The sequence below is a fragment of the Ruegeria sp. AI2 genome (genome assembly GCF_056541275.1).
In genome coordinates this window covers 224,460-280,561 of the sequence record NZ_JBQFYB010000002.1, presented here as the reverse complement: position 1 = coordinate 280,561, position 56,102 = coordinate 224,460, and the positions used below count along the sequence as shown (strand labels likewise).

At 58.2% G+C, this 56,102-nt stretch carries 56 protein-coding genes and 2 tRNA genes (2 of these 58 cut by a window edge); 26 read left to right on the top strand and 32 right to left on the bottom strand.

What is annotated here, in order from left to right; all coding sequences use genetic code 11:
- Both ACR0LL_RS08865 and ACR0LL_RS08860 read left to right on the top strand, forming a co-directional pair.
- Window positions 1-289, top strand: the final stretch of a protein-coding gene (locus ACR0LL_RS08865) for a LamB/YcsF family protein (RefSeq protein ID WP_480585827.1). Its footprint begins 473 nt before the window's first position; 289 of the gene's 762 nt are visible here — the last part of the coding sequence; its start codon lies beyond the left edge, outside the window; it ends in the stop codon at window positions 287-289.
- A gap of 150 nt (window positions 290-439) precedes the next feature.
- Window positions 440-1,687 carry a hypothetical protein gene (locus ACR0LL_RS08860; protein ID WP_480585825.1) on the top strand — a complete coding sequence of 416 codons (1,248 nt, stop codon included), beginning with the start codon at window positions 440-442 and terminating at the stop codon, window positions 1,685-1,687.
- A gap of 55 nt (window positions 1,688-1,742) precedes the next feature.
- Here ACR0LL_RS08860 and ACR0LL_RS08855 read toward each other — a convergent pair whose 3' ends face one another.
- Together ACR0LL_RS08855 and ACR0LL_RS08850 are read right to left on the bottom strand one after the other, a co-directional pair.
- A complete protein-coding gene (locus ACR0LL_RS08855) occupies window positions 1,743-3,137 on the bottom strand; it encodes a D-alanyl-D-alanine carboxypeptidase family protein (protein ID WP_480585823.1) in 1,395 nt (464 codons plus the stop codon).
- Window positions 3,138-3,416: 279 nt separating this feature from the next.
- A complete protein-coding gene (locus ACR0LL_RS08850) occupies window positions 3,417-4,118 on the bottom strand; it encodes an HAD family hydrolase (protein WP_480585820.1) in 702 nt (233 codons plus the stop codon).
- A gap of 93 nt (window positions 4,119-4,211) precedes the next feature.
- Between ACR0LL_RS08850 and clpS the strand changes: the two genes are divergently transcribed.
- The 4 genes from clpS to hemF are packed head-to-tail and all read left to right on the top strand — an operon-like array spanning window position 4,212 to window position 7,291.
- Complete coding sequence (gene clpS, locus ACR0LL_RS08845) at window positions 4,212-4,553, top strand: ATP-dependent Clp protease adapter ClpS (RefSeq protein WP_209598551.1); 342 nt, start codon at window positions 4,212-4,214, stop codon at window positions 4,551-4,553.
- A 44-nt stretch (window positions 4,554-4,597) separates the two neighbouring features.
- Window positions 4,598-5,563 (top strand): class I SAM-dependent methyltransferase, encoded by a 966-nt coding sequence (locus ACR0LL_RS08840; protein WP_480585817.1) that lies wholly within the window; start codon window positions 4,598-4,600, stop codon window positions 5,561-5,563.
- Window positions 5,564-5,600: 37 nt separating this feature from the next.
- Window positions 5,601-6,401: an SDR family NAD(P)-dependent oxidoreductase gene (locus tag ACR0LL_RS08835; RefSeq protein ID WP_480585814.1), complete on the top strand. Its 801-nt coding sequence runs from the start codon at window positions 5,601-5,603 to the stop codon at window positions 6,399-6,401.
- 5 nt (window positions 6,402-6,406) lie between these two features.
- The gene (hemF, locus tag ACR0LL_RS08830) at window positions 6,407-7,291 is read left to right on the top strand and encodes an oxygen-dependent coproporphyrinogen oxidase (protein WP_480585811.1); all 885 of its coding nucleotides are present in this window, start codon (window positions 6,407-6,409) and stop codon (window positions 7,289-7,291) included.
- Window positions 7,292-7,294: 3 nt separating this feature from the next.
- Here the strand turns inward: hemF and ACR0LL_RS08825 are convergent, their stop codons facing one another.
- Window positions 7,295-7,702, bottom strand: a complete 408-nt coding sequence (locus tag ACR0LL_RS08825) for a hypothetical protein (RefSeq protein ID WP_480585809.1) — start codon at window positions 7,700-7,702, stop codon at window positions 7,295-7,297.
- A gap of 182 nt (window positions 7,703-7,884) precedes the next feature.
- Between ACR0LL_RS08825 and ACR0LL_RS08820 the strand changes: the two genes are divergently transcribed.
- Both ACR0LL_RS08820 and ACR0LL_RS08815 read left to right on the top strand, forming a co-directional pair.
- Window positions 7,885-8,397, top strand: coding sequence for a toxin-activating lysine-acyltransferase (locus ACR0LL_RS08820; RefSeq protein WP_480585806.1), 513 nt, complete (start codon window positions 7,885-7,887; stop codon window positions 8,395-8,397).
- Window positions 8,398-9,324 (top strand): Hint domain-containing protein, encoded by a 927-nt coding sequence (locus tag ACR0LL_RS08815; protein WP_480585805.1) that lies wholly within the window; start codon window positions 8,398-8,400, stop codon window positions 9,322-9,324.
- 2 nt (window positions 9,325-9,326) lie between these two features.
- Here ACR0LL_RS08815 and modC read toward each other — a convergent pair whose 3' ends face one another.
- From modC to modA, 3 genes are read right to left on the bottom strand one after another with little or no spacing between them, the layout of a single operon-like run.
- On the bottom strand, window positions 9,327-10,427 hold the full coding sequence (modC, locus tag ACR0LL_RS08810) for a molybdenum ABC transporter ATP-binding protein (protein WP_480585802.1): 1,101 nt from the start codon (window positions 10,425-10,427) through the stop codon (window positions 9,327-9,329).
- Window positions 10,424-11,116: a molybdate ABC transporter permease subunit gene (gene modB / locus ACR0LL_RS08805; RefSeq protein WP_480585799.1), complete on the bottom strand. Its 693-nt coding sequence runs from the start codon at window positions 11,114-11,116 to the stop codon at window positions 10,424-10,426. Before modB ends, modC begins: the two co-directional genes overlap by 4 nt.
- A 5-nt stretch (window positions 11,117-11,121) precedes the next feature.
- Entirely contained in the window at window positions 11,122-11,901 is a 780-nt protein-coding gene (gene modA / locus ACR0LL_RS08800) for a molybdate ABC transporter substrate-binding protein (protein ID WP_480585796.1), read from the bottom strand.
- Between the two features lie 243 nt (window positions 11,902-12,144).
- Here modA and ACR0LL_RS08795 point away from each other — a divergent pair.
- Window positions 12,145-12,220: transfer RNA gene (locus ACR0LL_RS08795), tRNA-Val, on the top strand.
- Between the two features lie 307 nt (window positions 12,221-12,527).
- The gene (locus ACR0LL_RS08790; protein WP_480585793.1) at window positions 12,528-13,172 is read left to right on the top strand and encodes a tyrosine-type recombinase/integrase; all 645 of its coding nucleotides are present in this window, start codon (window positions 12,528-12,530) and stop codon (window positions 13,170-13,172) included.
- A gap of 82 nt (window positions 13,173-13,254) precedes the next feature.
- On the opposite strand, the gene ACR0LL_RS08785 is transcribed toward ACR0LL_RS08790, so the two are convergent.
- The 3 genes from ACR0LL_RS08785 to ACR0LL_RS08775 form a co-directional block, all read right to left on the bottom strand.
- Window positions 13,255-14,433, bottom strand: a complete 1,179-nt coding sequence (locus ACR0LL_RS08785; RefSeq protein WP_480585790.1) for a carbohydrate porin — start codon at window positions 14,431-14,433, stop codon at window positions 13,255-13,257.
- Window positions 14,430-15,134, bottom strand: a complete 705-nt coding sequence (locus ACR0LL_RS08780; protein ID WP_480585788.1) for a DUF3299 domain-containing protein — start codon at window positions 15,132-15,134, stop codon at window positions 14,430-14,432. The genes ACR0LL_RS08785 and ACR0LL_RS08780 overlap by 4 nt, the downstream gene beginning before the upstream one ends.
- An 86-nt stretch (window positions 15,135-15,220) precedes the next feature.
- Window positions 15,221-16,633, bottom strand: a complete 1,413-nt coding sequence (locus ACR0LL_RS08775) for an amidohydrolase family protein (RefSeq protein WP_480585785.1) — start codon at window positions 16,631-16,633, stop codon at window positions 15,221-15,223.
- 127 nt (window positions 16,634-16,760) lie between these two features.
- On the opposite strand from ACR0LL_RS08775, the gene ACR0LL_RS08770 reads away from it, so the two are divergent.
- The 4 genes from ACR0LL_RS08770 (at window position 16,761) to ACR0LL_RS08755 (ending at window position 23,705) form a co-directional block, all read left to right on the top strand.
- The gene (locus tag ACR0LL_RS08770) at window positions 16,761-17,765 is read left to right on the top strand and encodes a helix-turn-helix domain-containing protein (RefSeq protein WP_480585783.1); all 1,005 of its coding nucleotides are present in this window, start codon (window positions 16,761-16,763) and stop codon (window positions 17,763-17,765) included.
- A 540-nt stretch (window positions 17,766-18,305) separates the two neighbouring features.
- Window positions 18,306-21,902, top strand: coding sequence for an adenylate/guanylate cyclase domain-containing protein (locus ACR0LL_RS08765; RefSeq protein WP_480585780.1), 3,597 nt, complete (start codon window positions 18,306-18,308; stop codon window positions 21,900-21,902).
- Between the two features lie 26 nt (window positions 21,903-21,928).
- Complete coding sequence (locus ACR0LL_RS08760) at window positions 21,929-22,186, top strand: DUF4242 domain-containing protein (protein ID WP_209504668.1); 258 nt, start codon at window positions 21,929-21,931, stop codon at window positions 22,184-22,186.
- Window positions 22,187-22,289: 103 nt separating this feature from the next.
- Entirely contained in the window at window positions 22,290-23,705 is a 1,416-nt protein-coding gene (locus ACR0LL_RS08755; RefSeq protein WP_480585777.1) for an FAD-binding oxidoreductase, read from the top strand.
- 327 nt (window positions 23,706-24,032) lie between these two features.
- Here ACR0LL_RS08755 and ACR0LL_RS08750 read toward each other — a convergent pair whose 3' ends face one another.
- Genes ACR0LL_RS08750 through ACR0LL_RS08735 form a run of 4 tightly spaced genes read right to left on the bottom strand, consistent with a single transcriptional unit; the run spans window position 24,033 to window position 27,195 of the window.
- Window positions 24,033-24,830, bottom strand: a complete 798-nt coding sequence (locus tag ACR0LL_RS08750; RefSeq protein ID WP_480585774.1) for an ABC transporter permease — start codon at window positions 24,828-24,830, stop codon at window positions 24,033-24,035.
- A complete protein-coding gene (locus tag ACR0LL_RS08745; RefSeq protein WP_480475310.1) occupies window positions 24,827-25,579 on the bottom strand; it encodes an ABC transporter permease in 753 nt (250 codons plus the stop codon). The genes ACR0LL_RS08750 and ACR0LL_RS08745 overlap by 4 nt, the downstream gene beginning before the upstream one ends.
- Window positions 25,580-25,588: 9 nt before the next feature.
- Window positions 25,589-26,353: a transporter substrate-binding domain-containing protein gene (locus tag ACR0LL_RS08740; RefSeq protein ID WP_480475308.1), complete on the bottom strand. Its 765-nt coding sequence runs from the start codon at window positions 26,351-26,353 to the stop codon at window positions 25,589-25,591.
- 44 nt (window positions 26,354-26,397) lie between these two features.
- Window positions 26,398-27,195 carry an ABC transporter ATP-binding protein gene (locus ACR0LL_RS08735; protein WP_480558930.1) on the bottom strand — a complete coding sequence of 266 codons (798 nt, stop codon included), beginning with the start codon at window positions 27,193-27,195 and terminating at the stop codon, window positions 26,398-26,400.
- Window positions 27,196-27,272: 77 nt separating this feature from the next.
- Between ACR0LL_RS08735 and ACR0LL_RS08730 the strand changes: the two genes are divergently transcribed.
- The 5 genes from ACR0LL_RS08730 (at window position 27,273) to ACR0LL_RS08710 (ending at window position 32,721) form a co-directional block, all read left to right on the top strand.
- Window positions 27,273-27,929, top strand: coding sequence for a TetR/AcrR family transcriptional regulator (locus ACR0LL_RS08730; protein WP_480585771.1), 657 nt, complete (start codon window positions 27,273-27,275; stop codon window positions 27,927-27,929).
- Window positions 27,926-29,110: a pyridoxal phosphate-dependent aminotransferase gene (locus ACR0LL_RS08725; RefSeq protein ID WP_480585768.1), complete on the top strand. Its 1,185-nt coding sequence runs from the start codon at window positions 27,926-27,928 to the stop codon at window positions 29,108-29,110. Before ACR0LL_RS08730 ends, ACR0LL_RS08725 begins: the two co-directional genes overlap by 4 nt.
- Window positions 29,107-30,711: a 5-guanidino-2-oxopentanoate decarboxylase gene (locus ACR0LL_RS08720; protein ID WP_480585765.1), complete on the top strand. Its 1,605-nt coding sequence runs from the start codon at window positions 29,107-29,109 to the stop codon at window positions 30,709-30,711. Before ACR0LL_RS08725 ends, ACR0LL_RS08720 begins: the two co-directional genes overlap by 4 nt.
- Before the next feature lie 3 nt (window positions 30,712-30,714).
- Entirely contained in the window at window positions 30,715-31,497 is a 783-nt protein-coding gene (locus ACR0LL_RS08715) for a dimethylarginine dimethylaminohydrolase family protein (RefSeq protein ID WP_480585762.1), read from the top strand.
- A 225-nt stretch (window positions 31,498-31,722) separates the two neighbouring features.
- A complete protein-coding gene (locus ACR0LL_RS08710; RefSeq protein WP_480585759.1) occupies window positions 31,723-32,721 on the top strand; it encodes a LacI family DNA-binding transcriptional regulator in 999 nt (332 codons plus the stop codon).
- On the opposite strand, the gene ACR0LL_RS08705 is transcribed toward ACR0LL_RS08710, so the two are convergent.
- A complete protein-coding gene (locus ACR0LL_RS08705; RefSeq protein WP_480558922.1) occupies window positions 32,722-33,855 on the bottom strand; it encodes a Gfo/Idh/MocA family protein in 1,134 nt (377 codons plus the stop codon). It lies immediately after the preceding gene.
- A gap of 37 nt (window positions 33,856-33,892) precedes the next feature.
- Window positions 33,893-34,996, bottom strand: coding sequence for a Gfo/Idh/MocA family protein (locus tag ACR0LL_RS08700; RefSeq protein WP_480585756.1), 1,104 nt, complete (start codon window positions 34,994-34,996; stop codon window positions 33,893-33,895).
- 124 nt (window positions 34,997-35,120) lie between these two features.
- On the opposite strand from ACR0LL_RS08700, the gene iolC reads away from it, so the two are divergent.
- The 3 genes from iolC to ACR0LL_RS08685 are packed head-to-tail and all read left to right on the top strand — an operon-like array spanning window position 35,121 to window position 37,771.
- Window positions 35,121-36,089 carry a 5-dehydro-2-deoxygluconokinase gene (gene iolC / locus ACR0LL_RS08695; protein ID WP_480585855.1) on the top strand — a complete coding sequence of 323 codons (969 nt, stop codon included), beginning with the start codon at window positions 35,121-35,123 and terminating at the stop codon, window positions 36,087-36,089.
- 9 nt (window positions 36,090-36,098) lie between these two features.
- Complete coding sequence (locus ACR0LL_RS08690) at window positions 36,099-36,935, top strand: 5-deoxy-glucuronate isomerase (RefSeq protein WP_480585753.1); 837 nt, start codon at window positions 36,099-36,101, stop codon at window positions 36,933-36,935.
- Window positions 36,932-37,771, top strand: coding sequence for a class II fructose-bisphosphate aldolase (locus ACR0LL_RS08685; protein WP_480585750.1), 840 nt, complete (start codon window positions 36,932-36,934; stop codon window positions 37,769-37,771). Before ACR0LL_RS08690 ends, ACR0LL_RS08685 begins: the two co-directional genes overlap by 4 nt.
- Window positions 37,772-37,786: 15 nt before the next feature.
- Here the strand turns inward: ACR0LL_RS08685 and ACR0LL_RS08680 are convergent, their stop codons facing one another.
- From ACR0LL_RS08680 to ACR0LL_RS08625, 12 genes are all read right to left on the bottom strand, one after another.
- The gene (locus tag ACR0LL_RS08680) at window positions 37,787-38,545 is read right to left on the bottom strand and encodes an SDR family NAD(P)-dependent oxidoreductase (RefSeq protein ID WP_480585747.1); all 759 of its coding nucleotides are present in this window, start codon (window positions 38,543-38,545) and stop codon (window positions 37,787-37,789) included.
- Entirely contained in the window at window positions 38,542-39,348 is an 807-nt protein-coding gene (iolB, locus tag ACR0LL_RS08675) for a 5-deoxy-glucuronate isomerase (RefSeq protein WP_480585745.1), read from the bottom strand. The genes ACR0LL_RS08680 and iolB overlap by 4 nt, the downstream gene beginning before the upstream one ends.
- Window positions 39,349-39,396: 48 nt before the next feature.
- Complete coding sequence (locus ACR0LL_RS08670) at window positions 39,397-40,578, bottom strand: phytanoyl-CoA dioxygenase family protein (RefSeq protein WP_480585742.1); 1,182 nt, start codon at window positions 40,576-40,578, stop codon at window positions 39,397-39,399.
- A gap of 47 nt (window positions 40,579-40,625) precedes the next feature.
- The gene (gene iolE, locus ACR0LL_RS08665; RefSeq protein ID WP_480585739.1) at window positions 40,626-41,525 is read right to left on the bottom strand and encodes a myo-inosose-2 dehydratase; all 900 of its coding nucleotides are present in this window, start codon (window positions 41,523-41,525) and stop codon (window positions 40,626-40,628) included.
- Complete coding sequence (gene iolD, locus ACR0LL_RS08660) at window positions 41,522-43,354, bottom strand: 3D-(3,5/4)-trihydroxycyclohexane-1,2-dione acylhydrolase (decyclizing) (protein ID WP_480585736.1); 1,833 nt, start codon at window positions 43,352-43,354, stop codon at window positions 41,522-41,524. Before iolD ends, iolE begins: the two co-directional genes overlap by 4 nt.
- A 150-nt stretch (window positions 43,355-43,504) precedes the next feature.
- Window positions 43,505-44,326, bottom strand: coding sequence for an ATP-binding cassette domain-containing protein (locus ACR0LL_RS08655; RefSeq protein WP_480475274.1), 822 nt, complete (start codon window positions 44,324-44,326; stop codon window positions 43,505-43,507).
- A gap of 1 nt (window position 44,327) precedes the next feature.
- On the bottom strand, window positions 44,328-45,434 hold the full coding sequence (locus ACR0LL_RS08650) for an ABC transporter permease (protein WP_480585733.1): 1,107 nt from the start codon (window positions 45,432-45,434) through the stop codon (window positions 44,328-44,330).
- A gap of 68 nt (window positions 45,435-45,502) precedes the next feature.
- Window positions 45,503-46,423 (bottom strand): sugar ABC transporter substrate-binding protein, encoded by a 921-nt coding sequence (locus ACR0LL_RS08645; RefSeq protein WP_480486750.1) that lies wholly within the window; start codon window positions 46,421-46,423, stop codon window positions 45,503-45,505.
- A gap of 124 nt (window positions 46,424-46,547) precedes the next feature.
- A complete protein-coding gene (gene iolG, locus ACR0LL_RS08640) occupies window positions 46,548-47,561 on the bottom strand; it encodes an inositol 2-dehydrogenase (RefSeq protein WP_480585730.1) in 1,014 nt (337 codons plus the stop codon).
- Between the two features lie 388 nt (window positions 47,562-47,949).
- Window positions 47,950-48,026 (bottom strand) — tRNA-Arg (locus ACR0LL_RS08635).
- A 21-nt stretch (window positions 48,027-48,047) separates the two neighbouring features.
- Window positions 48,048-48,524 carry a GNAT family N-acetyltransferase gene (locus ACR0LL_RS08630; protein ID WP_267366437.1) on the bottom strand — a complete coding sequence of 159 codons (477 nt, stop codon included), beginning with the start codon at window positions 48,522-48,524 and terminating at the stop codon, window positions 48,048-48,050.
- Entirely contained in the window at window positions 48,525-48,836 is a 312-nt protein-coding gene (locus tag ACR0LL_RS08625) for an ETC complex I subunit (protein WP_209507877.1), read from the bottom strand.
- A 270-nt stretch (window positions 48,837-49,106) separates the two neighbouring features.
- On the opposite strand from ACR0LL_RS08625, the gene uvrB reads away from it, so the two are divergent.
- The gene (uvrB, locus tag ACR0LL_RS08620; RefSeq protein ID WP_480585727.1) at window positions 49,107-51,293 is read left to right on the top strand and encodes an excinuclease ABC subunit UvrB; all 2,187 of its coding nucleotides are present in this window, start codon (window positions 49,107-49,109) and stop codon (window positions 51,291-51,293) included.
- Window positions 51,294-51,295: 2 nt separating this feature from the next.
- Window positions 51,296-51,898, top strand: a complete 603-nt coding sequence (locus ACR0LL_RS08615; RefSeq protein WP_480585724.1) for a restriction endonuclease — start codon at window positions 51,296-51,298, stop codon at window positions 51,896-51,898.
- Between the two features lie 107 nt (window positions 51,899-52,005).
- Here ACR0LL_RS08615 and ACR0LL_RS08610 read toward each other — a convergent pair whose 3' ends face one another.
- Window positions 52,006-52,296, bottom strand: a complete 291-nt coding sequence (locus ACR0LL_RS08610) for an antibiotic biosynthesis monooxygenase family protein (RefSeq protein WP_209507883.1) — start codon at window positions 52,294-52,296, stop codon at window positions 52,006-52,008.
- A gap of 220 nt (window positions 52,297-52,516) precedes the next feature.
- Between ACR0LL_RS08610 and ACR0LL_RS08605 the strand changes: the two genes are divergently transcribed.
- Together ACR0LL_RS08605 and ACR0LL_RS08600 are read left to right on the top strand one after the other, a co-directional pair.
- Window positions 52,517-53,344, top strand: coding sequence for a formate/nitrite transporter family protein (locus ACR0LL_RS08605; protein ID WP_480585721.1), 828 nt, complete (start codon window positions 52,517-52,519; stop codon window positions 53,342-53,344).
- Window positions 53,345-53,454: 110 nt separating this feature from the next.
- The gene (locus tag ACR0LL_RS08600) at window positions 53,455-54,162 is read left to right on the top strand and encodes an ORF6N domain-containing protein (RefSeq protein ID WP_480585718.1); all 708 of its coding nucleotides are present in this window, start codon (window positions 53,455-53,457) and stop codon (window positions 54,160-54,162) included.
- 20 nt (window positions 54,163-54,182) lie between these two features.
- Here the strand turns inward: ACR0LL_RS08600 and ACR0LL_RS08595 are convergent, their stop codons facing one another.
- The 4 genes from ACR0LL_RS08595 to ACR0LL_RS08580 form a co-directional block, all read right to left on the bottom strand.
- A complete protein-coding gene (locus ACR0LL_RS08595) occupies window positions 54,183-54,641 on the bottom strand; it encodes an excalibur calcium-binding domain-containing protein (protein ID WP_480585716.1) in 459 nt (152 codons plus the stop codon).
- Window positions 54,642-54,742: 101 nt separating this feature from the next.
- The gene (locus ACR0LL_RS08590) at window positions 54,743-55,150 is read right to left on the bottom strand and encodes a universal stress protein (RefSeq protein WP_480585714.1); all 408 of its coding nucleotides are present in this window, start codon (window positions 55,148-55,150) and stop codon (window positions 54,743-54,745) included.
- A gap of 64 nt (window positions 55,151-55,214) precedes the next feature.
- A complete protein-coding gene (locus ACR0LL_RS08585; RefSeq protein ID WP_209507893.1) occupies window positions 55,215-55,541 on the bottom strand; it encodes an antibiotic biosynthesis monooxygenase family protein in 327 nt (108 codons plus the stop codon).
- A 141-nt stretch (window positions 55,542-55,682) separates the two neighbouring features.
- On the bottom strand, window positions 55,683-56,102 hold the 3' end of the coding sequence (locus ACR0LL_RS08580) for a glycosyl hydrolase family 28-related protein (protein ID WP_480585712.1). It continues 1,869 nt past the right edge of the window; only the last 420 of its 2,289 coding nucleotides appear in the window; its start codon lies beyond the right edge, outside the window; its stop codon occupies window positions 55,683-55,685.

Genomic DNA, 56,102 nt, shown 5'->3' with positions numbered 1-56,102 from the left:
GTGCAAATGGGTGGGCGAGATTTTCGCCGACCGTGCATATAACGACGACGGAACACTGGTTGATCGCAGCCTGCCCGGCGCCGTCATCCACGACGCCGACGTCGCCGGACCTCGCATCCTGAACATGGTCCGCGAAGGTGCGATCATCACCGAAAGCGGCAAGCGACTGGAAACGTCCATCGACACGATCTGCCTGCACGGGGATGGACCAACTGCCGTTCAGATTGCCCGCTCAGTTCGTGAAAACCTGATCGGGGGAAGTGTCGAGGTGACGAAATTCACCCGCTGAACATCATGCGTTAACGTCGGAGACCCAGATTCTCAGTTGTTGCCCGCACAGGTCTCAGCACCTAGCATGGCGGGCAAGCACATGTTCTGAAAACCACAGTTTCAAGCGATGCCTTGCTGCAGTCAGGGCTTCGTGCACGGAGGTAGTCGAATGTCCTTTGATCTGATGTCCTATCAACCCCGAGGCGACAAGAAGAACTCGGACTTCTTTGCGGAATACCTGCCGAAAATCTACGAGCGCCGGACAAGCTCGGGAATTGCCGATCAGGTCGGGCCAATGCGCGCGATCTGTATGCAGGTCGAAACCGGCGCGCTGTTCGATACGCTGGTCGAGCTTTACGTGATGACACCCTATCGCCACACCGCCAGCTATCTGGGGCAGACCCACAAATTTTCGGTCCTGCATTCGCATCCCGATTATCCCGCGCTGATCGTGATGGCCCCGCTCAGCCCCGGTTTCGAAGACTTCATCCCCCGCATCAATCGCATGTACCCGCTGGCCCGCAATACGCCGCAAACGCGGTATGTTGGCGAGGTTTTCGGCGCCAGCGATCTGAAGGCGCTGACCGGGACGCTTGAGGATCAGAATATCCGCTTCGAATATGCGGGAGACACAGAAAACCCGTTCTACACATTGGACGGCTTCCGCTTTACGACCCCGTCGGATTTCACCTGCAACCGGGTCGGGTATTCGACACATGATTTCAACGACACAGACAGCCTCGGTCTTGGTGATCGCGTGTTATTGAGCGACGCGGAACAGGCCCGGCTGGATCAGGCAGCCGCGTTCGGGTCGGACAGCAAAATCGCGCCATTGATGCTGGGCATCGATCATCTGGCGACCCGCGTGCTGGCGGGTGAGCGCGAGGATGCGATCCTCGAATTCCTGACCATGGTGCCCTACTATTTCTGGGGGGCCTACAATATCTTCGACATGAACTCGTCCACCAATGTGAACCGCAACGCCAATGTGGACGATGACAAGAAATCTCCGGCCAAGGTTTTCACCGCCAACAACACGCCGTCCTTCGTCAACTCATTCGCCAAGCTGCCGATGCCGACCGAGGATTTTGTGCGCAATTTTGGCCGCCGCCTGCATCACATGGCCGTCGAGATCAAGGATGGCGACCATGGCGCCGGGGAAAAGAATGTCGACTTTGTCGTGAACACGCTGAAGGACAAGGGCGTGCCGTTCCTGGCCCATGTGGTGGGTGAATGCAAAGACGACCCGAACCTGAAACAGATTTTCTCGAAACACTCGAAGAATACGCTTCTGATCACCGAATATATCGAGCGGTGTCACAAGTATGACGGGTTCTTCACCAAGGACAATGTCGCCGCCCTGACCGCCGCCGCGGGACAGGACGAGCAATATCAGCACGGTCACGTCTTCGATTAAAAAAGGGCCGCGGATTACCGCAGCCCAGACCCAACAGGAGAGATTATGCCGGACCTTATGATGGCCCGATCATGAAACAGGTGACATTGCGGGCTTGCAGACGGCGACACGCCAGATCGGCCTGTTCCCGCGTCATGCCCTGGAATGTCGCATCAAAGCCTCGCGAGCTCTGACTGACCTTGCGCAGACTGCCATCCAGCGTGGTCATTTCCGACAGCGCCGTTTTCAGCAGGATCTTCTCGGCCTCATATCGTGTGGTGTAGCGGCCCACATTGACCCCCCACAGATGCCCACCGGACGAGGACAGGCGGGTAATCACTTCCTGCTCGGGCTCTGGTGGGCTGGCGGGCTCGGTCGAGGCCAGCACCAGATTGTCCGGGCGCAATGCAGGGCGGGTGTCGGACGTTTCAACCGGTGGGGCGGTTGGGGCAACATCCGCTTCGGCAATCGCTGCGGCAATGCCGCTGCTGATACGGTCGCTGTTCTGGTCCGCCACGACCGCGACCGCACTTGCAACCTGTGTTGTGGCACTCGGGCGCCCAAGCGGGCGCAGGCTGGATTTCGGTGCTCCGCTCAGCGCTGCAACTAGGGTATCGCCCCCCAACCCGACATTGCCCGCATAGACCGGGCGCTCAGGTTTGCGGATAGGTGCACGAGACGGGGCACGGCGAAACCCCAGATCCAGCAATTCCGCAACCTTGGCATTCCGCGACGCCCCGGATTTACCGCCAAAGACAGTTGCGATGATACGCTCATCCTTGCGTTTGGCCGACGCCACCAGGTTGAACCCCGCCGCACGTGTGTATCCGGTCTTGATCCCGTCCGCGCCTTTGTAGGCAGCCAGCAGGCGGCGGTTGGTGTTGGGAACAGTCTTGATACCGGCATCCGTCGATTGACGCGAGAACAGGTTATAATACTGCGGGTAATCATACAGCAGATGCCGTCCCAGCGTGGTCATGTCGCGCGCGCTGGACAGGTGCCCTGCCTCAGTCAGACCATGCGCATTCTTGAAGGTCGTGCGGCTCATCCCCATCGCTTTGGCGGTTCGGGTCATACGGCGGGCAAAGGCCGCTTCCGAGCCACTGATGGCAATGCCGATCGCCGTGGCGGCGTCGTTGGCCGATTTTACCGCAGCGGCGCGGATCAGATAGCGGAACGCAATCGTCTGGCCCGCGCGCAGGCCCAGCTTCGACGGGGGCTCTGCGGCTGCCTTCTGGGTAATCCGAACGGGTGTATCCAGTGTGATTTCGCCGTTTCGCACCGCCTCAAACGCAATGTAGAGCGTCATCATCTTGGTCAGCGAGGCCGGGTGCAGCCGCGCATCCGCATTTCGTGAATGCAGCACCTCGCCAGTTCGGGCGTCAATCACCATAGCCGCATAAGGCGCCGCTATGGACCTGAGCGGCGCAAACGCCAGCACACATAGCAACGCTATAAGGAAAAAGCCCATTCGGGCCGGAACTGTCCGCCGAATCTGCACGATCTTTGCCTCTGTCTGCCTCGCGCTGCCGGGTTTTCCCGGTCAGCAAAATTTATTTTATTGCCCCCAAGGCTACCACAGCTACCCAATGAAATAAACCGAAAGCTGAGGTTTTCGCAGTTTCGTTTTGCGTCTGGGCAGAGGCTATATCTTGCGAATTTCCCCCTCAGAACCACCAGATGCGCGATAAAGGCAAAACTACGCCCGGATGCGGCGGGGTTTATGTGAAACTGAGGCGAAAAGGCAACATCACTTCAGGTCGCGCAGCAGATCGGCCAGATCACCCAAATCCCTTAACTCGCGGAATCGGGGGCTTTCGACCGGGGCTTCGACATGTTCCACCTCCCAGACCAGACCGTGGGGCACGTAGACACCCCAGCACCCGGCCTGAATCGGGGCCACGACATCTGACCGCATCGAATTGCCGATCATCATTGCGGCAGTCGGGCCATCACCATGACGGTCGAACACGAACCGATAGGTTTCGGGCGTCTTTTCGGAAACGATTTCCACACCATCGAACAGATCACCCAGCCCGGACTGGGCCAGTTTGCGTTCCTGATCGATCAAGTCGCCCTTGGTGATCAGGATAACCTGATACGCATCGGCAACACCTTCGACTGCCTCGCGGGCATGGGGCAACAGCTCGATCGGATGGGCCAGCATCTCTTGCCCCGCTTCGATCAGCTGCCGGATGACCCAGGCCGGAACGCGGCTTTCGGTAACTTCGATCGCCGTTTCGATCATCGACAGAACAAATCCTTTGATGCCGTACCCATAGCGCTGAATGTTGCGTTTTTCTGCCGCAAGAAGACGGTCCATCAGGTGATCACGATCAGCATGATCGGCCAAGAGTTCAGCAAAACGAGCCTGCGTCATCTGAAAAAACCGTTCGTTATGCCAAAGGGTGTCGTCTGCATCAAACCCGATTGTCGTCAGCTTGGTCGTCATCCCGTTTACGTCCGCTTGCTCTTTTCACTGGCCATGCACACGTTATATAAGCGCCAAGATAAACCCCAAGCCTGAATCGGACAGTTGCACACGATGCTTGAAATGATCTGGATGATGTCTGACAAGCCGGACGACGACAGTGACGCGTCCGTCCTGGTACAGACACGCCCAAAAACCAAGCGTCCACCTTTATACAAGGTCCTGTTGCTGAACGACGATTATACACCGATGGAGTTTGTGGTGCATGTGCTTGAACGCTTCTTCGGCATGACCCATGCGCAGGCGTTCGAGATCATGCTGACCGTTCACAAGAAAGGCGTGGCCGTAGTCGGTGTTTTCAGCCACGAAATTGCCGAGACCAAAGTTGGTCAGGTGATGGATTTTGCCCGCAGGCACCAGCACCCTTTGCAATGCACAATGGAACGCGAAGAGTAAGGCCTTTGGCCTGACGCGCGCGCCTCTCTCAGCCGGAATTGCCCATGTCCCCTCGTCTGGAACTTGCCCTGCAAAACGGCCTGACGCTGTCCCCCCCTCTTAGCGTGATCTGCCCCACGCCCGACCATGATCTGTCTGCGCTGGCGGGCGGCGCACAAGTTGTGCAGCCCTTCAAACCATTTCACGACCATTTCGCCGCGCAGGGTTTTGAAACGGTTCCCGACGCAGATGGCCCCTGTCAGGATGCCATTGTCTTTCTGCCCCGCGCCAAGGCACTGGCCCGGTCGCTCATTCATCAGGCCTGTGCGCGGGCGAGCGGCCTGGTTGTCGTCGACGGTGCCAAGACCGATGGTGTGGACAGCATATTGAAGGATGTGCGCAAGCGGGTTCCGGTCGAGGGACCGCTTTCCAAAGCACATGGCAAGATTTTCTGGTTTCAGGCCGATGATCTGGCCTTTGCTGACTGGGCTGCGCCGAAACAGCAGATGGTTGGCGGATACCACACGGCACCGGGTGTGTTTTCAGCGGACGGGATTGATCCCGCCTCAGCCCTGTTGCTGAAGACTCTGCCTGACCGGCTTGGCCCCTGCGTGGCCGATCTGGGTGCGGGATGGGGGTATCTGTCTGCGGAAATCCTGAAGCGCGGCGGGATAACCTCGCTGCATCTGGTCGAAGCTGACCATGCGTCCCTGACCTGCGCGCGGCTTAATGTCACTCAATCCCAGGCGCATTTCCACTGGAGCGATGCCGTATCCTGGACCGCCCCGGAACCTATCGACACCGTTGTGATGAACCCGCCATTTCACACGTCACGCAGCGCAGATCCCGCCTTGGGGCAAGGGTTTATAACCTCCGCCGCCCGCAATCTGACACGCAACGGAACCCTTTGGATGGTCGCCAACCGGCACCTTCCTTACGAAGCTACACTGAACGAACATTTCGCTCAGGTCGGTGAAATTGCCGGCGACAACCGGTTCAAGGTATTCCAGGCCTCTCGCCCTCGGCGTTAAGGCCCGTTAACCTGCGCCCCAATTCAGGAGGATTCGGATGTCCTTTTCCATCGCTGGCAAGACAGCAATCGTAACGGGCGGGGCCAGTGGCATCGGCCTGGCCATCGGGCGGCATTTCGCGGATGCGGGCGCAAATGTCATGTTTGCCGACATAGATGAAAAACGCCTGATCGACGAGCTTGGAGAACACGCCGAAGGCAGCAATATCCGGTACTTTGCGGGCGATCTGCGCGAAAAGCTGACCATAGCCAACCTGTTATCTGCGACGCTGGATGCGTTCGACCAGGTGGATATTCTGGTCAACGGCGCACGGCAGGTGATCCCGTCTGATCCGCTGGATCCGGATGACGATTCGATGCGCACCCTGCTGAACCAGAACCTGATGCCCGCCCTGCGGCTCAGCCAGCTGGTTGCAAAGCGCATGATCAAACAGGCCGACGGCGATGTCGAAAACCCGGCGGGGACGATCATCAACCTGTCCTCGATCGCGGCCCGACGGACCCACCCCGATCTGATGGCCTATTCCGTCTCGACCGCAGCGCTGGATCAGCTGACCCGGTCCCTTGCGGTTGCGCTGGCTCCGAAACGTATCCGCGTCAACTCGATTGCGCTGGGTTCGGTCATGAGCGCATCGCTGCAATCGACCCTCAAGGACAACCGCGACTACCGTGTCGATATCGAAAAGCACACCCCTCTGGCCCGTATCGCCTCGGCCACGGAACTGACGGAAACCGCGCAATATCTTGCGTCTGATGCAGCTGGTTTCGTCACCGGACAGATCCTGACAATCGATGGTGGCCGTACCCTGCTTGACCCGGTCGCAGCCCCTGCACATTAAGACCCATGTTCGAAACAGAAAAATCTACCGCCTCCGCCTGGTTTCGCCAATTGCGCGATGACATCGTTGCAGCGTTCGAAGCCCTTGAAGACAGCCACACCGACGGGCCGTTTGCCGATGCCGCACCCGGTCGGTTCGAGGTCAAGGAAACCAAACGCCAGTCGAACGATGGGTCAGACGCGGGCGGCGGGCTGATGTCGGTCATGCGCGGCGGGCGTGTGTTTGAAAAGGTCGGTGTCAATGTCTCGACTGTCTACGGCACGCTGGGCGAACGTGCGCAACAAGCGATGGCGGCGCGCAAAGGCATCCCCGGAATGACCGAAGACCCGCGCTTCTGGGCGTCGGGTATCAGCCTTGTGGCCCATATGCAGAACCCCCATTCCCCGGCGGTCCACATGAACACACGCATGTTCTGGACCCCCCATGCCTGGTGGTTCGGTGGCGGTTCGGACCTCAACCCCTGCATCGAGTATGACGAGGACACCGCGCACTTCCACGCCACGCAAAAGGCGCATCTGGACCCGCACGGACCCGCCCATTACCCGCGTCTCAAGGAATGGGCTGACGAATATTTCTATATCCCTCACCGCAAACGCGCGCGTGGCGTCGGTGGGATCTTCATGGACGACTATTGCACCGGTGACTGGCAGGCAGATTTTGCCCTGACACAGGATATTGGCAGGGCCTTTCTGCCCGCCTTCCTTCCCTTGGTTGAAAAGCGCCGCGTTCAGAGCTTCTCAGAGGCGGACAAGACCACCCAACTGGTGCATCGCGGCCTTTATGCGGAATACAACCTTGTCTATGACCGGGGCACAAAATTCGGTCTGGAAACCGGGCATGACCCGGATGCCGTTCTGATGAGCCTGCCTCCGATGGCAAAATGGGTCTGACGATCAGAACGGGTCCATGATGAAATTGTCGTAGCAATAGTTCTGCGCCGACACCGCCGACATGTTTGCTCCGACTTTCTTGACCGTGATCGAATAGCCGGGTTTCGTATCGGCCCCCGGCGGCGGGGTCATGGAAAACTGCACCGTTCGCACGCCGGGCTCATACGCCCGCCAGATATAAATCCTCTGCGAGTTCGGAACACCCAGTGTGCGAATGGCATAATCTCCGATCCCGCACCAATAATTGACCGGCGCGGATGATCCGACAGCCTTCACCTCGTAAACGCCGTTCGGCAAGGGCGTGATCTCGGTACGGAACTGCGGCCGGACTGACAGGCCGAACCCCACCGCCCCAGCCACCGCTGGCGCTAAAACAAGTGTGGCAGTGATGAATGGCTTGAGAAAACGCATGATCCAGATATCCCAAAACAATGGCACCAATACCGATAGCATAACCACGACACCCTGCGAGTAAAGTGGGACACACCAGCTGCGCGGGCACAGTTATTTGGGGAATTTCCACTATTCATATCGCCGGAAACGAGTACACTACCCGAAAGCATTTATAACGCATCAAACTATCGGCAATTCCGTTGACCAAGAGCTTTCCAAAAGACTGGTTCGATTTCCCGCCCGAGAAATATGCGGATCTGGGTGCGATGTTTTATCTCGCGGGTCTGACGAAAACGCACCAGAAACGTAATCTGGCACAAGTTCTTTATGCGTTTGAAACCCCGTTTCGGCTGGGCCAATACCAGATCTTCAGGCAGAATGGCTTTCCCCGCGGATTTGTCACTTTTGCCGGTCTCAGCCCCGAGGCCGAGTATCGCTATGCGGTGAAAGAAAATCCGCTGATGGACAAGGATTTTACCAGCGGGTCCTCCTTCTGGATCATCGACCTTGTCGCGCCGTTTGGACAGACCAGCCAGATTGTTGATATCCTCAAGCAAGAGATCCCGCATCCGCGCGTGCGCACCAACCGAATGGACAGCGACATGACACGCAACCGGATTGTCGAATGGACGCGGGACGCAGCAGGCGAGGTTCATTTGCGCCTGTACCGAAAGAAGGAATTTGAACGGGTGTTGCAACAAGGCGAGGTCTAGTTGGTTTCAGTTCCGATCACTGGTGAATTGACCGGCGACGTGACCGGGTCCCCACCCAATGTGGCGATGGGGCAACCCACGCTGAACAACGGAAACTTTACACCGCTGACCCAAACCTGGACGATTGCGACACCCCCTGCCAACGGTACAGCCACGATCGACCCAAATACCGGAGAGTGGACCTATACGGTCGATCCGACGTATTTCGACAGCCTCGACAATGGTGAAGTAGTTTTTGACTCGTTCTTCATCAGCGTCTCAGGGACAACGCAAAACGGTCCTGTCACGCTTCCGTTTACCGGCTCTCCGGATCCGGTCGAAGTGGTTATCAGGATCGAAGGCGTGTGTTTCGTAGCCGGAACCCTGATCGAGGCCGAAAACGGCCCCCGCGCCATCGAGACCCTAAAGGTCGGTCATAAGGTGGCGACAGCCGATCACGGGTTGCAACCTGTTCGCTGGATCGAAAGCAGCACGATCCCACCCGACCGATTACGCAATGAACCCGCAATGTGGCCCGTTCGCATCTCGGCAGGCAGTCTGGGATCCAACATACCCTCGCGGGATCTGCTGGTGTCTCAGCAGCACCGTATTCTGGTGAAGGGCCCCCGGGTTGAGCTGCTTTTCGGAACCACCGAAGCACTGGTTGCCGCCAAGCACCTGTGCCGATGGCCCGGAATAGGGCTCGATACCTTGGTTGAAACGGTCGAGTATCTGCACATCCTGCTGGATCGGCACGAAATCCTTTCGGCGGACGGGGCACAGGCGGAAAGCCTGTTTCTGGGGGAAGAGGCGCTACATACCCTTTCATCCGACGCGCTCCAGGAACTGGCCGCAATATTTCCCGACCGTCCTTCCTCCGGCCATCAGGGGTTTGGACGCGCCGCGCGCCTTATCCTGCTGGAACACGAAGCCCGCGCGCTTGCCTGAGGTCAGGTGCCGGTCCCGATGCGACCGCCGACATTCTGCGGGGCCAGCGCAACCGTCTTGATCACGGCATGGCATGTACTGCCCGGCTGCAAGTTCAACGCCGCCACCGACCGGCGCGTGACCCGCGCCAGAACATTACCTGCCGGGGTCCTGACCGACACGATCGCGCCGGGACCTTCGCCCGACCGGATCGAGTCGACCGTCCCGCTGAGCACGTTCAATGCCGACAGACCCTCGGGTTTTTGGACGGACAGGATCACCTCCTGCGCCGGAATGCGAATTCGCAGATGCGCGCCTACCTCCTGCCCGATACGTGGCAGAAACAGACGCGCGCCATTTGCGTTCAGCTCGGTCAACCCGTCTGCGTGGTGCTCCAGCACCTGCACCTGCAGCACGGCACCAACCGCGCGCACACCTGCAGGCGCCACGGACGGGTCGGACAGAACCTCGGACGCGGGGCCATGGCGGACGACCCTGCCATCCTGCAAAGCGACAACCGATGTGGCCAGACGGGCCACCTCGTCGGCTGAATGGGTCACATACAGGATCGGGACAGATACCTCATCCCTGAGACGCTCAAAATAGGGCAGGATCTCCGCCTTGCGGGCCTCGTCCAGCGCCGCAAGCGGTTCATCTGCAAGGATCAGCCGCGGGCTGGCCAGCAACGCCCTGCCTATCGACACGCGCTGTTTTTCGCCCCCTGACAACCCGGCTGGACGGCGATTCAGAAGGTGGCCGATCCCCAGCATCTCGATGACCTTTTCCGGGTCTTCCCGCCGCGCGCTTTTGGGGGCGAACCACCGGCCATAGGCAAGGTTCTGGCGCACGGTCAGATGCGGGAATAACCGCCCCTCCTGAAAGATGTAGCCCAACCGCCGCCGGTGCGGTGGCAGCCAATGCCCGCGTTCGGTGTCAAACAACACCCAGTCATCCACGGCCACCCTGCCCGCGCGCGGCCGCAGCAATCCGGCCACCGCGTTGACAATCGTGGTCTTGCCCGACCCGGAACGCCCAAACAACACGGTCACACCGGGTGGCGCGTCAAAACTGACCTCCAGATCGATCCCCGGCAGCTGATGATGCAAGCGAACGGACAGGCTCATGATCCGGCCACCCGCGCGGCAGCGCGCCGTCCCACATATTCCGACAGCAGTAACGCGCCCATGGCGATGATGATCGAGATCAGGACCAGCCGCGTTGCAGCAGCCTCGCCCCCCGGCACCTGCAAAAAGGCGTAAACAGCCGATGGCAATGTCTGCGTCTGCCCCGGAATATTCGACACGAATGTAATCGTGGCCCCAAACTCACCCATGGCCTTTGCAAAGGCCAGAATGACCCCGGCAATGACACCGGGCAGGATCATCGGCAAGGTCACGGTCAGAAACACCATAGGCCGCGACGCCCCCAGCGTCGCCCCAGCCTGTTCCAGCTTCGGGTCCACCGCCTCGATCGACAGACGTATCGCCCGAACCATCAGCGGAAACGCCATGATACCAGCGGCCAGCGCGGCCCCAGTCCAGCGAAAGGCGACCACAATGCCGAACTCGGCCAAGAACCGCCCCAACGGCCCCTGAATGCCGAAGGTCAGCAACAGCAGATACCCCGTCACAACCGGCGGCAGGATCAAAGGCAAATGCACCAGACCATTCAGAACCTGCCGCCCGGGGAACCGCCAGCGGGCCAGAATGTAGGCAACAAAAATGCCGAACGGCAAGGTCGCCAGCGTCGCCCAGAACGACACGCGCAGCGACAGCTTCAGCGCTTCAACTTCGGCGGGGCCCAACCACTCCAACGCGATCACCCGCCCGGCAGGGAAAACCCCTGCTCCTGAAAAATAGCCAAAGCCGCATCGCTGTGCAGATGATCCAGAAAAGCCCGCGCCGCACCTGTGGCATTACCTGTCATCGCCGCCGGATAGATGATCGGAGGGTGCAGGTCGGTCGGAAAACTGGCCACAACACTGACCCGCTGTTCCGCCTGCGCATCCGATCGATAGACGATCCCCAGAGGCGCAGCACCCGTTGCCACAAGGGCCAGCGCAGCGCGCACATTGTCGGTTTGTGCCACTCGGTCCTGCACCGCCTCCCACTGGTTCAGCCCCTGCAAAGCCGCCTTGCCGTAGATACCGGCGGGCACCGCATCGACCAGCGCCATGGCCAGAAAGCCTTCGCCCAGCTCGGCCCTGAGGTCATGAACCGTCCGAATGTCACCCAGATCAGGACGCCCCGCAACGCCGATCAAAACCAGACTGTTGCCCAGCAAATCCGACCGTGTCCCCGGCTGCAACAAGCCCTGCTGTTCCAGAAAATCCATCCAGTCGGCATTGGCCGAGATGAACACGTCCGCAGGCGCACCCTGCTGAATCTGCCGCGCCAGAACCGAAGACGCTGCGTAAGACACGGTGACATCGTGCCCCGTCCGCTCTGTGTATTCCTTTGCGATTTCGTCCAAAGCGGTCTTGAGGCTGGCCGCGGCGAAAACCAAAACCCCTTCTGCCCCGGCCCGGACCGGAGCCAGCACAAATGCGCCAAGGACCAGTGCCACCATCCAGATACGGCAGGCGAAGGGTAGGATCATGTGTGCTCCCGACCGGAAAGTTGCAGTCTCTTCGGGCATATCGGAGGCCATAGGGCGCTTGCAAGCGCCTTTGATCTTTTCCAGACCACACGCCTGAAACCCACGCAGACCTGCCTCATAAGCCCATGCTCACCGAGGCTGGCGTCGTTGAGAGCGGCATTTCCTATCCGCGACCCATCGCGGAATAAAAATCTCACAGACCCTCTTGCGCCCGCCCGCTGGCTTGGCTACATGCAGCGTCACGGGTGATTAGCTCAGTTGGTAGAGCGCTTCGTTTACACCGAAGATGTCGGGAGTTCGAGTCTCTCATCACCCACCATACTTTCCCCACAATGTATCAAGCTCTTACGCGACTAGCACCTATTGCTGTGCTACGCGTGAAACTGTGTCCGCTGCGCCTCCGCTGCACTTAGACAGAAAAGATGTCTCCAACACAGGAGATATGGGCCATGGCAACAATCGTAAAACGGCCTAGTGGAAAGTGGCAGGCGACGGTTCGGAAGGACGGGCAATCCCGATCCAAGTCATTTCTAAAGCGTGCTGATGCGACGAAGTGGGCTCGTGAGACGGAGTTGAGCGCCGACAGGGGATTGCTAACCCCAGACCTCAGTGTGAACGTATCCGATATGACACTTGGTGAAGTGTTGCGAAAATACCGAGATTACATCACGAGCGAGAAACGGTGCGCGGACAATGAAAGTTATGCAATCAACGGGTTCCTGCGTAAATGCTCCAAGTTAGCCAGCAGGCAGGTCGGCAAGCTGCGATCCGCTGACTTTGCCCACTATCGTGACCAGCGCATTAAATCCATGAAGGCGGCGACTGTGGTGAGGGAACTGGGTTGGTTGCAGCACGCCCTTGATGTCGCCCGTGAGGATTGGGGGCAGAACCTGCCACAAGGAAACCCGGTCAAGCCTGTCCGAAGACCAAAGATTGATAACCGCCGCGAGAGGCGATTGCAGGAAGGAGAATGGCAGGCTTTGTTGGGTGCCGTGAACCAAGCTCGGTCTCCGCTGATGAAGCCATTGCTGACGCTTGCTTTGGCGACCGGGATGCGCCGAGGGGAATTGCTGTCGATACAATGGAAGCATGTAGACCTTGAGCGTCAGACAGTGTTCTTGCCCCAAACCAAAAACGGTCGCGCCCGTACAGTGCCTCTCAGCCCGGATGCCGTTGCCGTATTGATGGACCTACCACGTGGTGACGACCGTTGTTTGCCCCTGTCTGGTAACTCTGTGCGATTGGCCTTTGCAGTGCGCAACCTAGAGTGATCGCGATAGCGCTTACGGCCAACCTGGTCTGCATGACAGAACCTCCCTAACTGCTTTGTTTTTAGCGCCACATTCGAACCCGTCAGAAAACGATCCGGGTTCTTAGACCGAACAGCGTAATGCTATCCTGAGTGGGGTTCAGCAGCGGGTCAGAAATGAACTGCAGTGATGGCGTGATCTGCAGTCCGGGTGAGATTGAAAAACGGTAGAATGCTTCGAGCGTGAACTGGTCACCGTCTATCCCCCTTGCCTCGGCCCAGTTCAGGCCCAGCCCGGCCAAATCGGTGTTGCGACCGTAGTAGCCAAGACCCGCAGAAACGGACCGATCATAAAGCGCCGCTGTCCCTTTTGAGGCCCCTGCCCGAAAGAATGGCATCCATTTATTGCCAACAAACCAAGCCGCTGAGAACGCGGCCCCATAATCTTCAGGGCGGCTGCCATCGTCGGCTGCATCCGCATGCCAAAGGGTCAGGTGAATATTGTCGAAGTAAATGCGATCAAAGCCGGAGGTGTAACCAAGTTCGAGTGACTTGAAGAGATTGCCATCGCTGAACACATCAAAGTTTGGATCGGACGGGTCGGCGTTTGCGTCCGAGACGCTCGCAACAGCGTAGAAGTTTTCGCTCAGCTTTACCCCACCGGCGATGCCAAGGCCTTGATTGGGCGTGTTAATAGTTGGGTTGGTATTGAAAGACAGGTTTTGGAAACCACTGTAGGGGCTAACCAACCCATAGATATCCACAAAGTCCGTTACATCAATTTGGCCAACTTGCAGCGTCCACGAACCGTTCTCGGCCCTTTGGGTCCAGAACAGATTGGTTAGCAGCAGACCATTATCGTTGAAGGCTGTTCCCGTGATTGAAAGGGCTCCGCCATCCAACCCCAAAAACTGTGGGGCGACATCGGTGTAGCTGTGCCGATCTTCGATCTTGAATGTCAGAGAGCCGCGTTCAGTTGCCTGCCAACTACCGTAGAAACGCGCAATCCCACTGGCCGCTTCGCCGGTTCCCAGATCAGCATTCGTGGATTGGCCCAACGCCAAGTAATCAATGTTGAACCGAAACCCACCCTCGGCCAGTCGGTCTTTCCACTGGAACCAACCCGGAGCGATATTGCGTGGAAAATCGGAACGGTATTGCGGATCGGTTAGCCCATCTCCGGGCTCTAGATCAGCTTCGACCGAAGATGGCCCGGATAGTCCCTGAGCCGACGCTGCGCCAGCAAAGGCAATACTCAATGCGGCAACCAGAAATCTTATCATTCAGACGCCTTTGCCCCGCCAGTCTTGCGATCGCCCGCCGCTCGGATGCGATCAGCGGCGCGCTGTTTCCATTCCAGCCTGTCTGCCTCCGTTTCCAGAGTCTCTACGCTCTCCGTCTCCAACTGGAAGGTAGCACTCATGGGCATAAGGCCATCCACGACCATCATGTTTTGCACCGTGGGATCAATCTTCAGTGTGCCCGTTACCTTTACGGGTTCATGAAAATAACTGGGCGTCCAATCGCCATTTAATCGCACACGGATCATCTGATTTGGCGGAGGTGGAGGCATGTGGCTACACATGCCGCGTTCTGGCACCAAATAGGCCACAGGTCGTCCGTCAGGATCGCTCGGAGCGGGAATGGCGAAGCCCGCCAGTGTGATTGTTTGACCATCGAATTGCGGATTTCCGTTTGTTCCAGCCTTTCTTCGCCGTTCCGTCACAATCTCTCGTTGATCGAGTAGCCAGTCGACATCAATCCCATCAGCCGCCAAGGCATCCTCAGTCTCGGTCAGAAGCTCCCGCCATTTCTGCCTCTCTTCTTCGCTGCCACTATCCTGCTGTAACCTGCCGCGCAGCCGTACGACGTAAAGGACATCGTCGAATTGTTCGGCGCTAAGTTCGCGATAGGGGTCTTCAAAGACCTGCGCGGACGGGTCAGGCAGGTCAGACCAGTCCAACGCGGTTCCTTGCGTCGCCATGACAGGATGACCACACCAAACCAACCCTGCAAATACTAAGTAGCGAAACCAATGGTGCATAAATACTCTCCGGCTGTTTAGACAGGTCAATCCAGTGTGTTTTTATAGATGACGCCATCCTTCATGATCAGTCGGATCGTATCTGGGCTTTCTGGCCTCGGATCGGCACCGAACCACTGATCACCTGTGCCAACAACCGAGAAGTCTTCAAGTGGGTTACCGTCGATTAACAGGATATCCGCATAAGCTCCTTCCTCGATAACGCCCAGTTTCCCGGCGGTATACGGGTTCATAAAGTCACCTGACAGAGCGACTACCTCGCCACCCGTCGATGTCAGCGTGACCATTGACGTATAGGGCCCGAAGAACTCATTGTTCAGGTGTTTTTCATAGGCAATCTGGATATTGCACGCCTCTACCGACCCAACACAGTCTGTCTGGAAACCTCGCTTCACCGGGCATTCCTTCATATTGTCGATATAGCCAGCAAATGTGTCCGAGGCAGACTTTGCCTTGGCAAGGCTAGCGGGCACGTTAGCCACCGCCGGAATGTCGAGAAGACCGGGATCGAAAGCTGTCAGGTTCGTGGTAATATATGCCCCTTTTTCATTCATGACTTGAGCAATATCACAATCAAAAGAAAAACCATGTTCTATTGACATCACACCCGCGTCGAGCGCACTCAGGATTGCTTCCTTGCGATAGGAATGCGCCATGACATAGCTGCCATATTCATTCGCCACCTGCACGGCGGCTCTTATTTCCTCGGGCGACCCGGCTAGCAACTGCCAAGGGTCGAATGCCGACACGACACCACCTGATTGCATGAATTTTATCTGCGTCGCACCCATACGGAAATTGTTACGTGCGTATTTATAGACGTCATCAACACCACTGACCTCCTGAGCCATGTTCAACCGGCCCATGTTTGTCTCTGAACCAGGTGGTGCTGTAAAATTTGCGAAGTCAGCATGACCACCGCGTGTTCCGATAAACGCCCCGGATGGATAGTAACGGGGGCCCTCAATTTGTCCCGAGTCTATCGCCCGACGTAGTCCGCCATTAGCGCCACCAGCATCCCGGACAGTAGTGAAACCCTGCATCAAATACATTTCGGCCATCCGAGCACCGTGTATGGCAAAGTCCTCCCAAGTTGTGTTGGCCTCCATCGCGGGCAATGTCGGCCCCATCAGCATGAGGTGCGCGTGCAGTTCAACAAACCCGGGGGTAAGTGTCCGTCCTTCTCCATCAATGACTGTCGCATTGGGGGCATCGATCGCATCGGTTGATACGGCCTTAATCAGATTACCCTCGACCAATACGCTGGCATTCTCGATACGCTGTTCATTCACGCCATCGAAGACATGCACATTGGTAAACAGCGTTTGGGGTTCTTCTTGATCCTGAGCCTGCGCGGACGTCGACAAGGAAATAATTGCAGCGACAATTACCGTCGAGCAAAGGGACAATCGTAGACCGGACATAAGTACTCCCTTCATATTCGTGTTTTGCCAACTGTAGTCTGTAAAATCTTGGCTCGGTTGCCACTTTCGAATTAGGATGTTCGAATGTGATTGTAAAAATGGCCACTGAACAAAACTACTGATCCTTACAAGGGTGACGAGCTTGCCTTTCAACTCAACCTCTCAAGAGCATAGCGAGGGCTTTATTCGCCTCTCCTTAGCTGCTCCGTTCCTGCAATATCTCACCGAACGTAAGATCAATCCGCAACCAGCACTGGATCAGGTCGGCTTGAAAGCCGAACTGTTGTCCGACCCATCCGTGTTCGTTCACTCAGAGTTGGTCTATGGTTTGCTGAATGCCTTCTCAGAAGTGTCAGGGGATCGATACCTTGGCCTGAATGTAGGAGAGAAGTTTGACCTGCAGGAATGGCCTCCATTTGCTCAAGCCTTGCAATCAACAAACTCGCTGTTCGAGTTTTTTACCCGCTTTGTTGGGCTTGTCCCGCAGGAGTCAAATTCGGTGCGGCACAGCCTAATCATTGAAGCAAACAAAGCGACTTATCATATCGAGAGGCAACAGGAACCCGCTGTCCCACCCATTCAAGTGACCGGTTTTGGTGCCGCGATTTATGTACGCCTCTTGCAGACCGTCGTCGGAGATGCCTGGGAGGCATCCCGTGTGCGTTGGGAAAGCCGATATATTACTGGTCTGCCTGTCGACTACAAAGGGATCGAAGTCGGCCTTGGGACCGACCCCGGAATGCAAATTAGTTTTCCGGTGGAATGGTTGTTTCTGCACCATGCCACTGAGTGCTCTGCCAAACCCGTTGCCTCGGTTCGACAGACTGAAGAAGTCACCGTGGTGGCCGCTTTGCGATCTGTCTTACGCGACAAACTGGACGAAACCGATTTGGGACCAGAGCGGGTGGCTGGATTGCTGGGAATACAGCCGGAACGGTTTCTGAAAGCGCTTCAGCAACAAAGCACGACGCTACCCCGTGAGATCAAACGACTGCGTGTCGATGTCGCTAAAAAGCACCTCCGAGAAGACAAGATGACAATAGCGGAGATCGGCCTGATGCTCGGCTACTCCGACAAGTCCCATTTCACTCGCTTTTTCCGAGGTCAAACCGGAATAACACCGACCAAGTTCCGTCTCGGTGTATAGTTACGTTGCGAATACTTGGACTGCTTTTCCACTACACACCAAGTGCGGGCCGACAAGGATTTGCAACACTCTTTTTGGTGCCCATATCTAAGGATCACAGAGGGACAATTGCCCCCATAGCCCCTGCGGCTGTGCATACAGCGCTGCGCCACCGCTGCACCAACTCTTTGTTTCAGTTCGATCAGCGACAGACCTGATCTAAGGAAGATGTCATATGATCTTGATACGTCCAGAAGATTGTGCAACCTTCAAGCCACTGACAACACTAGACATCTCTCCAAGATAGTGCTGGTTGCGGCAGTGGAAAACAGCACCTTGTTGCACCTGCGGATTAGGATAGAGCGCTTCGTTTACACCGAAGATGTCGGGAGTTCGAGTCTCTCATCACCCACCATCCTTTCCCCACAATGTATCAAGGTCTTACGTGACTGGCACATTTTGCTGTGCTGCGCGTGAAACTGCGTCCGCTGCGCATTGATCGCCCGGCTGAGAAAATAGCGTTTTCTTGATTAGTGAGATGTATCTCAGCATGATCCGGATATGTCGGTTGAAATGGACACGTGGCTGAACGACCTCGGACTGGGTCAGTACGCAGATGTTTTTGCGGAAAACGACATTGATGCGCGCGTTCTGCCGCTGCTGACGGGTGACGACTTGAAAGAGCTAGGAGTGAGTTTTGGTCACCGGAAGATCATCCTTGCGGCGGTTCAAGATTTGGTTGGCTCTGGGCACCTGTCTTCATCAGCACCTGCCGCAGGGGAGCCCACCGGCGAGAACACTCAGCCATCCGCCGCTGATGATGTGCATGGTGAAGCTGCACCAACGAAAAAGCCCATCGCACCTGCGGCTGAGCGGCGTCATCTGACAGTGTTGTTCGCTGATCTGGTCGGCTCGACAGAGCTGACCAACCGTTTTGATCCCGAAGACATGCGGGATCTGCTACAGAACTATCAAGATACCGTCGCGGGGGCAGTGAGCAGATACGGTGGCTATGTCGCGAAATACCTTGGCGACGGTCTTCTTGTGTTTTTCGGTTGGCCAACAGCCTATGAAGATCACGCCATTCGCGCCATTAAGGCGGGGCTTGAGTGCGTCCGCCGCGTTGAAGAGCTTAACACCCCTGACGGCGAGCGTTTGTCGGCCAGGCTGGGTATTGCCAGCGGTGATGTCGTGGTCGGCGACACTATCGGCGAAAACTCTTATGAAGAAGGTGCCATGACCGGGCCGACCGTCAATCTTGCGGCGCGGATACAGGAACACGCTCAGCCGAACTCGGTGGTTTTGTCTGCGGAAGAAACCGAAGCCGCCTTGCACCGGATATTCGAGTTCGAGACCCTTGGACCAACTCAGCTGAAAGGGTTCAAAGACCCTCGGACCTTGTTGAAGGTCGTATCGGAACGCAGCGCGGAAAGCCGGTTTCGCGCGTCGTATAAGGATGACGCCAGCAGCACCATGATCGGCCGGGATTACGAAAAGGGGATCCTGTTGCAATCGTGGCAGCGCGCCCAAAGCGGTCATGGTGAGGTCGTTCTGCTGTCGGGTGAGGCGGGAATAGGAAAATCGCGCCTGACTGAGGGGTTTCTTGCAGATGTCACGGCAACCGGGCAGGCCGACGTGATAAGGCTGAACTGCTCTCCTTATCTGACCAGCAGCCCCTTTCATCCCGTCACCCAGCGAATTTCACAGGATGCGGGTGTTGAACCGGATTTTGATGACAATCAAATTCTGGAACATGTCAGGAAGCTGCTGGAAGGCCGGGAAGGTCTGGACTGGGAACAGGTTCTGCCTGTCTTTGCAGCGCTGGTTGCGCCGCGCAGTGCGCCGGCTCGTGAAGTTCTCGAGATGTCGCCGCAGGAGCAACGCGACATAACGATCCAAACCCTTATCCATACGGTGCAGGTCCGGGCAGGCGTGCGCCCGGTTATTCTGTGTGTTGAGGATGCACATTGGATCGATCCCTCGACGCAAGCCCTGCTGGAGCGGTTCAAGGCGATTTGCACCGATCTTCCCCTGATGATCCTGATGACCCACAGACCTGGGTGGGACCTGGCCCGCGATGACGGGGACACGCATGTTCAAACACTCCTGCTGCGCCGGTTCGGTTCTGTTGATGTCTCGGATCTGGTCCGAAATATCACTGGCAAGGACCCGGACGATGCCTTGATCGCGACGATCATCGAAAAAACGGACGGTGTGCCCCTGTTTGTCGAAGAATTGACCCAGGCGATCGTGAATGCTGATGAGCAGGGACAAGTCCGCATACCATCCTCGCTGAAGGGCGCCTTGATGGCGCGGCTTGATGCAGTTTCGCCCGAGGCCAAACAGGTCGCGTTGACGGGGTCAGTCATCGGGCGGGAATTTGAACCAGATTTGTTAAGGGCCGCCATGGGGCTGGAACGCGCGGATATCAATCTTCGCCTCGAAGAACTGTCGCGAACGGGACTGATCTTTGAAAGCGGAAACAACCGCGGGCATTTTGTGTTCCGCCATGCCCTTATCCGCGATACGGCATATCAATCCATGCTGAGCTCTACCCGCAGGCAGCAACATTCAAACGTTGCCCGTGCACTGATCGCGATGCGATCAGCTGAAATCGATCGCCGCCCCGAACTGGTGGCCCGCCATCTGTCAGAAGCAGAAGATTGGCGCGCCGCATTCGACAAATGGGAAGCTGCGGCGGAAATGGCATTGGCCCGGTCAGCCAGCCAGGAAGCGATGACCAATGCCCAGGAGACGCTCAAAGCGGCTAAGCGGCTGAACTCGGAAACCAGCCCGGAAATGGTCAGGGGCATGATCCTGGTTGGCCGCAGCCATGACAGCCAGGGTCAGTTGTCCGAGGCGATGGCGGTTCTGAAAAGTGCATCCAACGCTGCACGGAAACTCCACGATGTGCAGTTGTCAGCCGATGCAGCCAATCATTTTGCTGACTCGTGCATGATGACAAGCAAGCGACATCACGAGGCCATTGACCTTTGTGAAAAGGCGCTGAAAGACCTGTCTGACAGTGACGAAGTCAGGCGGTGCCGGTTGATGAGCCAACTAGCACGGGCGTATATGTTTGTCGGCCAGTTTTCCGAAGGCACCCGCTTTGGTCAGCAATCCATGGAACTGGCAGCAAAGCTTGGGGATCATAAATCCCAGTTTTCGGTAATGATGATGCATTTTGGGGCGCCATTCATCGCGCGCAACGGGCGAGAGGCGCGCCATTGGCGTGATAACCTGGATGCCATGCATCGGGTCGCAGAAAAGCTTGGCACCATTGATCAGGGCCGCGACCGGACGCTCAGCCTGTTTGTCGGTGCTGAAATGGCCGACCGCGACCTGATGGACAACTCACTCGAATTGCTGACAGCGATTTCCGAAAAGGACAATCATCTGCAACTCTATTGGATTCAGAAACACGCACGCGCCATGGTTGCAATCATGGACGGCCACTTTGTTCAGGCTGAAAAGCACGCCACCGAAGCGGTCAAGATCGGCCGAAAAACGCACGGCGAACATGTCGAGGGCGTTTTCGGCGTTCAGATGTTCACCATCCGCCGCGAGCAGAACCGCCTGCACGAGGTTGCGCCTGTGATCAAGAAACTGATGACCGACAGCCCCGAAGACATCTCGTGGAAGCCAGGTTTTGGCCTTATCGCAGCCGAACTGGGGTACACGGAACCAGCCGAAAAAATACTGAATGAAATGGCGGAAAACGGCTTCGACCTGCCGCCAGATGCCATGTATTCAACAACACTGTCCTATCTTGCCGACATCTGCGTGGCAGTCGGGCATCCGGATCATGCCCAGACGCTTTACGGTATGCTGCAACCCTACGAGGACCTGACGATCACCGCAGGGGCAACCACAGTCTGCACAGGTGCCGCAGCCCGACGCTTGGGGAACCTGGCAACGGTGCTGAAAGACTGGGAAATTGCCGGGAAGATGTTCCGGAAAGCCATCGAGATTGACACGAGGATGAATTGCCCGCCATGGATTGCGCATTCCAAGGCAGCGTATGCATCCGCACTCAGACAACAGGGCCGCCCCAGCGATTTGGAACTGGCGTTTCAACTGGAAGGGGAAGCGTTGGCAATATCACAGAAATTGAGTATGGTTTCCCTTAAGTCAAAGCTCGAAGGGGTAGCCAGTTAAGGCCCGGAAAATGCTTGGGGGGCATAATGCCACGATACATCATTGAACGGAATTTTGCCGAGCAGCTGAATATCAGCGACAACGACAAAATTCACATCAAAGAAATCAACGACGAAGTCGGCATTGAATGGATCTTTTCCTTCCTCAGCGCAGATAAGCGCAAAACATACTGCCTTTACGAAGCCCCGGATGAAGAAAGCCTGCGAAAAGCGGCCGAGCGTCTGAACATTCCTGCCGATGTCATCACGCCGGTAGATCGGATCGATCCGGGAATATTTGCCTGACGACCAGCTTTCCCCCACAACCAAGTATCCCCTTCTCAGGGCAATAACAAACTCACGAGGCAGCCGTGCGCGAAACCTTTCCTGAAACAAGGGAGGCCTAAGCATGTTTGACCTGAAAGCACTCGACGGACATATCGCAACTGTGGATCAAGGCGATTTGGACGCGCTTGATGCCTCACTGCGCGGCGGGGTCTACCTGCCGGGAACCCCGGAATACGAAGAAGCCAGGATTACCTGGAACAGCATGTTCGAGCGTTTCCCCGCCTTCGTGATCCGTGCGATGGGGGCGAGCGACGTCCAGAAGGCAATAAACTTCGTCCGACAAGCAGGCCTCATGATGACCGTTCGATCAGGTGGGCACCAGATTGCAGGGCACGCCGTCGCGGACAAGGCCGTCATGCTGGACCTGTCCCAGATGCGTTCGGTTCACGTGGACCCTGCCCGCAAAACTGTCCGCGTTGCACCCGGTGCGTTGCTTGGAGACGTTGATCGCGAAACACAGTCCCATGGTCTTGTCGTCCCCACAGGCATCAATTCGACCACCGGCATCGCCGGGCTGACCCTGGGCGGCGGTTTCGGCTGGACGACCCGGAAATTCGGCATGACAATCGACAACCTTCTGTCGGCAGAAGTCGTCACAGCGGATGGCGCGATTGTCACCGCATCATCCACGAGCCACTCGGAACTTTTCTGGGCCATTCGTGGTGGTGGCGGAAACTTTGGTGTCGTTACCTCATTCGAATTCCAGTTGCATGATCTTGGGCCGGATGTCCTGTCCGGCCTGATCGTGCACCCGATCGAAAAGGCACCAGAATTGCTTTCCGAATTTGTGGCCATTGCGGACACGTCCCCCGATGAGCTCACCGTCTGGAGCGTGATGCGAAAAGCACCGCCGCTCCCGTTCCTGCCGGAAGAGTGGCACGGGCGCGAGGTGCTGATTTTCGCAGCGTGTTATAGCGGCCCGATGGATGAAGGTGAAAAAGCGATGTCGGCCTTGCGCGCGCTGGGTGAGCCGATTGTGGATGTCATTTCACCGCACAGATTCGTGGACTGGCAAGCGGCTTTTGATCCCCTGTTGTCGCCGGGCGTCCGCAACTATTGGAAAAGTCATGACTTCAACACGCTGCCCCCGGCCGCCATCACGGACCTGCTGGACGCGATTTCCACCCTTCCTGATCCCGCTTGCGAGGTATTCATTGCTCATGTCGGTGGCGCGATGGCCCGCGTTGAGCCTGCTTCTACCGCCTACCCGCAAAGATCTGCGCACTTCATCATGAATGTCCACACGCGATGGGAAGACCCTGACAAGGATGACACCTGCATCGGTTGGGCACGCCAGCTGTACGAACAGATGAAACCATACTCAACAGGCAGTGCATATGTGAACTTCATGCCTGAAGACCAATCCGATCACATGACCGGCGCTTATGGTGTGAACGGCGAAAAGCTGTCCAAGATCAAAGGAAAGTACGATCCCACCAACTTGTTCAGGATGAACCACAATATCCTACCAACGTAAGACAACCAGAGTGGCAATTCCCGAACTGCATTGATGTTGGGACCGCTGTCTTAGCACCACTCAATTTGTCTCGCTGTTCGGCTATCGCGCCAAGCGGTTCCTCTCACCTATGGCCGCGCTGGCACTCATGCCCTCTTGTCGTGCAGCTACCCTAGATGCTGTATCATTTGAGTGTTGAACTTGCGAGGCGCGACCGAACCGACTTTTCTGATCCCGTTTCAAACACCTGTTTTACGCTTAAGCCTGCAATCTGGGTCGCTAGGAACAATTCATCGAATAACCGCCTCGGAATTCGCGGGGCAAGTTTCTTTCGACTACTGGCCGAAACTATCCGACAAGCCCATTGCGGCGTCCGGTTCCCAGAACCTTCACCTCGAGCCAGTGGAACACCAATGCAATTACGCCCGCTACGAGAATGTAGAATACAGCCAACAGGATAAGCGGTTCGTAGACGATAAACGTATCGGCGCGCACACGGGACGACACGGCATAGATATCAACCACGGTTATTGTGGCGACCAGCGGTGTTGCCTTTAATTGCAGGATAGTTTCACCGCCCAAAGTCGGCAGAACATTGCGGATTGCCTGCGGTAACCAGATGCGGCGAAACATCGTCAGCCTTGGCATACCAAATGCCTTGGCCGCCTCCAGCTGTCCTTTGGCAACGCCCTTGAAGGCTCCGCGCATGACCTCGCCTTCATAACCCGCATAAGAAAGTGTCAACGCCAGCACCGCATAGGGCCAAGCCTGACGCAGGTACGGCCAAAGTTCAGATGATCGTATCCATGGAAACTGCGGAAACAGAGAGCCGAGGCCATAATACAGCAACCAAAGCTGCAAAAGCAGCGGTGTGCCGCGAATGATGGTACAAAACGCCTTTGCGGGTGCCGCAAGATACCATGGCCCAACGGCCTGCGCTAATCCAAGCGGTACAGCCAGTAAAAATCCAAGAACGATCGTGATAACCAGCAACCAAAGCGTGGTCCAGATACCCTTCAATGCAAGCGGCGCATAATTGGGTATCCAGTCCCACCGCAATGTCATCGCGCACCAAACCGCGATCCCGGCAAAGATCAGCATCATCACGATACGATGAGGTTGCATCAGAGATCTGAGGTCGATCATCTGCTGCCTCCGTTCAGAGCGGGTTGGCCGCGACGGGCCCATTTCTCAATCCGCGCAAAGATCCCACCCGAAAACAGCGTAACCATCAGATAAAGGAAGCCCGCCGCCAGGAAAAAGGTGAAGTAGGCCCGCGTGCTGCTGGCCGCCTGGCGCGTTTCCAGCGTCAGCTCGTTAAAGCCGACAACGGCCAGCAATGCGGTGTCTTTGGTTGCAATCAGCCACAAGTTGGCCAGACCCGGTACCGCAAAGCTCATCATGGCGGGGATTGTGACGCGCCGCATGGTCATGAAGGCCGGCATCCCGTAGGATTTCGCCGCTTCGATCTGACCGGGCGGAACCGCCTGAATGGCACCGCGCAGAATCTCGGTCGCATACGCGCCCTGAACGACGCCCAGCACCCAAATGCCTGCGGCAACGCCGTTGATCTCGACGCGGCCACCACCCATGGCAGCAGATATTTTGTTGATAATATCGGATCCCACGTAATACAGGATCAGGATCAGAACCAGTTCCGGCACGGCCCTGATCACGGTCGTATAAATGGCAAGAAGGTCGCGCGTGACCTTCCCGCCGTAAAGTTTGCCATACGCTCCGAACAATCCGATCACGAGGCCCAGCGCATATGCGCCAAAAGCGATCTGCAAGGAGTGGGACAATCCGCGTAGCAGATTGGCCCCCCACCCCGGCGGCGAGAGCGACAGAAGCTCTGCGCTCTGCGCCAAACCAAGTGATTCCAGAAATCCGGTCACGGCAACGGCTTAGTAGATGCTGGTCGAGAAATAGTTCGACGTGATCTTCTCATGCGTGCCATCGGCAAGAATTGCCGCGATGCCCTTGTTCAACGCCGCAAGCAGGTCATCCTGCCCTTTACGAACGCCTGCACCGACACCACGCCCCAAAATGGCGGGATCGTCCTTCACGGCACCTTTGATTTCGCAGCAAGCACCGGCATCCGAATTCACAAAATCGGCCATCGCAATGCTGTCAGCTTGTGTGGCGTCGATCCGACCGGCAAACAGGTCCTGATTGGCCTCATCCTGAGTTTGATAGACGCGCAGTTCGGAATCCTTGAAGTATTCCTGCGCATAAGCTTGGTGGATCGTCGAAGCCTGAATGCCAATGACTTTACCCGCCAGCGATTCCGGGGTTGCTTCGATATCCATTGATTTATCGGCAACGATAACCGCAGGTGTGTTGTAGTAAGGATCGCTGAAATCAATGGTTTTCAACCGCTCCTCGGTGATCGACATCGAGGCCATGATGGCGTCGATCTGCTGCCCCGTCAGCGAAGGGATGATACCGTCCCAGGCCACCGGCGTGATAACACAGTCAAGTTCGGCAGCGGCGCAAACTGCATTGATGACGTCGATCTCCCAACCAACCCAGTTGCCTGAACTGTCCAGCGACGCGAAGGGCGGATAAGGCTCAGCCGCGATGCCGATCTTGACCTCTTCTGCACTGGCAACACCAGCCGAAAGGACAGCGGCGGCAAGACCGGACGCGAGCAGTTTTTTGACGTTCATTTTGTTACTCCCTTTAGGTTTATTTTGTTGTTTTTTGTAGTGGATCAGGCGACCGAGCTGAGGAACTGCTTCAATCGTTCTGATTTTGGATTTCCGAAGACCTCGGCAGGTGGACCCTGCTCTTCAATGCGGCCCTCGAAAAGATAGACGACATGGTTCGCGACTTCGCGCGCAAACTTCATTTCATGGGTCACAAGCAGCATGGTGCGCCCTTCCGCTGCAAGATCCCGGATCACGGTCAGAACCTCGCCGACAAGCTCTGGGTCAAGCGCTGAAGTTGGCTCATCGAAAAGCATCACCGAAGGATCCACCGCAAGCGCGCGTGCGATGGCGGCGCGCTGTTGCTGACCGCCTGAAAGGTAGGCCGGATAGGTGTCGGCCTTGTCACCAAGCCCCACCCTTTTCAGCAGGTCATGCGCCCGCGCGACAGCTTCGGCCCTTGGTACCTTAAGGACATGTACCGGTACCTCGATCACGTTTTCCAAAAGTGTGCGATGTGTCCACAGGTTGAACTGCTGGAAAACCATCGCAAGCCGCGTACGGATACGTTCAATCTGGCGGCGGTTCGAGGGGCTGCCGTCGGCATGCATTTCAACCAGCTCACCGCCGATGGTGATCTTTCCCGAGCTTGGTGTTTCCAGAAAGTTGATACAGCGCAGCATGGTGGATTTGCCCGAGCCCGAACCCCCAATGATGGCAACGACATCGCCCTTGTTCGCTGTCAACGAGACACCTTTCAAAACCTCCAGCGTGCCGAAAGACTTGTGCAGGTCCTCAACCCTTATCGCCTCTTCAGACGTAGTTGTTTCGCGTGCGGGTGATGCTGCTTTGGCTGTGTCCATATCCAAGAATCTTCTGATTTCAGCTTGCAGTAAGCCTCGAATCTCGCAATTATGCAAGTGTATAATAATTCCGTACCATGGATGACCCGGACGTGCAGGACGACAGCCGTAAATTTACACGTGAATCTGCCGAGTTTCGGCGCGAGGCGCTGATCCTGGCGACTTTGGACCTGATCGCCGAGATGGGTGTTCGGGGTGCCACTGTGCGTCAGATCTCGGCCCGCGCGAACGTGACCCAAGGGCTGATCCGGCACTATTTCTCATCCAAGGAGGAACTGGTTCAGGCTGCGTACGAACATCACATGAATACGCTAACCGATCAGACAGCTGCGTCGTCAGGGAAAGGCAGCGCAGTATCTCAGTTGACCAACTTCGTTGATGCGTCGCTGCGACCGCCAATCGTTGATCCAAGCGCTGTGGCCTTGTGGGCCGGCTTCCTGAACAAGGTGCAGCGGGATCCGAAAATGCAACGCATCCACCAGCAAACCTATAACTATTTCCGGGATCACCTTGAAAAGCTGATCGTCGCCGCATTGCAAGAAACCGGGCGTCCCGTCACCGCGTCGCAAGCGGCGCAACTGGCCATTGCCTGTAACGCGGTTATCGACGGTCTTTGGCTGGAAGGCGGTGCACTTCCAGATGCGTTTTCCGAAGGTCAATTGGCGCAGATCGGATTGGATTCAGTCAGCGCTATCGTCGGTATCCCATTGATCAAAGAAGTAGAGCAACCATGAAGACCACATCTGTGACAGAACGGTTAGCGGGTTTGGGCGGCGCCAAATGGGGCGTACATCTGAAAGCGCGCGACCTTATCAAAGCCGGAGCCGATATCGTCGAAATGACGATTGGAGAACCGGATGTACCCGTCCCGGACGCCTTGATCGAAGCCACCGTAACCTCATTACGGGCCCAGCGAACCGGGTACTCGAATGGACATGGCGAAGCTGGCTTGCTTGACGCGCTTGCCGCCCGCTATTCGGCTTCTCGCGGACGGGCTTTCGGGCCCGAGAATTTTCTGTGCTTTCCCGGAACGCAGACCGCTCTGTTCGCAGCCATGGCTGGCGTTGCCGAGGCCGGTGACGAAGTTCTGGTCGGTGATCCGATGTATGCAACCTATGAAGGGGTCGTTCGTGCGTCCGGGGCGGAAATGGTGCCTGTACCGCTGCGCCCGGAACACGGGTTTCGCATACAAGCCAAAGATATCGCCGAGCGCCTTACACCGCGCAGCCGCGCCATTCTTCTGACAACGCCACACAACCCAACGGGCGCGATCCTGACGGCCAAGGAGCTAACCGAGATCGGACAGCTCGCGATTGCACATGATTTGTGGATTATCTCGGACGAGGTCTATGAAGAACTGATCTTTGACGGGGCCAGATTTGTGTCGCCACTGGCAGACCCGGAACTGGCGGATCGTGTAATAGGCGTATCATCCATCTCGAAATCACATGCCGCGCCGGGGTTCCGCAGTGGCTGGTGTGTCGGGCCAGCCGCCTTCTGCGAAGCGCTGCTGCCCTATTCCGAGACCATGCTCTTTGGCAATCAGCCCTTCATCGCCGATATGACCGAAAAAGCGATCCGTGACGGGTCCGAGGTTGCCTCCGGCATGGCCGCCCGTTTTTCGGCACGCGCCACGCTTTTGGCTGATCGTCTCGAAGCAGAAACGGATCTGACCGTTCACCGGCCTCAGGCGGGAATGTTCGCCATGATCAACGTCTCCGCCACCGGGTTGGACGGCGAAGCCTATGCCTGGGACCTGTTGCAGACCGGGGTGGCTGTCATGCCGGGTTCCGCCTTCGGGGACAGCTTGAAAGACTGGGTGCGGGTCGCCCTGACGATCAGTGACACCGACTTTGCCACTGCGGTCTCTCGCATAATCGATCACGCCAACAGAAAATCACGCGAGGTTGCATGAGTGAAATGACCGTGGGCGAAGCATTGGTTGCCAGGCTTCGCCAAAGGGATGTGACCTGCGTCTTCGGAATTCCGGGCGTTCATACGGTCGAGCTTTACCGCGGGCTTGCAGGCTCGGGCATTCGTCACGTTACACCCAGACACGAACAGGGCGCAGGATTTATGGCCGACGGCTATGCGCGCGTGTCAGGCAAACCGGGTGTGGCCTTTGTGATCACCGGGCCCGGATTAACCAATACATTGACGCCGATGGCGCAGGCCCGCGCGGATTCAATACCAATGCTGGTGGTGTCTGGTGTCAACAAAACCGCATCGCTTGGCAGGGGTTTAGGGCATCTGCATGAATTGCCAGACCAGTTGAGACTGGCCAGAACCGTTGCGTTGTTGTCCGAACACGTTTCCGCCACCAACGCTCTGGACCCGGCCTTGGAATGCGTGTTCCACACCCTCACCAACGGTCGACCCGGACCGGTGCATATCGAAGTTCCGTTGGATATCGCAGCGGCTGATTATCAGGAAACACAGGTCGAACCGCTTGTCTCAGCCTCTCCGATTGACCCGGCTTTGATTACACAAGCCGCACAGCAACTGGCCAAAGCGAAGAACGTTGTCATTCTGGCGGGCGGCGGCGCAAAACGTTCCGAGGCTGGATTGCAGGCTCTGGCCGAAGCTCTGGATGCGCCCGTGGTGCAAACGGTCAACGCGCGCGGCCTGATGCACAGGCATCCACTGACTGTTCCGGCAAGCCCCAGCCTGAACGCCGTACGCGGCTTGATAGAAAGCGCCGATTGCGTCCTTGCACTGGGAACCGAGCTGGGCCCAACCGACTATGACATGTATGCCACCGGCCAAATTGCTAAAATGTCAGGGTTGATACGGGTTGATAGGTGCGGCGAGCAACTGACGCGACATGAGGCAGCGCTCATCATTCAAGGTGACGTCAACTTGGCTGTATCAGCGCTGGTTGACGCCTTGCCGCACAAGCCAAAGCAAAGCGATGGCGCGGAACGTGCAGGCAAAACACGAGACGCCGCCTGGGCGGAAATTGGTCCGGACTATCGCAAACAGGTGGAAATCCTCAACGCAATGCGTTCTGCGGTCCCGAACACCCTGATGGTCGGAGACTCCACCCAACCGATCTATGCCGGCAATCTTTTCTACGATCACGACCGGGCCGGAGGCTGGTTTAACGCGGCAACCGGGTACGGCGCGCTGGGCTATGGAATCCCCGCAGCCATCGGTGCTTCGGTCGCCGATCCGACAGCACGTGTGATATGCATCGCGGGCGATGGGGGCGCGCAGTTTTCTCTGCCTGAAATCATGGCCGCAGTCGACGAAGACCTGCCGGTCACCTTCGTGATCTGGAACAACCACGGATACCAGGAAATTGCCACGTCAATGCAGGATGCGGGCGTGACAGTCATAGGATGTGATCCCCCGCCTCCTGATTTTTCGGCGACGGCCAAGTCATACGGTATTCCATTCGCTTCGGTTCCAGCTGAACCGCAGGCTGTCGCGCAGGCATTGCGCCAAACTGTCGCCCAGAACGGGCCGGTAATGATCGAAGTCACCGCTCTGAAATTCGCAGCTCAGAAAGATTGAAACATGTCAGACCCAACCTTTGAGTTTTCCCGCGCCATCACCCGCCGTCCGGCTCCGACTATTGCAGGCGGGTTGCGTGCAGAAGATATCGGAAACCCGGATTTCGACGGGATGACAACGGCGCATAAGGCATATGTGGCAGCACTGAAAAGCACCGGAGCAGAGGTGATCGAACTGGATCCCCTGAACGCGTTTCCCGACGCGCAATTTGTCGAGGATACAGCCCTTTGCCTGCCGCAAGGTGCGTTATTGATGCGGCCCGGCGCACCTTCGCGGATGGGTGAAGTGGCTGAAATGGCGCCGACCCTTCGCGACTGCTACGACACGGTTCTGGAAATTCAGGGACCCGGCCATGTCGAGGGTGGAGATATCCTTGTTACCGGTCGAGAAATTCTGGTGGGCCGGTCAGACCGGACTGACGCGGAAGGTGTCGCCGAGCTGGCGAAAATCACCTCGGAGTGGGGGCACAAACTGCGCGAAGTTTTCACGCCCGAGGGCGTCCTACACTTCAAGACAGATTGTTCGCTGATGGACGCCGAGACAATACTGTCGACCCGACGGCTGGATGCATCGGGCTGTTTTGAGGGCTACCGGGTGCTGCATGTTGCGGACGGAGAGGAAGCTGCCGCCAATGCGATCCGCTTCAACAATCTGGTGCTGATGGCCGCCGGCTTCCCACGCACCGCTGAGATGTTGGATCGCGAAGGGTATGAGGTCGTAGAGATCGACAACACCGACTGCGCAAAGCTGGATGGTGGAATGTCCTGCCTTTCGTTAAGGTTCTAAGGGCGTAACCGGTAGCGTTCGATCCTTGGTGTTTCTTGCGAAAACCGTCGCCCGTACTGGTCTTTCCTTTCCCGCCATTCGCTCATAAACATGGGTGGCCGCCGATGATCTCGTCCGCCTAGTGTGACCTGCAACCGGTTGCAAGACTTTTGCGATGGTGCATAATGAATCTCTGATGCAATACACCTTGATATCTCTGACCATCAACGACCGGAGCCGCACTGCGTGAGCGTGACCCTGAAAGACGTCGCAGCCTTGGCTGGTGTATCGCGATCCGCGGTGTCGCGCACCTTTACCGAAGGCGCCTCGGTCTCTGCGAAAACACGCAGCAAAGTTGAAAAGGCCGCGCGAGAGCTTGGCTACAGTCCCAACGCCCTCGCCTCGTCCCTGACCACCGGGCGCACCAAGTTGATCGGGTTGATTTCGAACAACTTTCACAACCCGATTTTCCTTGAGGTGTTCGATCAGTTCACCCGCGCCTTGCAGGAACGCGGGCTACGCCCTTTGATCGTGAACCTGACGGACGAGACCGAGCCCGCAAACTCGGTCCGCATGCTGCGCCAGTATTCGGTTGACGCGGCCATCGTTGCCTCATCGACGCTGCCACCCAGCTTTGCCAAGGCGTTTCACGATGCGGGCGTACCGGTGGTGCATACATTTGGCCGCTCGGCCACCTCACCCGAAGTGCATGTCGTGGGAATCGACAATGTCGAATGCGGGCGCATGGCCGCGCGCGAGCTTTTGGCGCGCGGATATAAGCGTGTCGGCTATTTGGGCGGGCCTGAAGATGCAACCTCGGCGCTCGACCGGTATCGCGGGTTCATGGAGGAGTTGGCAGATCATCCCGATATCGAAGTAAGCCATTGTTTCGCAGGGGCTTATTCCTTCGAAGCCGGTCGCGCCGAAATGTTGCGCCTGTTGGCCAACACCCCGTCCGAAGCGTATTTCTGTGGCGATGACATCCTGTCTGTTGGCGCATTGTCCGCACTGGCCGATCACGGGCTGAAACCGGGTCAGGACATTGGAATCATCGGCCTGAACGACATGGAAATGTCGCGCTGGGAAAGCGTTAACCTGACAACGATCCACCAGCCGATCAAGCAGATCATCACCTCATCCGTCGATCTGGTTGTCGAGATGCTGAAAGAGCCTCAGCGCTATCCCGAGGCCCGTATTTTCCCCTGCCGCGTGATTGAACGGGGCACATTGCGGCCCCGCCCCTGATCAGCGAAACATCGGCGGTCGCGCGTCCTTCCACACGCCATCGGCCTTGCCCGATGCAACAGCCGCGTGAACGGCCGCAATGGACCGCAGCCCATCTGCCGCACCGGGCAGACCGTCGCGTCTTTCACCGCGGATCGCATCCGCCAGATCGCAATAGATGTTGGCGACCGCCAGAGGAAACCCCTCGGGGTGCGCAATGGCGACACGCGACAGGCGTTGCACCTCGTCGTGCAGACCGCCCTCACCCTTTTCGATGATCTGAGTACGCCCCCCGACCGGAGTATAGATCAACTGGTTAGGCTGTTCGGACGCCCACCGCAACCCACCGGTTTCGCCAAAGACCTGAATGTCAAAGCCATGCTGCCGCCCGATCGCCACTGATGATGTCCACAGGCGCCCAACCGTGCCGCCCTCCATCCGGAAATTGATCATTGCATCATCTTCCAACTCACGGCTGGCTATGGTCGAGGCCATGTCGGCAGACAGGGTTTTCACCTGATCGTCACAGATGAAACTGGCCATGTGCAACGCATGGATGCCACAATCGGCAAACTGCCCCGAAACCCCGGCCATCGCTGGGTCATAGCGCCAGCGCACGCGCGGGTTATCCGCATCTGTGGCGTCGCCATGATGACCGTGGCTGAAATTGGTCACCACCAGACGCACCTTGCCGATATCGCCTGCGCGCACCATCGCGCGGGCCTGACGCACCATCGGATAGGCAGAGTAACAGTAGTTCACCGCACAGATCCTGCCCGAGGCTTCGGCCACGCGCACAATCTCTTCGCCCTCTTCCACCGTCATGGTCATCGGCTTTTCACACAACACGTTAAAACCTGCCTCAAGATAGGCCTTGGTAATCTCAAAATGGGTCGAGTTGGGCGTCGCGATGGTTACCAGATCAACCCGATCCTCGCGGTCTTTTTCGCCAGCCAGCATCTCTTGCCAGTCACCATAGGCACGATCGGCAGCAACACCCAATCGCTGCGCGTATTCGCGGCCCACGTCGGGCCGGTGATCCAGCGCGCCAGCTGCAAATTCGAACAACCCGTCCGCCTGCGCCCCAAGGCGGTGTGCAGGGCCAATCTGGCTGCCTTCACCACCCCCGATCATGCCCCATCTCAACTTAGCCATGGTCATTGTCTCTCATTGGAATTGTCTCGTAGAGCGATCAGAAATCGCTGATGTCCTGCCACTGCCGCTGATCGGACGAGGCCAGCGCGGCGGCCAGCACGCGGTTGACCTCATGCCCGTCGCGGAACTTGGGCCAGATCGCCTCGCCGGTGTGAATGGCCTGTAGAAAGTCCTTGGCCTCGATGATGATCTGGTCCTGATAGCCGGTTCCGTGGCCCGGACCCTGACAGAAGGGCTCATAATCCGGGTGCGCGGGGCCGGTCAGGATCTTGGTGAACCCGCGCGCGGCTTCGGGTCCTTCGCGCTTGTACAGCCACAGCGCGTTCTGGTCCTCCTGATCGAATCGGAGCGCGCCTTTTGTGCCCGAAATTTCATAGGCATAGCCCATTTTCCGACCCGTCGCGACGCGGCTGAAATACAGGTTTCCCATAACCCCGTTTTCAAACCGACACATCATCTGGGCATGGTCGTCATTTGTTACCTCACCTCCGGGGCGGGTTTTGTGAACGGTCTCAACATCTGCCATCACCTGCGCAATGGGCCCGATCAGGGCCAATGCGCCGTTGACCATATGCGGGGCAAGATCGCCGATTGTGCCATTGGCCCTACCGGTTGTGCGCCAGGTGGCCGGAGCCTGCGGATCTGCATAGAAATCCTCGGTATGCTCGCCCCGGAACCACGTGATGTCACCAATCGCGCCATCGGCAATCAACTGGCGGGCATATTGGCTGGCGGGTGTGCGGATATAGTTGAACCCCACCATGTTCACCGCCCCCGATGCCACTGCCGCGGCAACCATCGCCCGACTGTCTTCAAGCGATGCACCCAATGGTTTCTCGCACAAGACCGGTTTACCCAATGCAAAAGCCGCTTCGGCAATCTGACGATGTGTTGACTGAGGCGAGGCGATCACGATTGCCTCGACCCTGGGGTCTTCAACCAACATGCGCCAGTCATCGGTTGCCCGCTGAAATCCATAGGCCGCCCGGTAGCGTTCGGCACTGTCAGGGCTCGACGCGCAGATGACCTCAAGCCGGGGGCGCAACACCGTGTTGAACACCGCACCGACGGCCGACATGGCAACGGAATGGGCCTTGCCCATATAACCGCCACCCACGATTCCCACTCCGATTTCAGGCATCTGCCATGGCCTCGCACATTGTGTTTGCAACCGGTTGCAAAATCAGTATCGTGTGAATCGATTCAACGCAAGGTCCAAACTTTGCCCACCCCACTTTGCCGGAGGACATGACGTGAGCGCTTTGATGGAGGGTATCAAAGGAAACAGCTTTGCCGTTCTGGGGCGTGCGGGTATGGACCTTTACGCAGACCCGATCGGTGTCAAAAGCGAAGAGGCCGATACGTTCCATGCCGATCTTGGCGGCTCGTCCGCGAATATCTGCGCCGGTCTGGTCAAGCTGGGCAGTCAGGCATCCTTGATCACCTCCGTCTCGGACGATGCAATTGGTCGGTTCTGCCTCAACCGGTTGCAACATTACGGGGTGGATACCTCTTATATCCGCGTGTTGGGGGGTGAGTATCGCACCTCTCTGGCCCTGTATGAAAGCCGGACCGAGAACTTTCAGAATGTCATCTACCGCAACGGTGCGGTCGATTTTCAGGTTACTGACGCGGATGTCGACAAGGTTGACTATTCATCCTTCTCGGCCCTGATCTCGGCTGGCACTGTCTTTGCGTCGGAACCCTCGCGCAGCGCCACGTTCCAAGGGTTTGAAAACGCGCGCAAAGCTGGTCTTCCGATCATTTTCGATGTTGATTACCGCCCCTACAGCTGGCCGTCGCCGGAAGTTGCCGCTGACGTTCTGTCCCGTGCGGGCGAAGCCTGTGACCTGATTGTCGGCAATGATGAAGAGTTCGGGTTCATGGCCGGCGGCATGGAAAAGGGCTTTGCCAAGGCACAGGACCTTGCCAGGAAACCGGGCCGGGTTGTCATTTACAAGATGGGCGAAAAAGGCGCCGTGACGCTGGCGGATGGGCAGGAAATCAGAACCGGGATCTACCCAGTGGACGCCATCAAGCCAGTCGGGGCTGGTGACAGTTTCATGGCAGGTCTTCTGGCTTCGATCGCGGCGGGGCACGCGCTGAAAGACTCGGTGATGCGCGGTTCCGCCTGCGCATCCATTGTCGTTTCCAAACCCGGCTGCGCCCCCGCCATGCCGACGACCCCCGAACTGAACGCGTTCCTCGCCTCTCACCCCGGCCCGACCACATAGGAGTATCCCATGCATATCGCGCCCTATGACAATCAGAACAAGCCCATCGTTGACGCCGGTGATCCGACCGTTCCGCTGAACTATTTCAACATCGTCAAACTGAAAAAAGGCGAGGCGTTCGAATACCAGGTGCCGGGCTACGAGACCTGCATCGTCCCTGCAACCGGCAGCGTCGATGTGGATGTCGAAGGCGTTTCCTTCCCCAGTCTGGGCAACCGGGGCGAAGATGTCTGGGATGGCGAGCCCGAGGGCGTCTATGTGCCCGTCGGCGCAAAAGTGCAGATGGTCTGCGTTTCTGACGCGACCGAGGTGTTCATTGCCGGTGCCACATATGACAAGGTGCTGGACCCGTTCGATGTGCGCGAACACGACCTTGTGCAATATGGCAGCGACGACACCAAAACCCACCGCAAAATCAAACACATCCTTGGCCAAAAGCAACACGACAAGGTCGGCCGCCTATTGGTGAGTGAGCTGTTCACCGTCGGTCAGGGCGGCTGGTCGGGCTTTCCCAGCCACAAGCATGACACCAACCGCCTGCCGGACGAGACTCGCCACGATGAGACCTATAATTTCCGGTTTAAGCCCAACTGGGGCTCGGGCCTTCAGATGTTGCAGCGCGAAGATAACCAGCCGGGCGACGCCTATCACATCGTGGATGGATCGACCGTTTGCATCGACAAGGGCTATCACCCCTGCTGCGTTTTGCCGGGGTACGAGATGTATTATTTCACCATCCTCGGCGGCCTGACCCAGCGCTCGCTGGTGCAGTATTTCCAGCCCACACATGCCTATCAGATCGAGACCATTCCCGGCATCAAAGACATGATTGCGAAATTCAAATGACCCTCGTCACACTGAAAGACGTCCTGCAACCCGCTTATGAACAGGGCTATGCCGTAGGCGGGCTGGTCACACTCGGCTGGGAAGACATGCGCGCCTATGTAGCCGCGGCCGAGGCCGAGAATGCGCCCGTGATCCTGCAAGCCGGACCCAGTTGCCGCGAGCACACTCCGCTACCCGTGCTGGGCAATATGTTCCGGTATCTCGCCGAAAACGCATCGGTTCCGGTCGTTGCACATCTGGATCACGGCTATACCTTCGAGGACTGCAAGATCGCGCTGGACAGCGGGTTCACCTCGCTGATGTTCGACGGGTCACGCAAACCCTTGCAGCAAAACATCGATGAAACCGCCGCAATTGCCGAGATGGCCCATGCGGCAGGAATTTCCTGCGAGGGCGAGATTGGTTTTGTCGGGTACTCGGGCGGTGAAGGATCGAACGGCACCGACCCGGCAGAAGCGGCCCGGTTCGCACGTGAAAGCGGTGTGGATGCGATGGCGATATCGGTCGGCAACGTCCATCTGCAACAAAACAAGGAAGGCGGTCTGGACGAAGCCCGCATCGCCGAGATCGACGCCATGACCACAGTGCCTCTGGTCATTCATGGCGGGTCGGGCGTGCCGGTAGATCAGCGCATGAAGCTGTCCCGCGAAACCTCAATCTGCAAATTCAACATCGGGACCGAGCTTCGCATGGCCTTCGGCAATGCCCTGCGAGACGCTGTCAATCGCGATCCCGAGCGGTTTGACCGCGTGACGATCCTGAAAGAAACCCACGATCCGGTCGAAGCCGCCGCGCGCATGGTCATCCGTGCCTTTGGCGCACCACCGCAACGTTAACGCGCGCTTTCGCCTTCAGATCGAGCCGCCCTCGACCATGAAGTTGCCCGCGCTGCACATGGCGGCGTCGGCCGAGGCCAGAAACAGAACCATGCGCGCGACATAGACAGGCTCTATCGGATCGGGCAGGCATTGACGGTCCACCTGTTTGGCCAGCGCCTCGGGCGTGACCCACAGGTCTTTCTGGCGGTCGGTCATGATCCAGCCCGGCACAACCGTGTTCACGCGAATGCGGTGATCGCCCAATTCGCGCGCCATGGTGCGGGTCAACCCATGCACAGCGGATTTGGCGGTGGCATAGGCCGGAAAACCTGCCCCGGCCTCCCACCAGGAATTCGATCCGATATTGATGATCGAACCAGCGCCCTTGGCGATCATACCCGGGGCCACAGCCTGAATGGCAAAGAACATGTGACGGATATTGGTCGCCATCCGCTCATCCCAATAGTCAGGCGTGACTTCGCGCCAATCATGGCGGTCATCCTGGGCGGCGTTGTTGACCAGCACATCCGCCTCGCCCAGTTCCTCGACCAGTTGCTCCAGCGCAGCCCGCATCGCTTCGATATCGCGCAGGTCACATTGCGCAAAGGTGTGTTCACCGTCCAGTTCCGCCAGCAAAGCAAGGCCCGCATCCGCATTGATATCCAGAAACCCGACCTTCGCCCCTTGTGCGGCAAAGGCGCGAACGGTTTCCGCACCAATTCCCCCGGCCCCGCCGGTGATGATAACCGTTTTGCCCGCAAGGCTAGGGTAATTGGCGAAGTCTTGGCTCATCCGTCACGCTCCATGATCCATTCGACCTCGGGGGCCAGGGCAAACCGCCATTTGCGCAGCGGGCCCGCCATGACGTTCAGATAATACATCTCAAACCCATAGGGCGCGCCGCAAGGGTGATGGCCACGCGGAACGATCACAACATCGCCATCGGAGACAGCCATCGTCTCATCCAACTGGCCATCATCGGTATAAACCCGCTGAATTCCGAACCCGTTGGCCGGGTTGAGGCGGTGATAATACGTCTCTTCCAGATAGGTGATGCGGGGAAAATCATCCTCATCATGTCGATGACTGGGGTAAGAGGACCAGTGCCCATTGGGCGTAAAGACCTCGGTCACCAGCAGACTGTCGGCATAATCCTCGTTCTCCATCGCGATATTGTTGATATACCGCGTATTCACACCCTTGCCGCGTTCGGTCAGCGTGATGCCATCCGGCCCGATCCGGCGCGCTTTGTGGCCGCCCTTACCCGGGGCCGAGCACACCGCCACAACGCAGTCGGTTTCCGCCACAGCCTCCCACTCGGTTCCGTTGGGCAGATACAGGCTATGCGGCGGTGTCTTTTCGAACACGTTCATCCGGTCGCCCAATACACCCCAGTCCTGACCGGCCCCGGTGATCCGTGCCTTGCCTTCGACCATCACCAGAATGATCTCGCGGTCTCCTGTCGCCTCGGCCGCCCTGTCGCCCGTTTGCAGTTGATACAGCCCAAAACCCACATATCGCCATCCGGCACTGTCCGGGGTGATGTCATGTACCTTGCCACGGGTTCCAATAGGCTTCTTCAGCAGGTCTGCCATTCTTGTTCTCCTTATTGGGCGGGCCTAAACGGCCCGCCTGTATCGCCCTCAGGCCGCTTGCCGTGCTTGCAGGGCCAATAGCGCCTCGGACAGTCGGGCCTCGGCCCACCCTTCCGACACGGCCTGGCGCAATACGTCGGCCTGGCTTTCAGGCGCGTTGCCACCAACCGGCGGGTCGGTGTCCAGATTGGTCGGGAACGGATAGCCCTCAGCCGTTGCGGCAATAGCGGCATTCAGCTCTGCCGCACTCAGCGCCCCCCGTTGTTTCAGGGCGACCAGCGACGGAAATACCGCCTGCGACATGGACTGCCGGTCAACCATCTCCATCGCACGACCGAAGGCAGACGAGACCTGCAACAGGTTCGCCATCCGCTGAATATCCGCACTGCTGTTTTCCCCGGCAGCGTGGAACAGCGCCGGATTGAAGAACACCGCATCCCCCTTTTCAAGGGACAACTGAATGTAGTTCTCTTCGAAAAACGCCCGGTGTGCCGCATCGTGAAAGGCCAGATATCCCGGCGCATAAAGCTGCGAAAAGGGCAGCAGTTTGGTTGGGCCGCTTTCCACGGGCATGTCGCAATGCGCAACCGCCCCCTGCAAGGTCAGCGAAGCCGTCACCAGATGGGCATGGGCCGGATACCGGGCGGCGCTGTCGGCGGTCTGGAAGCCCAGATGGTAATCCCGATGCGCCTGCTGTGCCTTGCCGCCGGGGCGCACCTGATTGATCTGCGCGGTCACTTGATAGTTCGGCCCCAGCCAAGCCTCGCAAGCCGCTGCAATGACCACATTCCCGAAATAGAGCGCAAAGCCCTCGGGATCGCGCAAGCACTGTTTCTGTAACGCGTTCCATATCCGGTCATTCGCGCCCGAGGCTGCAAAGTGGTCGCCTTCCCCCGCCCCGCCCTGACGTTCTTCCTCGATGATCTGATGGAACACAGCGGTCGCCCGGTCGATCACGGACGTATCCGCAAATGCGCCTTTTAGAACGATCACGCCCGCCGACTTGTCCAGCACATACGCCCATTCCGCCAGCAGCGCTTTTCTTTGATCTGCCTTCTCCAGCGCTGGGCGCAGCGCACGCATATCATAGATCGGAACGTTCTTTTGCACCGATGCGGCGTGAGGCACCGCACCGGCTGTCAGGTTTTGCGAGGTCAACACCTTGAATTCATCCAGATCGCAGGATTCCCGGTCAAAATAGCCGACATATCCAAGGTCTTGATGTACCATGACAAACTCCTCTTTCATGGCTTCGGTGTTGCCCCGAGGGGCGGTGATTAAACGGTGATCTCCAACCCTGCCTTGCCGCAAACCTCGACGATATGGTCATAGCCCAGTTTGGAGTACTCATAGGGCGGCGCCTTGACGGGGTCCTGCTCTGCCTCGACCACGATCCAGCCGGTGTAATCCATTGCTTTCAACGCGTTGGCTACGGCCTGAAAGTCGATGCACCCATCACCCGGCACGGTGAACGCGCCGGCGATCACCGCATCCAGAAAGCTGCGATTGTTCTCGCGCGTGTCCTGCACGATGTCCGGGCGGATGTCCTTGAAGTGGACATGGTGCACCCGGTCGCCCCAACGGTTCAGCGTGGCCATCACATCGCCACCGCCAAATAGCAGATGGCCCGTATCGAAACACAGCTTAAGTTCGGGGCCTGAACCCTGCATCAGCCAGTTCACCTCATCTTCGCTTTCGATGATCGTGCCCATGTGATGGTGATAGGCCATCGGCATACCCTGATCTGCCATCCATTTGGCAAGCTCGGTCAGCTTGGCCGCATAGGCCAGAACCTCGTCTTTGGACAGCTTCGGGCGGTCATTGACCGGCGTTCCGATCTGCCCCTGGACGGTATTGGAACACTCGGCGTAAACGATGCAGGGGCTGTTCAGCGCAACAAACTGTTCGACCTGTTCACGCACGACAGCGATTTCGGCATCCAGGTCATTGACCAGAGTACTGCCCGAGCACCAGCCGCCACACAACGCGATGTCATTGGCCTCCAGATAGGCGCGCAACCCTTCGGTGTCGCCGGGCATCCGCTGACCCCGTTCAACACCGGTATAGCCGATCTCGCGCGCTTCTTTCAGCGCCTGCTCCATCGTGTAGGCTGCGGTCAGGTCCGGCAGATCGTCATTCTGCCAGGCAATCGGAGAGATACCGATCTTCACGCTCATTTGGTGTTTCTTTCCTTGATGGCGACCTCATAGGCCGCACGTTTTTCGTTAACTTCCGGGCGGATGCTGACCTCGGGCACCGCCACTTCCCACCACGTTCCGCCGTATTCGGTCGATGGGTAGGGATCGGTGTCGATCACCACGACATAAGGGCCTCTGACCTCGGCGCGTTTGGCCAGTGCCGCCTCAAGCTCGGCGATCGAGCTGACCTTGACCGCGGTCGCCCCCATTGCTTCGGCATGTTTGGCAAAGTCGATCACCGAATTTTCACCGCCAATTGCGTGATCCAGCAGGTTGTTAAACTCGGCCCCGCCGGTTCCCATCTGCAAACGGTTGATGCAGCCAAAGCCACGATTGTCGGTGACCACAACGGTGAACGAAATCCCCATCATCGCCGCCGTCGCCATTTCGGAATTCGCCATCATGTAAGTACCGTCGCCAGTAAAGCAGATCACGTCGCGGTCGGGCTGGGCCATCTTGATGCCCATGGCACCGGCGATCTCATACCCCATGCAGCTGAAGCCATATTCCATATGATAAGCACCGGGGCGCGGTGCCTTCCACAGCTTGTGCAGCTCACCCGGCATCGTGCCTGCGGCACACATGGCAACGGTGTTTTCATTGGCCGCCCGCTGCACGGCGCCAATCACCTGCATATCCGTGGGAAGTGCATTGCTGTCCGCGGGCGCGTCGGTCAACGCATCGACCTTGGCAAACCACTCCGATTTCAGCGTCGCGGGCATATCAGGCGCGCGGAAACCGCCCAACGCACCGCTCAGGTCACCCAGCCCAACGCGGGCGTCAGCCTGCAGCGGCATCGCGCCGTGCTTTGCCGCGTCATAGGCGGCGGTGTTCAGGCTGATCAACTCCCGCTCGGGGTTTGCGAACAATCCCCAAGACCCGGTGGTGAAATCCTGAAAGCGGGTGCCGACGCCCAGCACCAGATCAGCCTCGGCGCAGATATCGTTGGCAGGCTCACCGCCGGTGACGCCAATCGGACCAAGGTTCAGGGGGTGATCCCAGGCCAGCGCGGATTTACCGGCCTGCGTCTCGGCCACCGGCACGTTGTGCGCTTCGGCAAAGCGCTGCAACGCGGCGGTCGCATCCGAATAATGCACACCGCCCCCAGCCACGATCACAGGGCGCTTGGCTGCCTTGATTGCGGCCACGGCTCGTGCCAATTCACCTTCATCCGGACGAATGCGGCGCTGATACCAGACGCGCGGCTCAAAAAAGCTTTCGGGATAATCATAAGCCTCGGCCTGCACGTCCTGACAAAAGGCCAGCGTCACCGGACCGCAATCCGCCGGGTCCGTCATGGTGCGGAAGGCACGCGGCAGCGCCGTCAACAGATGCTCCGGCCGGGTGATTCGGTCGAAATAGCGGCTGACCGGTCTGAAACAGTCATTCGCACTAATAGTTCCGTCCGAGAACACTTCGGGTTGCTGCAAGACCGGGTCAGGGCCACGCGTGGCGAACACGTCACCGGGCAGCAACAAAACCGGCAGGCGGTTCACATGGGCCAGCGCCGCAGCGGTAACCATGTTGGTGGCCCCCGGCCCGATGGACGAGGTGACCGCCATCGCCCGCCTGCGCCCCAACTGCTTGGCATAGGCAATCGCACAATGTGCCATCGTTTGTTCATTATGACCGCGATAGGTGGGCAGGCTGTCTTTCACACCGTGCAGCGCCTCGCCCAGACCAGCCACATTGCCATGGCCGAAAATCGCCCAGACACCTGCGATAAAGGGCTCTCCGGCCTCGTTCATCTGCGCGCCCAGATAGCGCACCAGAGCCTGCGCCGCGGTCAGTCGGACTGTCTTGCTCATCATGATCCCTTTCAACTCAGCTCCGCCTTTGGCGGCCTGCGGGTTTTCTCATTTGCGAAGGTGCCAGCTTTTGTATCAAAGCCTGAAAAAGTGGGGCGTCACGTGCCACCGCCCGATGGATGCCCCATTGGGGCATCCAAATTCTGTACTCTAAACCGTGCCGCCCAGCGATCCCTCAAGCTCGGCCATTTCCTGACCGCCCGCCATCAGGTCCTGCAACTGCTCTGGCGTGATCTCGCCACGCGTTGCTGTGCCCAGCGTCTTGCCCCGGTTCAAAACGGTGAACCTGTCGCCCACCGCCAACGCGTGACGCACGTTGTGGCTGATGAAAACCACGCCGACGCCCTGACTGCGCACCTTGTCGATGGTGGCCAGAACGTTCGAGGTTTGGCGCACACCAAGGGCCGAGGTCGGTTCGTCCAAGATCAGGATCTTGGCACCGAAATACACGGCGCGGGCAATGGCGACGGTCTGCCGTTCCCCCCCAGACAGGGTGCCAACCGCCTGATCCGGGCCGCGCAGGTTGATGCCCATCTTGCGCATCTCTTCCATGCAGACCTCATTTGCGTGTTCAACATCGAACCGCTTCAGCAGACCCTTACCCTTGGTCGGCTCGCGCCCCATGAAAAAGTTGCGCGTGACGCTCATCAGCGGGATCATCGCCAGATCCTGGAACACGGTCGCGATGCCTGCCTCCATCGCATCCCGAGGGGTGTCGAAATGCAGCGGCTTGCCCTCGAAAAAGATCTCGCCCTTGGTGGGTTTATGCACCCCGGACATGGTCTTGATGAAGGTCGACTTACCCGCGCCGTTATCGCCCAGCAGGCAGTGGCATTCACCCGGTTTGACGTCGAAACTGACGCCCGCCAATGCGATGATGTTGCCAAAGTGCTTTTCGATATCCTTCATTTCCACGATGGGGGCCTGATCGCCCGCCGCATCGCCGTGGTGGAACTTGGTATCTTCGGTCATATCAGCGCTCCCCGGTTACGCGTTTGCGGATCGCGTTGTTGAACAGAACGGCAATCAGCAGCATCGCGCCCAGGAACACCTGGAACCAGTCCTGATCGAAATCCGTATAGGTCAGTCCGATGACAACCATGCCAAAGATGATCGACCCAAAGAACGCCCCGATGGCCGAGCCATATCCGCCCGTCAGCAGGCAACCTCCGATCACGGCGGCGATGATCGCCTCGAATTCTTTCTGGAAACCGCGCCGCGCGTCGGTCGAGCCCGCGTCGATCACCGTAATGATGGCTACAAGTGCAGCACAGCAGGCGGTCAGCATGAACAGAGACACCTTGATCTTGCTCACGGGAACACCTGAATTCGATGCCGCAGTGCTGTCACCGCCCGCCGCGAAAATCCAGTTTCCGGCCGGGGTCCGCAGCAACACGTAGGTGGCTGCCAATGCCAGCACGATGAACCACAGGATTTCGACCGGAACGCCGGGTACCTTGGGTGCTCCGCTTTTGAAGGTGTCAATCATGCCGTTGGCCGCCAGCCAGGTAAACAGGCTGCCAAAGGCTTCGCCCGAAAAGAACGGTGCCAGCCAGTCGTTTTCAACCACGTCACGCACCCCGCGCAACTGGGTCGATCCTCCGGTCGCCGCCTTGAGGCCAACCAACGACAGACCGCGCAGAATAAACAGGAAAGCCAGCGTCACGATAAAGGACGGCAGGCCGGATCTTATGACGATATTTCCGTTTACTGCCCCGACAAATGCCGCGAATACGAATGTCATGGGGATCGCAATGATCAGTGGCAACTGCCATGTCACCACACAGACGCCGAAAAACAGGCCCGCAAACGCCACCATGGAACCGATGGACAAATCAAACTCGCCGCCGATCATCAGAAGGGCCGCACCGATTGCCAGAATGCCCAGCTGTGCCGCAGGTGTCATGAAGTTCATGACCCCGGCCAGGGTAAACATCGAATCGTCTGCTGTGATGGCAAAGAAGATGACCACCAGAACGACGCCCGCCATCGCACCGAGTTCGGGCCGTTTCATGAGCTTGGTCATGAAAGGTTCTTTCTTGACCCTTTCGTCCCCGGCGATTTGCGCTGAGTCACTCATCGTTTCCTCCCACTTGGATGGGAACGGCGCCACCGCGCCGCCCCGTTTTGTTCAGGTTGCGGTATGGATCAGCGGATGCCCTGCGCGGACAGCTCGATCACCTGCGTGGCCTTATCCTGAGTAATCAGGTTCGGACCCGAAGGAACGTTACCACCGGGCATCAGGCCGTATTTGGCGTGCAGGCCCATGAAGTTCACCGACAGATACCCTTGCAGATACTGCTGCTGGTCGATGGCAAAGGCCGCGTCACCATCCGCAATCGATTGCAGGAAGTTGGCCGACAGGTCGAAGGACGCGACATTCACATCACGGCCCGATGCTTTGACAGCGGCAACAGTCGGCTCACCGGCCGAGCTTGCACCCAGCGCCATAACCGTATCGACGGCTTCGTTAGCGGCCAGAGCAGCCGAGACTTTCGACTCGATTTCCGACGGATCGTTCGAGGTCGGCAGAACTTCGACATTACCGCCAAAGCCTTCCGCGAAACCTGCACAGCGCAGGTCCAGTGCAACGTTGCCCACTTCGTGGTTCACACAGATCGCGGTTTTGCCCCCCATCGAAGCCAGTTGTTCGCCCGCAGCTTTCCCGGCGTCAAACTCGTCCTGACCCACGTGCAGCAACGCACCCAGCTGTTTCGACACATCCGACCCCGAGTTGATCGAGATCACCGGGATGCCTGCGGCAACGGCGCGTTCGATCGACGGGCCAAGCGCATCCGCATCCGGGATCGAAACGATCAGGCCATCGGGCTCCTGGTTCACGGCAGCGTCGATCAGCTGCGACATGGCCACCATGTCGAAAGTTTCCGGAGCGCGGTATTCCACATTCACTCCGACATCCTTGCCAGCCTGTTCAACACCGTTCTTCACGACGTTCCAGAATGCGTCATTGGCCTGGCCATGCGATACGACCACGATGTCCTGCGCAAGAGCGGGCGTCGCCAGGGCCAATGCCCCCGCGGCAAGTGCACCTTTGACGAATTTCTTCATTTCAGTTTCCTCCCATTGGTTCAGTCTGATCTTGTGTTGGGGTACCGGCCCCAATCATCCGGCTGTGCCGAATCTCAGTGGCTGCGGCTCAGGGCCGAGCTGTCGTTAGTTTGAAGAATTTTGGTCATTTTGCAACCGGTTTCAAAATTTCCTCCATCCGGACGGGCTTTCCCGTCTGCGCTGACAGGGTCGCGGCCTCGGCCATCGCCAGCGCCGCCACACCATCCTGCAACGTGACGGGAACGTCGGAACCGCCGCCGACAGCATCAACAAATGCGGCCCATTCCACGCGGTAGGCCGGCATGTAGCGTTCCAGAAAGAAATAAGTCGGCTTCGCGCCCACAACGCCATTTGCCGTCGATTTCACGACGGTGTTTTCCAGCATGTTATGCGCCTGCAACAACCCTTCCGAGCCCAGCAATTCGACCCGCTGGTCATAGCCATAGGCCGCCCGGCGCGAGTTCTTGATGACCGCAATCCGGCCGTCTGCGTAAGTCATTGTGACCACAGCCGTGTCCACATCGCCTGCCGCGCCGATCTCTGCATCCACAAGCGACGATCCCACCGCCGTGACGGTCTGGGGCACATCCCCCATCAGAAAGTTCGCCATGTCAAAATCGTGGATCATCATGTCCCGAAACAGTCCACCGGACACTTTTACATAGCTGACCGGTGGCGGCGCCGGGTCAAATGACGTGATCGACAACAGTTCGGCCTCGCCGATTTCACCCGCGTCCAAACCGGCCTTCAAAGCCGCAAAATTAGGATCGAACCGCCGGTTAAACCCGATCATGACAGGTTTGCCGCGCCCCGCTACGGCGCTCAGACAGTCCTGTGCCCTCTGAAGGCTCAGATCGACGGGCTTTTCGCACAGAACGGCTTTGCCAGCGCCCGTGGCCGCCTCAATCAGGTCGGAATGCGTATCCGTTGGCGTTGCTATCAGAACCGCGTCAATCTCGGGATCAGCGATAATTTCTTCTGAACTGCGTGCCTCGGCCCCATATTCATCCGCGAGGCTGTTCGCCGCCTCGGGCAGCGCATCGGATATCGCACACAGCCTGCTCCCCGGATGGGAAGATATGGCCTGCGCATGAACGCGCCCAATACGCCCGGCACCCAGCAATCCGACCCTCAACATGCAGCTCTCCCGAATCTTGTTGTTGTGCGTAACAATGATTTTCTTTGCAACCGGTTGCAATATGTTTTTTGCATCGCCCCCGGATTCGCCAGCAGTTCCCGCAACCTCAACACGAATACCGCGCAAAAAACCGGTCTGATCTCAACAGGATTGCACTGCCTGACACGCATATTTCCGCGCAAATACCAACCTACGGGAATCCCCCAATATCGCCGCACGGTGAATCACGTTAGATTGTACGTAAGGAACACATACTACCACTCTGTGACCCCCTTAGAGGGGCTGGCATGACCCCCTCGTCCAGCCCCTCATACCACACCAAAAAGCCACAAGATCACGACGCGCCGACCAAAGCAGGCGCATGTCCGGTATTGAACTGGTTTGCAAATGGCGATCCCTGAAGGACTCGAACCCTCAACCTGCTGATTAGAAGTCAGCTGCTCTATCCAGTTGAGCTAAGGGACCGCTGCGCCCTTCTTGCGGTTTTTACCCGCGGGGTTCAAGAGGCAAGCGCATGAATGCGCTGTTGGGATCATCAACATACCCAAAGATAGGCCCGCAATAGGAATATCCCAGCGACTCATACAGCTTGCGGGCGGCATCATATTCGCGAAGATGGCTCGCCCCGGTCTCAAGTACCAAAGCCTCGCACCCCTCTGCGCCAGCCTGTTCAGCCAGATGCACCATCAGCACGCGCGCCAGCCCGCGCCCTCTTGCCTGCGCCAGAATATGCACTGATTTTACTTCGGCGGTTCCATCGGGCAGCGCTTTCAGCGCACCGCATCCCAATGGCTGCTGTCCGTCAAAAATGGCCCAGAACCGCACCCCCGGCCCGGCCAAGGCTTCAGCGTCCATCGTGTGGTTGCTTTCCGCAGGTCCCGCAGTTTCACCATGGGCAAAATGCGCATCGACAATCGGGCGCAATACGTCCGATGTCGGGTCAGCCTCTCGGATTTCGATCATTCAGTGCGTCCAGGGGCCGCGCCGGTCGGTTGCGAAATTCTCGCCATAGCCCCGCGCGCGCAGATTGGGTTTGCGCTTGTGCGGCTCGCTGACCTGCGCATCGATACCGTGGGCCTTGGCATAATCCAGCGCCTCTTCCCGCGTGTCGAACTTCAGGCGCACCTGAGCCTGCGTGTCGCTGGACGACGTCCAGCCCATCAGCGGATCAACCTCGCGCGCCGAGGCCGGGGCGTATTCCAGAACCCATTTGCGGGTCTTGGCCATCCCCGAGGTCATCGCATTTCTTGCGGGCTGGTAAATCCGTGCGCGCATGTCGCCTCTCCGTACTCACTTGGCTGAGCCCGTTTATGCGTCAGAGCGCGCCCGGGGGCAAGATTGCAATTGTCGCGGCCCTCGCCCTCGAACTCATGCCAGAAACTGTCATCAGGCTGGGATAAGGTCGCGCCAAACAAACGCAAGAACAATACAACGACTCACCCGTCGCACAGCCTCAGACGGCGTTACGGGCAATGATTCCGGATCGGCCCTTGCAGTTGGACAAAATAAGAACAAATGTAAGGGCCTGATGCCCGGAGCCTGCCTATGCCATACGCCCATTCCGACAAGACCCAACTGACCGCCGAAGACGTGCGCGCGCGCCTGAAACTGGAAGGCGGAAAGCAATTCGTGATGCATACCGAATTCAACCCGGCGGGTGATCAGCCCACGGCGATCAAGGAACTGGCGGGCGGCGTGCTGGACGGGGAACGCGATCAGGTGCTGCTGGGCGCGACCGGAACGGGCAAGACCTTCACCATGGCCAAGGTGATCGAGGAAACCCAGCGCCCCGCCATCATCCTGGCCCCCAACAAAACGCTGGCGGCGCAGCTATACGGTGAATTCAAAGGCTTCTTCCCCGAAAACTCGGTGGAATATTTCGTGTCCTATTACGACTATTACCAGCCCGAGGCCTATGTGCCGCGCTCTGACACCTACATAGAAAAAGAATCCCAGATCAACGAACAGATCGACCGGATGCGCCACTCGGCCACGCGGGCGTTGCTGGAACGCGATGACGTGATCATCGTCGCCTCGGTCAGCTGCATCTACGGTATCGGCTCGGTCGAAACCTACGGGGCGATGACGCAGGATCTGAAGGCCGGTCACGAATACGATCAGCGGCAGGTGATGGCCGATCTGGTGGCCCAGCAATACCGCCGCAACGATCAGGGGTTTCAGCGCGGCTCGTTCCGGGTGCGGGGCGACAGTTTGGAAATCTGGCCCGCCCACCTTGAAGACCGCGCCTGGAAATTGTCCTTCTTCGGCGAGGAACTGGAACAGGTCACTGAATTCGACCCGCTGACCGGCGAAAAAACCGACACGATGGACCATATCCGGGTCTACGCGAACTCCCACTACGTGACGCCGAAACCGACGATGCAGCAGGCGATCATCGGGATCAAAAAAGAACTGCGGATGCGCCTCGATCAGTTGGTCGGCGAAGGCAAACTGCTGGAAGCGCAGCGGCTGGAACAGCGCACCAATTTCGATCTGGAAATGCTCGAGGCCACCGGCGTCTGCAACGGGATCGAGAACTATTCGCGCTATCTGACCGGCCGCGCGCCGGGCGAGCCGCCCCCGACCCTGTTCGAATTCATCCCCGACAACGCCATTGTCTTTGCCGACGAATCCCATGTCAGCGTGCCGCAGATCGGCGGCATGTACCGGGGCGACTATCGGCGCAAGTTCACGCTGGCCGAACACGGGTTCCGCCTGCCGTCCTGCATGGACAACCGGCCTTTGAAGTTCGAGGAATGGGATGCCATGCGCCCGCAATCCGTCTTCGTCTCGGCCACCCCCGCCGCGTGGGAGCTGGACCAGACCGGCGGCGTCTTCACCGAACAGGTGATCCGCCCCACCGGCCTGCTGGACCCGCAGGTCGAAATCCGCCCCGTGTCGATGCAGGTCGACGACCTGCTGGACGAGGTGCGCAAGGTCGCCGCCGATGGCTATCGCACATTGGTCACGACGCTGACCAAACGCATGGCCGAGGATCTGACAGAATACCTGCACGAACAGGGCATCAAAGTCCGCTACATGCATTCCGATATCGACACGCTGGAACGGATCGAGATTCTGCGCGACCTGCGTCTGGGCGCGTTCGACGTGCTGGTCGGCATCAACCTGCTGCGTGAAGGGCTCGACATTCCCGAATGCGGGCTGGTCGCCATTCTGGACGCCGACAAGGAAGGCTTTCTACGGTCCGAGACCTCGCTGGTCCAGACCATCGGCCGCGCCGCGCGCAACGCCGATGGCCGGGTGATCATGTATGCCGACAAGATCACCGGTTCGATGGAACGTGCACTGGCCGAAACCGACCGCCGCCGCGCCAAGCAGATGGCCTATAACGAGGAACACGGTATCACGCCCGCGACCGTTAAAAAGAATGTCGAGGATGTTCTGGCCGGGCTGTATGAGGGCGACGTGGACATGAACCGCGTCACCGCCACCATCGACAAACCGATGCACGGCGCCAACCTCGAGGCGCACCTGAACGGGTTGCGCGACCAGATGCGCAAAGCCGCCGAGAATCTGGAATTCGAAGAGGCCGCCAACATCCGCGATGAGATCAAACGCCTGGAAGCGGTCGATCTGGCCATCGCCGACGACCCCATGGCCCGCCAATGGGCGGTCGAGAAAGCCTCAGAGGACGCGGTGAAATCGCGAGGGCGGTCAACGGCTGGCAGGCCGGGGCAAAGGGGTGGGAATGTGAAGAGAAGGAAGCGGTAAAAATGCCAGGAATGTCTTTAGGGTTGGGTTTGGGACTTACCAATAACTCCGCACCTGCGGTGACAAGAGAGACATTGGAAGGACTATCCCATGAACTTGTTCTGCCAATGGAACTCTTAGACGTTGTAGCAAATGTTGATGATGGACGCATTGTAAAAGCTCTGATCAACCCTTGGCAGTCTATTTTCGATCAACTTAGAAAAAACCCGGAGTTGCTCTACGAGTTCTCACAAAACCATCGCGTTTTCGAAGAGTTCATTGCTGGAGCCTACGAAAAAGCAGGTTTTGACAAAGTCGTATTAACGCCACCTAGCGGGGACCTTGGGCGCGACATTGTCGCCGAAAAACGCGGTCTCTTGACAGTTAGGGTTCTTGATCAGTGCAAAGCGTTTAGCAAGGGGAAACTTGTATCTGCAAACGATGTCAGAGCGATGATGGGAACACTCTTTAGGGAAAAAGATGCTTCCAAGGCTGTGGTTACTACAACGTCTGATTTTGCGCCTCGGGTGCGAAACGAATGGAAAGAATTCCTTGGGAATAAGCTCGAACTTAGAAATGGGTTAGACTTGATTGAATGGATGAAAGAAATCCAGAAGAAATCGTAGCGTGTGTAGGATGGGTGCTCGCACCCATCTCCCCTACAACCATTCAATAACCGATGAAACCACCTCTCCCTCAGAATAAAAACGGGCGGGAACCCCCGCCCGAACCGTTACCCCTTATCCCAATGGGCAATCACGTCGTACCCAACCGGCGTCGGCGGGCCTTCCATGAATTCGGCGAAATGGCCCCACAGCTCGGCCACTTTGGGCGCGTTTGCGTTCGAGGTCGCCTCGCTTTCGACCACCGAGATCACATAGCCTGAACCATCCTCGTTCATCACGTTGGTAAAGCTGTGCATGCCGGGCATACCCATGATGTCGGATTTCAATTCATTCATCTTCGCCGTCGCCGCCTCGCGCGTACCGGGCTTCATTTTGTATTGGGTAATTCGTGCAAACATCACTTTCCTCCGTCGTCTGGCAAAATTGCCATGTAACACGGCCGGAACGGCCCCGCCGCGCGTACCCTAGCACGACGGCCCGAAATCTCGCATTGATACCGGCGATTTGCGCCGATTTTCAACCATACACCGCACTGCATCCGGGCGGCTGTCCCTTCAGGGTTGCAGTCTCACCCCCAGTGCGGTTGTTTTTGCACCGATGGATGCTTGATCCCAATCAATGTCGAAACGCGAATGCGTCGGCAAAGTGGGTCCCATGCAAACACAGAACCCAACCGGCATAGACGCCTACAAACCCGCCCAGATCGCCGAGCTGGTTGAAACCGCTGGCGTTGCCAAGGCACATCTCACGGTCGGCCAGACACTGACTCTGGCGATACTCGCGGGCGTGTTCATCGGCTTCGGCGGGGCCGCCTATACTATGGTCATGACCGGCGTTGACCCGGGGTTTGGACCGGCCCGGTTTCTGGGTGGCGTCGTGTTCTCGCTGGGCCTGATCCTTGTGGTCGTCGGCGGGGCCGAGCTGTTCACCGGAAACGCCCTGATGACCATCGCGGCGGTGGATCGGAAAATCTCGCCGCGCGCCCTGCTGCGCAACTGGGGCCTCGTGTACCTTGGGAATTTGGTCGGGGCCATCGCGCTGGCTTTGGCCTTCGCTGCAACCGGCTTGCTGGACGGGCCCATGGGGGCCACCGCATCAGCAATCGCAAATGGCAAGGCCGACCTCTCGGCCACCCAAGCCTTTGCGCGCGGCGTTCTGTGCAACGCGTTGGTCTGCCTTGCCGTCTGGCTGAGCTTTGCGGCCAGATCGGTGGCGGGCAAGATCATGGCAGTACTCTGGCCCATTGCGGCGTTTGTCCTGTTGGGGCTCGAACATTCGGTCGCCAACATGTACCTGCTGCCGCAGGGCGCGCTTGCCGGCGCCGATTTCGGTTTGGGCGCGGCCATGGGCAACCTGTTCTGGGTCACGATCGGCAATATTGTCGGCGGCGCAGGCGGCGTCGCGCTTGCCTATCGCTTTGCCTATCTGCGCAATACGCCCGGCTGAGCACGCGGTTTGTCAGGTTTTGGGCAGGGAGATCCCCACACTCCACCCTTGCACCCCGCCCCACCCTCCTCCACGTTTGAAATCACAAATTGTGATTCCAAACGGCTGCCATGACGAACCCGAAAAACCTGCCCAGCGCGCATGAGGTGCAAAACGCCATTCACAGGGTGCGCGGCACCCGTGTGGTGCTGGCCGAAGATCTGGCGCAGTTCTACGGAAAATCCGTCAGTGCCTTCAATCAGGCCGTGTCGCGCAACACCGACCTGTTCGAGGGCTACCGCTTTCAGTTGACCGATGCCGAGGTTGCCGATTTGCAATCACAGAATGTGATCTCAAAACCCAAAGGCCGCGGCGGGCGGCGGGTCAATCCGTGGGTCTATACCGATTACGGCGTGGCCATCGCCTCGGCTCTGTTCAAGGATCCGCGCGCGATCAAGATCACGCGGATGATCACCGAAGCCTTTGTCGATGGCGCGAACGCCCTGGCCGAAACTCCACGCAACCTGCCGGAAATCCTGCCCCCCGAACAGGCCCCCGCCCCGCTGCTGCCCAATGGCGACCAACTGCGCGATCTGGCCGAAAACATCCTCGATTCCGGCCAGCAGAGCCTTGTCGATTACATCGCAAACCCCACCACCAAGCGCCAACAGGCCGTGGCGGTGATCATGAAGGCGCTGGCCGAAACCGCCGGGGAAGAGGTCCGCACCCAACAGGAGCGCCTGCGCCTGCGTATCGCCGAACGGCTGGCCACCGGCGATTATGCCAGTGACGACGACCGCAAAGGGTTGCTGGAACTGCTACAGGCGATGAAAGGTTAGCCCTTTCCCGCCCCGAGAATTCAGGGGCGCACGAACTTGGCGCTTCCCACCGACCGTTCGCGCGGCTTCGGCTGGTCCTGTGCCTGCACGGTGGTCGCGCGTGGCAGCTCCAGCTCGGCATACCCGCAGGCCACCCCGTCACCATCCGGGTCGTTGCGCTCATGATAGCCCGGCTGCCCTGCGCGGAATGGCCCGATCCCCATGGCCTGTGTCGCATCACATCCCGCCAGCGCGATCAGGTGGATCACCGCCTCGTCCCGCTCATAGCCCGAGGTGCGCAGAAAGACGCCCGTGGCAATCAGCGCGGTCGTCAGCGGCAGCAGCAGAACCATGATCAGTATCCGCAGCGGGGACAGCGCCTGCCGCCGCGCCGCCTCGGCGCGCAGATGCCGTTTGGCCGAGCGCGGGTTCAGATCAGGTGCTTCCTGCGTTGGTTTCTTGAACAACATGCCCCGACCCATAAGGGCAATATGTGGCAAAGCCGAGGCAACACAGTTCCACCGGGTTCAAAAATCTGGCCCGGCCCGAAACCACCGCCCGCACAGGCACAATTTTGCTTACTGCCAGTGATGTCCGGCCGTCACCGGACCACATGCACCGCACAAGGGGCGTGGCGCACAATATGGGACGCAGTGGACCCCAACAGCAGATCCTGCATCCCCGGCCGGTGCGAGGCCACGATGATCAGGTCCGGGTGATGTGCCTCGGCCCAGTCCAGAATGGTCCGGCCGGAATGCCCTTCGACCACAATGCCCGTTGCATTCGGCAATTGCGACGCCAGCGTATCCAGCTCTGACTGAATCGCCTTTCGGGCCTCAGACAGATATTCCGCCGGCATGTACGAGATTGCATAATTCGGAATATGCTCAACCACATGCAGCAATGTGACCTGCGCGTCCGGCGTGGCCAGAACCCGGGCCAGTTTCAACGGCCCGGACGTGTCTCTTTCAGCATCGAAAGAGATCGGAACGAGAATGTTGTGATACATAGCATGCGCCTCCGTTTTGCAGACTTACTTTGAAACAGACATGCACGGCAGGCTTTGATTCAGGTCAGGTAGAGCCAAATGTCTCTGCAACGTCATACATGACCGGCTCAAAGCTCTTGCATAGCTCGTTGATCTTGCGGTTGCGGTCTCGCATCTCGGGGGTCCGTAGCATGGCCAGGAAATCCTCGCGGCGTTGCCATTGCGAATAGTTGGCGATCCGGGTTTGCGCATCATTCACATGAAGCCCCGCGGAAACAAAGCCGGGCTGCTTCGAGATGAACTCGGAATAGGCGTCGGTCAGCGCCTCCAAAAGGTCCTGACAGGTGCCGGGCGTCATTTCAAACGTGGTGATAACTGTCTGAACACTGGCGTTTTTGGCGATTTTCGGCATCGGGATTCTCCATTTCTTTCCCCAAGCCTAGCACATCAGATTGAAACGTCGCCTATTTCCTTGCCGCTGCGCCAATCCGCGCTTTTCTGCGCCCGTTTATCAGGCGGCTGGCCACCCCGGAATGGGCGGCCAGCCGCTGTTTCAACGCTCCATGCGCATCGTGACCGAGACTTCGCCTTTCAGGTGATCCGGCCAACGCAGAATAAGACTGTCGCCACTGGCCCCCTGTTCCGTCAGAACATGAGGGGCCGAATAGACAAGGTTGTTGAACACCCCGGTCAGCGACCCGATGGCAGTGACCCCGTCGCAACCGCGCGCCTTGCCGCCAAATGGCAATTCTCCGTTTGCCGAAACAGTCCAGACATTCGCGACCGAGTTCTGCTGGCTGCGGATGCGCAGCGGGTTCGAGGATCTCTTGCCAATCCCGTGATAGGTATTGTTCTCGTAGGTCACGTTCGAATGCCTGTTATTGTCCAGATCGGCAAAAGACGTATCGACCCGTTCCGCCCGGTCGATCGAACCGCTGGTGGCGCGGAACTTGTTCCCGGTCACCGTCACACC

Excerpts from the sequence above, each read along its gene's own strand:
- ACR0LL_RS08860 (WP_480585825.1), top strand. The coding sequence starts at position 440 with ATGTCCTTTGATCTGATGTCCTATCAACCCCGAGGCGACAAGAAGAAC.
- ACR0LL_RS08855 (WP_480585823.1), bottom strand. The coding sequence starts at position 3,137 with ATGGGCTTTTTCCTTATAGCGTTGCTATGTGTGCTGGCGTTTGCGCCG.
- ACR0LL_RS08850 (WP_480585820.1), bottom strand. The coding sequence starts at position 4,118 with ATGACGACCAAGCTGACGACAATCGGGTTTGATGCAGACGACACCCTT.
- clpS (WP_209598551.1), top strand. The coding sequence starts at position 4,212 with ATGCTTGAAATGATCTGGATGATGTCTGACAAGCCGGACGACGACAGT.
- ACR0LL_RS08840 (WP_480585817.1), top strand. The coding sequence starts at position 4,598 with ATGTCCCCTCGTCTGGAACTTGCCCTGCAAAACGGCCTGACGCTGTCC.
- ACR0LL_RS08835 (WP_480585814.1), top strand. The coding sequence starts at position 5,601 with ATGTCCTTTTCCATCGCTGGCAAGACAGCAATCGTAACGGGCGGGGCC.
- hemF (WP_480585811.1), top strand. The coding sequence starts at position 6,407 with ATGTTCGAAACAGAAAAATCTACCGCCTCCGCCTGGTTTCGCCAATTG.
- ACR0LL_RS08825 (WP_480585809.1), bottom strand. The coding sequence starts at position 7,702 with ATGCGTTTTCTCAAGCCATTCATCACTGCCACACTTGTTTTAGCGCCA.
- modC (WP_480585802.1), bottom strand. The coding sequence starts at position 10,427 with ATGAGCCTGTCCGTTCGCTTGCATCATCAGCTGCCGGGGATCGATCTG.
- modA (WP_480585796.1), bottom strand. The coding sequence starts at position 11,901 with ATGATCCTACCCTTCGCCTGCCGTATCTGGATGGTGGCACTGGTCCTT.
- ACR0LL_RS08790 (WP_480585793.1), top strand. The coding sequence starts at position 12,528 with ATGACACTTGGTGAAGTGTTGCGAAAATACCGAGATTACATCACGAGC.
- ACR0LL_RS08785 (WP_480585790.1), bottom strand. The coding sequence starts at position 14,433 with ATGATAAGATTTCTGGTTGCCGCATTGAGTATTGCCTTTGCTGGCGCA.
- ACR0LL_RS08780 (WP_480585788.1), bottom strand. The coding sequence starts at position 15,134 with ATGGCGACGCAAGGAACCGCGTTGGACTGGTCTGACCTGCCTGACCCG.
- ACR0LL_RS08775 (WP_480585785.1), bottom strand. The coding sequence starts at position 16,633 with ATGAAGGGAGTACTTATGTCCGGTCTACGATTGTCCCTTTGCTCGACG.
- ACR0LL_RS08765 (WP_480585780.1), top strand. The coding sequence starts at position 18,306 with ATGTCGGTTGAAATGGACACGTGGCTGAACGACCTCGGACTGGGTCAG.
- ACR0LL_RS08760 (WP_209504668.1), top strand. The coding sequence starts at position 21,929 with ATGCCACGATACATCATTGAACGGAATTTTGCCGAGCAGCTGAATATC.
- ACR0LL_RS08755 (WP_480585777.1), top strand. The coding sequence starts at position 22,290 with ATGTTTGACCTGAAAGCACTCGACGGACATATCGCAACTGTGGATCAA.
- ACR0LL_RS08750 (WP_480585774.1), bottom strand. The coding sequence starts at position 24,830 with ATGATCGACCTCAGATCTCTGATGCAACCTCATCGTATCGTGATGATG.
- ACR0LL_RS08740 (WP_480475308.1), bottom strand. The coding sequence starts at position 26,353 with ATGAACGTCAAAAAACTGCTCGCGTCCGGTCTTGCCGCCGCTGTCCTT.
- ACR0LL_RS08735 (WP_480558930.1), bottom strand. The coding sequence starts at position 27,195 with ATGGACACAGCCAAAGCAGCATCACCCGCACGCGAAACAACTACGTCT.
- ACR0LL_RS08730 (WP_480585771.1), top strand. The coding sequence starts at position 27,273 with ATGGATGACCCGGACGTGCAGGACGACAGCCGTAAATTTACACGTGAA.
- ACR0LL_RS08725 (WP_480585768.1), top strand. The coding sequence starts at position 27,926 with ATGAAGACCACATCTGTGACAGAACGGTTAGCGGGTTTGGGCGGCGCC.
- ACR0LL_RS08720 (WP_480585765.1), top strand. The coding sequence starts at position 29,107 with ATGAGTGAAATGACCGTGGGCGAAGCATTGGTTGCCAGGCTTCGCCAA.
- ACR0LL_RS08715 (WP_480585762.1), top strand. The coding sequence starts at position 30,715 with ATGTCAGACCCAACCTTTGAGTTTTCCCGCGCCATCACCCGCCGTCCG.
- ACR0LL_RS08705 (WP_480558922.1), bottom strand. The coding sequence starts at position 33,855 with ATGGCTAAGTTGAGATGGGGCATGATCGGGGGTGGTGAAGGCAGCCAG.
- ACR0LL_RS08700 (WP_480585756.1), bottom strand. The coding sequence starts at position 34,996 with ATGCCTGAAATCGGAGTGGGAATCGTGGGTGGCGGTTATATGGGCAAG.
- iolC (WP_480585855.1), top strand. The coding sequence starts at position 35,121 with ATGGAGGGTATCAAAGGAAACAGCTTTGCCGTTCTGGGGCGTGCGGGT.
- ACR0LL_RS08690 (WP_480585753.1), top strand. The coding sequence starts at position 36,099 with ATGCATATCGCGCCCTATGACAATCAGAACAAGCCCATCGTTGACGCC.
- ACR0LL_RS08685 (WP_480585750.1), top strand. The coding sequence starts at position 36,932 with ATGACCCTCGTCACACTGAAAGACGTCCTGCAACCCGCTTATGAACAG.
- ACR0LL_RS08680 (WP_480585747.1), bottom strand. The coding sequence starts at position 38,545 with ATGAGCCAAGACTTCGCCAATTACCCTAGCCTTGCGGGCAAAACGGTT.
- iolB (WP_480585745.1), bottom strand. The coding sequence starts at position 39,348 with ATGGCAGACCTGCTGAAGAAGCCTATTGGAACCCGTGGCAAGGTACAT.
- ACR0LL_RS08670 (WP_480585742.1), bottom strand. The coding sequence starts at position 40,578 with ATGGTACATCAAGACCTTGGATATGTCGGCTATTTTGACCGGGAATCC.
- iolE (WP_480585739.1), bottom strand. The coding sequence starts at position 41,525 with ATGAGCGTGAAGATCGGTATCTCTCCGATTGCCTGGCAGAATGACGAT.
- iolD (WP_480585736.1), bottom strand. The coding sequence starts at position 43,354 with ATGAGCAAGACAGTCCGACTGACCGCGGCGCAGGCTCTGGTGCGCTAT.
- ACR0LL_RS08655 (WP_480475274.1), bottom strand. The coding sequence starts at position 44,326 with ATGACCGAAGATACCAAGTTCCACCACGGCGATGCGGCGGGCGATCAG.
- ACR0LL_RS08650 (WP_480585733.1), bottom strand. The coding sequence starts at position 45,434 with ATGAGTGACTCAGCGCAAATCGCCGGGGACGAAAGGGTCAAGAAAGAA.
- ACR0LL_RS08645 (WP_480486750.1), bottom strand. The coding sequence starts at position 46,423 with ATGAAGAAATTCGTCAAAGGTGCACTTGCCGCGGGGGCATTGGCCCTG.
- iolG (WP_480585730.1), bottom strand. The coding sequence starts at position 47,561 with ATGTTGAGGGTCGGATTGCTGGGTGCCGGGCGTATTGGGCGCGTTCAT.
- ACR0LL_RS08630 (WP_267366437.1), bottom strand. The coding sequence starts at position 48,524 with ATGATCGAAATCCGAGAGGCTGACCCGACATCGGACGTATTGCGCCCG.
- ACR0LL_RS08625 (WP_209507877.1), bottom strand. The coding sequence starts at position 48,836 with ATGCGCGCACGGATTTACCAGCCCGCAAGAAATGCGATGACCTCGGGG.
- uvrB (WP_480585727.1), top strand. The coding sequence starts at position 49,107 with ATGCCATACGCCCATTCCGACAAGACCCAACTGACCGCCGAAGACGTG.
- ACR0LL_RS08615 (WP_480585724.1), top strand. The coding sequence starts at position 51,296 with ATGCCAGGAATGTCTTTAGGGTTGGGTTTGGGACTTACCAATAACTCC.
- ACR0LL_RS08610 (WP_209507883.1), bottom strand. The coding sequence starts at position 52,296 with ATGTTTGCACGAATTACCCAATACAAAATGAAGCCCGGTACGCGCGAG.
- ACR0LL_RS08605 (WP_480585721.1), top strand. The coding sequence starts at position 52,517 with ATGTCGAAACGCGAATGCGTCGGCAAAGTGGGTCCCATGCAAACACAG.
- ACR0LL_RS08600 (WP_480585718.1), top strand. The coding sequence starts at position 53,455 with ATGACGAACCCGAAAAACCTGCCCAGCGCGCATGAGGTGCAAAACGCC.
- ACR0LL_RS08590 (WP_480585714.1), bottom strand. The coding sequence starts at position 55,150 with ATGTATCACAACATTCTCGTTCCGATCTCTTTCGATGCTGAAAGAGAC.
- ACR0LL_RS08585 (WP_209507893.1), bottom strand. The coding sequence starts at position 55,541 with ATGCCGAAAATCGCCAAAAACGCCAGTGTTCAGACAGTTATCACCACG.